The sequence below is a fragment of the Knoellia sp. 3-2P3 genome, assembly GCF_029223115.1.
Classification (GTDB): domain Bacteria; phylum Actinomycetota; class Actinomycetes; order Actinomycetales; family Dermatophilaceae; genus Pedococcus_A.
Map to the genome: position 1 here is coordinate 55,625 of NZ_JARGZE010000005.1, position 53,845 is coordinate 109,469.

At 70.4% G+C, this 53,845-nt stretch carries 62 protein-coding genes, 2 tRNA genes and 1 riboswitch (2 of these 65 cut by a window edge); of the genes, 34 read left to right on the forward strand and 30 right to left on the reverse strand.

All coding sequences use genetic code 11. The features are described from left to right. Positions 1–662, reverse strand: partial view of a maleylpyruvate isomerase family mycothiol-dependent enzyme gene (locus P0Y31_RS14655; protein WP_275870654.1) — the 5' portion only. It extends 22 nt beyond the left edge of the window; only the first 662 of its 684 coding nucleotides appear in the window; its start codon is at positions 660–662; its stop codon lies off the left edge, out of view. A 102-nt stretch (positions 663–764) separates the two neighbouring features. Between P0Y31_RS14655 and P0Y31_RS14660 the strand changes: the two genes are divergently transcribed. Beyond that, complete coding sequence (locus P0Y31_RS14660) at positions 765–1,196, forward strand: MarR family transcriptional regulator (protein WP_275870657.1); 432 nt, start codon at positions 765–767, stop codon at positions 1,194–1,196. A 21-nt stretch (positions 1,197–1,217) separates the two neighbouring features. On the opposite strand, the gene P0Y31_RS14665 is transcribed toward P0Y31_RS14660, so the two are convergent. Together P0Y31_RS14665 and P0Y31_RS14670 are read right to left on the reverse strand one after the other, a co-directional pair. Beyond that, positions 1,218–3,077 (reverse strand): heavy metal translocating P-type ATPase, encoded by a 1,860-nt coding sequence (locus P0Y31_RS14665; protein ID WP_275870659.1) that lies wholly within the window; start codon positions 3,075–3,077, stop codon positions 1,218–1,220. A 2-nt stretch (positions 3,078–3,079) separates the two neighbouring features. After that, positions 3,080–3,508: an OsmC family protein gene (locus P0Y31_RS14670; protein ID WP_275870661.1), complete on the reverse strand. Its 429-nt coding sequence runs from the start codon at positions 3,506–3,508 to the stop codon at positions 3,080–3,082. Between the two features lie 150 nt (positions 3,509–3,658). Here P0Y31_RS14670 and P0Y31_RS14675 point away from each other — a divergent pair, with 150 nt between their 5' ends. The 3 genes from P0Y31_RS14675 to P0Y31_RS14685 are packed head-to-tail and all read left to right on the forward strand — an operon-like array spanning position 3,659 to position 5,809. Then, on the forward strand, positions 3,659–4,918 hold the full coding sequence (locus P0Y31_RS14675; protein ID WP_275870663.1) for an FAD/NAD(P)-binding oxidoreductase: 1,260 nt from the start codon (positions 3,659–3,661) through the stop codon (positions 4,916–4,918). A gap of 5 nt (positions 4,919–4,923) precedes the next feature. Then, the gene (locus P0Y31_RS14680) at positions 4,924–5,238 is read left to right on the forward strand and encodes a TusE/DsrC/DsvC family sulfur relay protein (RefSeq protein ID WP_275870665.1); all 315 of its coding nucleotides are present in this window, start codon (positions 4,924–4,926) and stop codon (positions 5,236–5,238) included. 55 nt (positions 5,239–5,293) lie between these two features. Continuing rightward, a complete protein-coding gene (locus tag P0Y31_RS14685; RefSeq protein WP_275870666.1) occupies positions 5,294–5,809 on the forward strand; it encodes a DsrE/DsrF/DrsH-like family protein in 516 nt (171 codons plus the stop codon). An 87-nt stretch (positions 5,810–5,896) separates the two neighbouring features. On the opposite strand, the gene P0Y31_RS14690 is transcribed toward P0Y31_RS14685, so the two are convergent. Further along, positions 5,897–6,364: a glutaredoxin domain-containing protein gene (locus P0Y31_RS14690; protein ID WP_275870668.1), complete on the reverse strand. Its 468-nt coding sequence runs from the start codon at positions 6,362–6,364 to the stop codon at positions 5,897–5,899. A gap of 59 nt (positions 6,365–6,423) precedes the next feature. Beyond that, positions 6,424–6,738 (reverse strand): hypothetical protein, encoded by a 315-nt coding sequence (locus P0Y31_RS14695; RefSeq protein WP_275870670.1) that lies wholly within the window; start codon positions 6,736–6,738, stop codon positions 6,424–6,426. Positions 6,739–6,977: 239 nt separating this feature from the next. On the opposite strand from P0Y31_RS14695, the gene P0Y31_RS14700 reads away from it, so the two are divergent. The 4 genes from P0Y31_RS14700 to P0Y31_RS14715 all read left to right on the forward strand — a co-directional run bounded on the left by P0Y31_RS14700 (position 6,978) and on the right by P0Y31_RS14715 (position 9,236). After that, positions 6,978–7,496 (forward strand): hypothetical protein, encoded by a 519-nt coding sequence (locus P0Y31_RS14700; RefSeq protein ID WP_275870672.1) that lies wholly within the window; start codon positions 6,978–6,980, stop codon positions 7,494–7,496. A 9-nt stretch (positions 7,497–7,505) separates the two neighbouring features. Then, on the forward strand, positions 7,506–7,940 hold the full coding sequence (locus P0Y31_RS14705) for a putative immunity protein (protein WP_275870674.1): 435 nt from the start codon (positions 7,506–7,508) through the stop codon (positions 7,938–7,940). Between the two features lie 282 nt (positions 7,941–8,222). Beyond that, positions 8,223–8,388, forward strand: a riboswitch (cyclic di-AMP (ydaO/yuaA leader). Positions 8,389–8,395: 7 nt separating this feature from the next. Then, on the forward strand, positions 8,396–8,878 hold the full coding sequence (locus P0Y31_RS14710) for a C40 family peptidase (RefSeq protein ID WP_275870676.1): 483 nt from the start codon (positions 8,396–8,398) through the stop codon (positions 8,876–8,878). A gap of 127 nt (positions 8,879–9,005) precedes the next feature. Beyond that, the gene (locus P0Y31_RS14715; RefSeq protein ID WP_275870678.1) at positions 9,006–9,236 is read left to right on the forward strand and encodes a hypothetical protein; all 231 of its coding nucleotides are present in this window, start codon (positions 9,006–9,008) and stop codon (positions 9,234–9,236) included. Positions 9,237–9,252: 16 nt separating this feature from the next. Here P0Y31_RS14715 and P0Y31_RS14720 read toward each other — a convergent pair whose 3' ends face one another. Then, complete coding sequence (locus P0Y31_RS14720; RefSeq protein WP_275870680.1) at positions 9,253–10,077, reverse strand: adenylate/guanylate cyclase domain-containing protein; 825 nt, start codon at positions 10,075–10,077, stop codon at positions 9,253–9,255. A 93-nt stretch (positions 10,078–10,170) separates the two neighbouring features. Continuing rightward, the gene (locus P0Y31_RS14725) at positions 10,171–10,368 is read right to left on the reverse strand and encodes a hypothetical protein (protein ID WP_275870682.1); all 198 of its coding nucleotides are present in this window, start codon (positions 10,366–10,368) and stop codon (positions 10,171–10,173) included. A gap of 113 nt (positions 10,369–10,481) precedes the next feature. Between P0Y31_RS14725 and P0Y31_RS14730 the strand changes: the two genes are divergently transcribed. The 3 genes from P0Y31_RS14730 (at position 10,482) to P0Y31_RS14740 (ending at position 11,973) form a co-directional block, all read left to right on the forward strand. Then, positions 10,482–10,889, forward strand: coding sequence for a hypothetical protein (locus tag P0Y31_RS14730; RefSeq protein ID WP_275870684.1), 408 nt, complete (start codon positions 10,482–10,484; stop codon positions 10,887–10,889). A gap of 22 nt (positions 10,890–10,911) precedes the next feature. Next, positions 10,912–11,631 carry a VOC family protein gene (locus tag P0Y31_RS14735; protein ID WP_275870686.1) on the forward strand — a complete coding sequence of 240 codons (720 nt, stop codon included), beginning with the start codon at positions 10,912–10,914 and terminating at the stop codon, positions 11,629–11,631. Positions 11,632–11,790: 159 nt separating this feature from the next. Then, complete coding sequence (locus P0Y31_RS14740) at positions 11,791–11,973, forward strand: YegP family protein (protein WP_275870688.1); 183 nt, start codon at positions 11,791–11,793, stop codon at positions 11,971–11,973. A gap of 754 nt (positions 11,974–12,727) precedes the next feature. Here P0Y31_RS14740 and P0Y31_RS14745 read toward each other — a convergent pair. From P0Y31_RS14745 to P0Y31_RS14760, 4 genes are all read right to left on the reverse strand, one after another. Further along, a complete protein-coding gene (locus tag P0Y31_RS14745; protein WP_275870690.1) occupies positions 12,728–12,970 on the reverse strand; it encodes a hypothetical protein in 243 nt (80 codons plus the stop codon). Positions 12,971–13,123: 153 nt separating this feature from the next. Further along, the gene (locus P0Y31_RS14750; protein ID WP_275871287.1) at positions 13,124–13,645 is read right to left on the reverse strand and encodes an LLM class flavin-dependent oxidoreductase; all 522 of its coding nucleotides are present in this window, start codon (positions 13,643–13,645) and stop codon (positions 13,124–13,126) included. Positions 13,646–13,833: 188 nt separating this feature from the next. Continuing rightward, positions 13,834–14,034, reverse strand: coding sequence for a hypothetical protein (locus P0Y31_RS14755; protein WP_275870692.1), 201 nt, complete (start codon positions 14,032–14,034; stop codon positions 13,834–13,836). A 123-nt stretch (positions 14,035–14,157) separates the two neighbouring features. Then, on the reverse strand, positions 14,158–14,676 hold the full coding sequence (locus P0Y31_RS14760; RefSeq protein WP_275870693.1) for a helix-turn-helix transcriptional regulator: 519 nt from the start codon (positions 14,674–14,676) through the stop codon (positions 14,158–14,160). 550 nt (positions 14,677–15,226) lie between these two features. Between P0Y31_RS14760 and P0Y31_RS14765 the strand changes: the two genes are divergently transcribed. The 3 genes from P0Y31_RS14765 (at position 15,227) to P0Y31_RS14775 (ending at position 18,643) form a co-directional block, all read left to right on the forward strand. Then, positions 15,227–15,943 carry a TIGR02391 family protein gene (locus P0Y31_RS14765; RefSeq protein ID WP_275870695.1) on the forward strand — a complete coding sequence of 239 codons (717 nt, stop codon included), beginning with the start codon at positions 15,227–15,229 and terminating at the stop codon, positions 15,941–15,943. A 246-nt stretch (positions 15,944–16,189) separates the two neighbouring features. Further along, positions 16,190–17,824 (forward strand): DUF262 domain-containing protein, encoded by a 1,635-nt coding sequence (locus P0Y31_RS14770; RefSeq protein ID WP_275870696.1) that lies wholly within the window; start codon positions 16,190–16,192, stop codon positions 17,822–17,824. 9 nt (positions 17,825–17,833) lie between these two features. Then, on the forward strand, positions 17,834–18,643 hold the full coding sequence (locus tag P0Y31_RS14775) for a PIN-like domain-containing protein (protein ID WP_275870697.1): 810 nt from the start codon (positions 17,834–17,836) through the stop codon (positions 18,641–18,643). A gap of 95 nt (positions 18,644–18,738) precedes the next feature. On the opposite strand, the gene P0Y31_RS14780 is transcribed toward P0Y31_RS14775, so the two are convergent. Continuing rightward, positions 18,739–19,596, reverse strand: coding sequence for a protein phosphatase 2C domain-containing protein (locus tag P0Y31_RS14780; protein ID WP_275870698.1), 858 nt, complete (start codon positions 19,594–19,596; stop codon positions 18,739–18,741). After that, positions 19,589–20,413 (reverse strand): hypothetical protein, encoded by an 825-nt coding sequence (locus P0Y31_RS14785; protein ID WP_275870699.1) that lies wholly within the window; start codon positions 20,411–20,413, stop codon positions 19,589–19,591. Before P0Y31_RS14785 ends, P0Y31_RS14780 begins: the two co-directional genes overlap by 8 nt. A gap of 125 nt (positions 20,414–20,538) precedes the next feature. On the opposite strand from P0Y31_RS14785, the gene P0Y31_RS14790 reads away from it, so the two are divergent. The 6 genes from P0Y31_RS14790 to P0Y31_RS14815 are packed head-to-tail and all read left to right on the forward strand — an operon-like array spanning position 20,539 to position 25,766. Continuing rightward, a complete protein-coding gene (locus P0Y31_RS14790) occupies positions 20,539–21,000 on the forward strand; it encodes a plasmid replication, integration and excision activator (protein ID WP_275870700.1) in 462 nt (153 codons plus the stop codon). Further along, positions 20,997–21,248 (forward strand): hypothetical protein, encoded by a 252-nt coding sequence (locus P0Y31_RS14795; protein WP_275870701.1) that lies wholly within the window; start codon positions 20,997–20,999, stop codon positions 21,246–21,248. Before P0Y31_RS14790 ends, P0Y31_RS14795 begins: the two co-directional genes overlap by 4 nt. 15 nt (positions 21,249–21,263) lie before the next feature. Next, entirely contained in the window at positions 21,264–22,850 is a 1,587-nt protein-coding gene (locus P0Y31_RS14800; RefSeq protein ID WP_275870702.1) for an FtsK/SpoIIIE domain-containing protein, read from the forward strand. A gap of 2 nt (positions 22,851–22,852) precedes the next feature. Further along, entirely contained in the window at positions 22,853–24,385 is a 1,533-nt protein-coding gene (locus P0Y31_RS14805; RefSeq protein ID WP_275870703.1) for a replication initiator, read from the forward strand. 32 nt (positions 24,386–24,417) lie between these two features. After that, positions 24,418–24,621, forward strand: a complete 204-nt coding sequence (locus P0Y31_RS14810) for a helix-turn-helix domain-containing protein (protein ID WP_275810831.1) — start codon at positions 24,418–24,420, stop codon at positions 24,619–24,621. Further along, entirely contained in the window at positions 24,618–25,766 is a 1,149-nt protein-coding gene (locus P0Y31_RS14815; RefSeq protein WP_275870705.1) for a site-specific integrase, read from the forward strand. The genes P0Y31_RS14810 and P0Y31_RS14815 overlap by 4 nt, the downstream gene beginning before the upstream one ends. Before the next feature lie 15 nt (positions 25,767–25,781). On the opposite strand, the gene P0Y31_RS14820 is transcribed toward P0Y31_RS14815, so the two are convergent. The 4 genes from P0Y31_RS14820 to P0Y31_RS14835 form a co-directional block, all read right to left on the reverse strand. Next, positions 25,782–25,857, reverse strand: a tRNA-Arg gene (locus P0Y31_RS14820). 251 nt (positions 25,858–26,108) lie between these two features. Beyond that, positions 26,109–26,351: a hypothetical protein gene (locus P0Y31_RS14825; protein ID WP_275870707.1), complete on the reverse strand. Its 243-nt coding sequence runs from the start codon at positions 26,349–26,351 to the stop codon at positions 26,109–26,111. 295 nt (positions 26,352–26,646) lie between these two features. Continuing rightward, positions 26,647–26,907, reverse strand: a complete 261-nt coding sequence (locus P0Y31_RS14830) for a hypothetical protein (protein WP_275870709.1) — start codon at positions 26,905–26,907, stop codon at positions 26,647–26,649. 231 nt (positions 26,908–27,138) lie between these two features. Continuing rightward, positions 27,139–27,768: a hypothetical protein gene (locus P0Y31_RS14835; protein ID WP_275870711.1), complete on the reverse strand. Its 630-nt coding sequence runs from the start codon at positions 27,766–27,768 to the stop codon at positions 27,139–27,141. A 175-nt stretch (positions 27,769–27,943) separates the two neighbouring features. On the opposite strand from P0Y31_RS14835, the gene P0Y31_RS14840 reads away from it, so the two are divergent. Further along, positions 27,944–28,840: a universal stress protein gene (locus P0Y31_RS14840; RefSeq protein WP_275870713.1), complete on the forward strand. Its 897-nt coding sequence runs from the start codon at positions 27,944–27,946 to the stop codon at positions 28,838–28,840. 47 nt (positions 28,841–28,887) lie between these two features. Here P0Y31_RS14840 and P0Y31_RS14845 read toward each other — a convergent pair whose 3' ends face one another. Next, positions 28,888–29,508 carry a vitamin K epoxide reductase family protein gene (locus P0Y31_RS14845; protein WP_275870715.1) on the reverse strand — a complete coding sequence of 207 codons (621 nt, stop codon included), beginning with the start codon at positions 29,506–29,508 and terminating at the stop codon, positions 28,888–28,890. A gap of 180 nt (positions 29,509–29,688) precedes the next feature. Here P0Y31_RS14845 and P0Y31_RS14850 point away from each other — a divergent pair, with 180 nt between their 5' ends. Together P0Y31_RS14850 and P0Y31_RS14855 are read left to right on the forward strand one after the other, a co-directional pair. Then, positions 29,689–30,951, forward strand: coding sequence for an MFS transporter (locus P0Y31_RS14850; RefSeq protein WP_345803640.1), 1,263 nt, complete (start codon positions 29,689–29,691; stop codon positions 30,949–30,951). Between the two features lie 142 nt (positions 30,952–31,093). Next, positions 31,094–35,272 (forward strand): AAA domain-containing protein, encoded by a 4,179-nt coding sequence (locus P0Y31_RS14855; protein ID WP_275870717.1) that lies wholly within the window; start codon positions 31,094–31,096, stop codon positions 35,270–35,272. Positions 35,273–35,354: 82 nt separating this feature from the next. On the opposite strand, the gene mscL is transcribed toward P0Y31_RS14855, so the two are convergent. The 5 genes from mscL to P0Y31_RS14880 all read right to left on the reverse strand — a co-directional run bounded on the left by mscL (position 35,355) and on the right by P0Y31_RS14880 (position 39,456). Continuing rightward, complete coding sequence (gene mscL, locus P0Y31_RS14860; protein WP_275870719.1) at positions 35,355–35,726, reverse strand: large conductance mechanosensitive channel protein MscL; 372 nt, start codon at positions 35,724–35,726, stop codon at positions 35,355–35,357. 59 nt (positions 35,727–35,785) lie between these two features. Continuing rightward, complete coding sequence (locus P0Y31_RS14865) at positions 35,786–36,463, reverse strand: SAF domain-containing protein (protein WP_275870721.1); 678 nt, start codon at positions 36,461–36,463, stop codon at positions 35,786–35,788. A gap of 7 nt (positions 36,464–36,470) precedes the next feature. Next, on the reverse strand, positions 36,471–37,322 hold the full coding sequence (locus P0Y31_RS14870; protein ID WP_275870723.1) for an S-methyl-5'-thioadenosine phosphorylase: 852 nt from the start codon (positions 37,320–37,322) through the stop codon (positions 36,471–36,473). Between the two features lie 196 nt (positions 37,323–37,518). Beyond that, positions 37,519–37,797: an FmdB family zinc ribbon protein gene (locus tag P0Y31_RS14875; protein ID WP_275870725.1), complete on the reverse strand. Its 279-nt coding sequence runs from the start codon at positions 37,795–37,797 to the stop codon at positions 37,519–37,521. A gap of 129 nt (positions 37,798–37,926) precedes the next feature. Beyond that, positions 37,927–39,456 (reverse strand): potassium/proton antiporter, encoded by a 1,530-nt coding sequence (locus P0Y31_RS14880; RefSeq protein ID WP_275870727.1) that lies wholly within the window; start codon positions 39,454–39,456, stop codon positions 37,927–37,929. Between the two features lie 79 nt (positions 39,457–39,535). Between P0Y31_RS14880 and P0Y31_RS14885 the strand changes: the two genes are divergently transcribed. Continuing rightward, positions 39,536–42,106 carry a penicillin acylase family protein gene (locus tag P0Y31_RS14885; RefSeq protein WP_275870729.1) on the forward strand — a complete coding sequence of 857 codons (2,571 nt, stop codon included), beginning with the start codon at positions 39,536–39,538 and terminating at the stop codon, positions 42,104–42,106. On the opposite strand, the gene P0Y31_RS14890 is transcribed toward P0Y31_RS14885, so the two are convergent. Next, positions 42,095–42,661 (reverse strand): 5-formyltetrahydrofolate cyclo-ligase, encoded by a 567-nt coding sequence (locus P0Y31_RS14890; protein ID WP_275870731.1) that lies wholly within the window; start codon positions 42,659–42,661, stop codon positions 42,095–42,097. The two genes, P0Y31_RS14885 and P0Y31_RS14890, sit on opposite strands and share 12 nt — an antisense overlap. 64 nt (positions 42,662–42,725) lie before the next feature. Here P0Y31_RS14890 and galU point away from each other — a divergent pair, with 64 nt between their 5' ends. From galU to P0Y31_RS14920, 6 genes are read left to right on the forward strand one after another with little or no spacing between them, the layout of a single operon-like run. Then, positions 42,726–43,631: a UTP--glucose-1-phosphate uridylyltransferase GalU gene (gene galU / locus P0Y31_RS14895; protein WP_275870733.1), complete on the forward strand. Its 906-nt coding sequence runs from the start codon at positions 42,726–42,728 to the stop codon at positions 43,629–43,631. Then, positions 43,628–44,848, forward strand: a complete 1,221-nt coding sequence (gene glp / locus P0Y31_RS14900) for a gephyrin-like molybdotransferase Glp (protein WP_275870735.1) — start codon at positions 43,628–43,630, stop codon at positions 44,846–44,848. The genes galU and glp overlap by 4 nt, the downstream gene beginning before the upstream one ends. Beyond that, entirely contained in the window at positions 44,845–45,333 is a 489-nt protein-coding gene (gene moaC / locus P0Y31_RS14905; RefSeq protein ID WP_275870737.1) for a cyclic pyranopterin monophosphate synthase MoaC, read from the forward strand. Before glp ends, moaC begins: the two co-directional genes overlap by 4 nt. Next, on the forward strand, positions 45,330–45,809 hold the full coding sequence (locus P0Y31_RS14910; protein ID WP_275810881.1) for a MogA/MoaB family molybdenum cofactor biosynthesis protein: 480 nt from the start codon (positions 45,330–45,332) through the stop codon (positions 45,807–45,809). The genes moaC and P0Y31_RS14910 overlap by 4 nt, the downstream gene beginning before the upstream one ends. Further along, positions 45,809–46,471, forward strand: coding sequence for a GNAT family protein (locus tag P0Y31_RS14915; RefSeq protein WP_275870739.1), 663 nt, complete (start codon positions 45,809–45,811; stop codon positions 46,469–46,471). The genes P0Y31_RS14910 and P0Y31_RS14915 overlap by 1 nt, the downstream gene beginning before the upstream one ends. 11 nt (positions 46,472–46,482) lie before the next feature. After that, positions 46,483–47,475, forward strand: coding sequence for a hypothetical protein (locus P0Y31_RS14920; protein ID WP_275870741.1), 993 nt, complete (start codon positions 46,483–46,485; stop codon positions 47,473–47,475). A 16-nt stretch (positions 47,476–47,491) separates the two neighbouring features. Here the strand turns inward: P0Y31_RS14920 and P0Y31_RS14925 are convergent, their stop codons facing one another. Beyond that, positions 47,492–47,932: a DUF2231 domain-containing protein gene (locus P0Y31_RS14925; protein ID WP_275870743.1), complete on the reverse strand. Its 441-nt coding sequence runs from the start codon at positions 47,930–47,932 to the stop codon at positions 47,492–47,494. Positions 47,933–47,934: 2 nt separating this feature from the next. Next, complete coding sequence (locus P0Y31_RS14930; RefSeq protein ID WP_275870745.1) at positions 47,935–48,438, reverse strand: hypothetical protein; 504 nt, start codon at positions 48,436–48,438, stop codon at positions 47,935–47,937. Between the two features lie 156 nt (positions 48,439–48,594). Here P0Y31_RS14930 and P0Y31_RS14935 point away from each other — a divergent pair, with 156 nt between their 5' ends. The 3 genes from P0Y31_RS14935 to P0Y31_RS14945 all read left to right on the forward strand — a co-directional run bounded on the left by P0Y31_RS14935 (position 48,595) and on the right by P0Y31_RS14945 (position 49,955). Further along, positions 48,595–49,107 (forward strand): sigma-70 family RNA polymerase sigma factor, encoded by a 513-nt coding sequence (locus P0Y31_RS14935; protein WP_275870747.1) that lies wholly within the window; start codon positions 48,595–48,597, stop codon positions 49,105–49,107. Continuing rightward, positions 49,104–49,832 carry a zf-HC2 domain-containing protein gene (locus tag P0Y31_RS14940; protein WP_275870749.1) on the forward strand — a complete coding sequence of 243 codons (729 nt, stop codon included), beginning with the start codon at positions 49,104–49,106 and terminating at the stop codon, positions 49,830–49,832. The genes P0Y31_RS14935 and P0Y31_RS14940 overlap by 4 nt, the downstream gene beginning before the upstream one ends. A gap of 50 nt (positions 49,833–49,882) precedes the next feature. Continuing rightward, positions 49,883–49,955, forward strand: a tRNA-Ala gene (locus P0Y31_RS14945). Between the two features lie 109 nt (positions 49,956–50,064). Here P0Y31_RS14945 and P0Y31_RS14950 read toward each other — a convergent pair. Continuing rightward, positions 50,065–50,994, reverse strand: coding sequence for a site-specific integrase (locus P0Y31_RS14950; RefSeq protein ID WP_275870750.1), 930 nt, complete (start codon positions 50,992–50,994; stop codon positions 50,065–50,067). A gap of 310 nt (positions 50,995–51,304) precedes the next feature. On the opposite strand from P0Y31_RS14950, the gene P0Y31_RS14955 reads away from it, so the two are divergent. Continuing rightward, positions 51,305–51,757, forward strand: coding sequence for a DUF6069 family protein (locus P0Y31_RS14955; RefSeq protein WP_275870751.1), 453 nt, complete (start codon positions 51,305–51,307; stop codon positions 51,755–51,757). 201 nt (positions 51,758–51,958) lie between these two features. Here the strand turns inward: P0Y31_RS14955 and P0Y31_RS14960 are convergent, their stop codons facing one another. From P0Y31_RS14960 to P0Y31_RS14970, 3 genes are all read right to left on the reverse strand, one after another. Then, complete coding sequence (locus P0Y31_RS14960) at positions 51,959–53,206, reverse strand: AI-2E family transporter (protein ID WP_275870753.1); 1,248 nt, start codon at positions 53,204–53,206, stop codon at positions 51,959–51,961. 39 nt (positions 53,207–53,245) lie between these two features. Next, complete coding sequence (locus P0Y31_RS14965; protein WP_275870755.1) at positions 53,246–53,641, reverse strand: SHOCT domain-containing protein; 396 nt, start codon at positions 53,639–53,641, stop codon at positions 53,246–53,248. Between the two features lie 104 nt (positions 53,642–53,745). Next, positions 53,746–53,845, reverse strand: partial view of a hypothetical protein gene (locus P0Y31_RS14970; RefSeq protein ID WP_275870757.1) — the final stretch only. It continues 119 nt past the right edge of the window; only the last 100 of its 219 coding nucleotides appear in the window; its start codon lies off the right edge, out of view; it ends in the stop codon at positions 53,746–53,748.

Sequence of the window (53,845 nt, forward strand, 5' to 3'; positions counted from 1 at the left end):
GCCCGCAGGGCGTCAGCGCCCTCCCCGGTGAGGTGGCCGAGGGCGGCGTTCCGTCCGGTGAGCAGCAGCAGGAGGGCGCCGATCGGCCCGGCGACCTCGGGCCCGCTGCCGCGTGTCCAGTCGGCGTCGGTGGCCGTGAGGCGGTAGCCCTCGAGCGGCATCAGGCGGAAGACCGTGGCGAGCCAGCCGCCTCGTGTGTCCCACCGACGCGTCGCGGCGAGCGCGCTTGCCGACGGGGACATCTCGAGCTCCACGCCGAGCGGCACGGCGATGTCCTGGCTGTGCACGAGGATGTCGGTCAGCGTCTCGAGCGGCGTCACGAAGGTGTTGTGCCGCCGCGACCCGATCATCGCCCTGATCGTGCCGGTGATCTCCTCGGTGGGCAGCCGCGACTGGACCAGGGCCGAGTCGTGGATGATCGCGTTCAGCGTCACGCTGCGCAGCATGCTCGGGTTCCGGGCGACGAAGACCGCGACGTCGCGGACGCGCTGCTGCTGCATGGTCAGGTGGGCGGCGACGTCACGCACGGTCCAGCCCTGGCACAGCGACGGGTGCTGCCACTGCTCCTCGGTCAGCTTCTCGAGCAGGTCGGCGGTCCGTGCTCGCTGGTCGTCGATCGCAGCCCACACGGCATCCGCCTGAGCGTCTGTCATCGTGGCCATCTCACCCTCCCTCAGGTGAACACCGGCGGTCGCACCCGGGTGTGTAGTCCCAGGATCGGACCATTATAGTTCGACTGTAGGACTATCTCCAAGGGGTGTGTCATGACCGAGCAGCTGCCGACCAGCCTCCTGATGTACATCGCCTCGCGCGCTGCCTCGGACCGGATCTTCAGCGCCATGCACCACGCGGGGTACGACGTGACCATCGCCCAGGGCCGGCTCCTGATGGGCGTCGACGCCGAGGGCACCCGACTGAGCGTCCTGGCCGACCGCGCCCAGATCGCCAAGCAGACCGCCACCTCCCTCGTCGACAAGCTGGAGCGGGCCGGCTACGTCGAGCGCGTGCCCGACCCCTCCGACGGCAGGGCCCGTCTGGTGCGGCTGACGGCGCGCGCCGAGGCCGCCCGCCCGGTCGCCCGCGCCGAGGAGGCGCGCATCGAGGCCGAGTGGGAGGCCCACCTCGGCCCCGAGCGGATGCACCAGCTCCGGGAGGCCCTGACCGCTCTGCGCGAGATCACCGACCCGTACCGGTAGCCCGGTCCCGGTGGAGACCCTCTACGCCCGCACCAGCTCCTCGCGCTCCTCGCGGCCGGGCTGCCGGGCCAGCAGTGCCCAGAGGATGCACGCGAGGTCGACCGCCTCCTGCGTCCAGGCGCCGATGATCGCGGGCAGCAGGCCCACCGAGGCCACGAGCATGAGGGCCACCGACAGCCCGACCCCGAGCCCGATGGCCTGCCACGCGACCGCCATCGTGCGCCGCCCGATCCGCACGGCCTGCACGGCGCGGTAGAGGTCGTCGAGCAGCACCACGACGTCGGCGGACTCGCTCGCCGCCGTCGACCCGCGCGCCCCCATCGCCATCCCGACGTCGGCTGCCGCCAGCACGGGTGCGTCGTTCACCCCGTCGCCGACCATCATCACGGGGCGGTGCGGCAGGCCCGCGACGATGTCGACCTTGTCCTGCGGCAGCAGGCCGGCCCGCACGTCGTCGATGCCGATCTCCGCGCCCACGTGGGCCGCGGCCGCCGGCGCGTCACCGGTCAGCATCAGCACGTGCGGCACCCCGGCGGCCCGCAGGGCCGTGATGGTGCGACGGGTGTCGTCGCGCACGTGGTCCGACAGGGCCAGCCGACCGGCATACCGGCCGTCGACGGCCACGTGCACCCCGCTGGCGCCGGGCGCGAGGGGCAGGTCGGGTATGCCGCGGACGTGGCCCGCGACGAAGCCCTCCTTCCCGACGACGACGTCGTGGCCGCCCACGGTGGCGCTCACGCCGTGGGCGGTGGACTCGTGGGCGTCGTGGGCGCTGGGCACGCGGAGGCCGCGCTCGCGGGCGCCGGCGACGATCGCCTCGGCGAGGGGGTGGGTCGACAGCTGCTCCACGCCCGCCGCCATGGCGAGCAGCTCGTCGGCCTCGATCCCGTCGGAGACGTCGACGGCGGACAGCTCGGGCGCGCCGCGGGTCAGGGTGCCGGTCTTGTCGAAGGCCGCAGTGCGGATGCGGGCGAGCTGCTCGAGGGTGCCGCCGTTCTTCACGATGATGCCGTGTCGGGCGGCCCGCGACATGCCCGCCATGAACGCGACCGGCGCGGCGATCAGCAGGGGGCACGGGGTGGCCACCACCAGCACCTCGGCGAAGCGGATGGCCTCGCCGCTGAGCCACCAGGCCGCGCCCGCGATGGCGAACGACACCGCGGTGAAGGGCACGGCCACCCGGTCGGCGAGCCGCACGAACGGTGCCCGGGAGCGTTGGGCTTCGCTGACGAGGTTGATGATCTGCTGGTACTGCGAGTCGGCGGCGGAGGCGGTGGTGCGGATGAAGATCGGGCGCGAGCCGTTCACCGACCCGGACATGAGGCGCTCGCCCTGCACGTGCTCGACGGGCAGCGGTTCCCCGGTGAGCGAGGACTCGTCGAAGGCCGCGGAGGCGGTGGTGAGCGTCGCGTCGACCGGCAGCACCTCGCCCGGCTTCACCAGCAGCTCGTCGCCGGGGCGCACGTGGCCCACCGGCACGTCGGTGACGTGGTCGCCGTGGGGGTCGAGAAGGTGGGCCGTGCGGGGGGCTCGGGCCAGGAGGGCCGACAGCTCCCGCTCGGCACGGCCGGCGGCGAGCACCTCGAGGGCGCGGCCCGTGGTCATCATGAGGACGATCACCAGCGACGCCCAGTGCTCGTCGACGGCGACCGTGGAGACGATCGCGGTGATGGCCAGGATGTCGACGCCGTAGCGGCCGGCCCGCAGCTCGGCCACCATGTGGCCCGACCGCACCGCTGCGAAGGCGAGGGTGTAGGCCGACACGGCATACCGTGCCGCCTCCGGCAGGCCGAGGACCTCGAGCGCACCACCGACCGCGCCGACCAGCAGGGTCAGCGTGACCACCCAGTGCCGCCGCGCGAGGGCGGCCGCGGTGCGCATCGTCAGGCGACCTCCGCTGCCTCCGGCTCGACGAGGTGGATCGCGACCTCCGGCTCGATGGTGAGGGTGTTGTGCACGGTGCAGTGGCTCGCGTCGGCGAGCAGGGGCTCACGGCGCGACTCCGGCACCCCGGCCGGCAGCTGCAGCTCGAGGGTGACGGCCAAGACCCGCGCGGGCCGGGTGCCCAGCTCGTAGGCGGCCTCGACCGCGAGGCCCTCGGTGGGCAGGCCATGACGGGCAAGGTAGCGGCGGGCGTAGAAGGCCACGCAGGAGGCGAGGCTGGCGATGAACAGCTCGGTCGGGGTGGGAGCGGTGTCCTCGCCGCCGGCGTCGACCGGCTGGTCCACCGTGACGCGGTGCCCGCGGATGCCGATCTCGAAACGGTCGCCGTCGAGGTGGTCGACGTGCACGGCGGTGGTGGGCGTGCTCACGGGTGGTCCTTTCGCATCTTCCGAGTGTGGTCCCAGATCACCACGAATACCCCTGGGGGTAATAGGGACCTTCGGCACTATTGAGACCGCTGCCCGCCTCCTAGCGTCGTCCACAGCAGAGCAACCAGCACACCCAAGGAGTGGACTGTGATGAGGCGCCTCCTGGTCCTCGGTGGCGGCACCGCCGGCACGATGATCGTCAACAAGCTTCGGCGGAAGCTGGCCCGCGACCAGTGGGAGATCACCGTCGTCGACAAGGATGACGACCACCTCTACCAGCCCGGGTACCTGTTCATGCCGTTCGGCACCTACCGGCCCGAGCAGGTCGTGCGCAAGCGCCACTCGTTCATCACCGACGGGGTCGACCTGGTGCTGGGCGAGATCGACCGGGTGGACGCCGGGGCCAACACGGTGACCCTGGAGGACGGCCGGACCCTCGCCTACGACTACCTGGTCATCGCCACCGGCACCTCGCCCCGACCCGACCAGACCCCCGGCATGCTCGGCGAGCAGTGGCGCAAGAGCGTGTTCGACTTCTACTCCTTCGACGGCTCGAAGGCGCTGGCCGAGGCCATGCGGGACTTCGACCACGGCCGCCTGGTGGTGCACATCACCGAGATGCCCATCAAGTGCCCGGTGGCGCCGCTGGAGTTCACCTTCCTCGCCGACGCCTTCCTCCGCGAGCGCGGGATTCGCGACCGCGTCGAGCTGGTCTACGTCACGCCGCTCTCGGGCGCCTTCACCCAGCCGATCGCCTCCGCCCAGCTCGGGTCGATGCTCGAGGAGCGCAAGATCCTCGTCGAGCCCGACTTCATGGTCGAGAGCATCGACAACGAGAAGAAGGCCCTTGTCTCCTACGACGAGCGCGAGGTGCCCTTCGACCTGCTCGTGACGATCCCGCTCAACATGGGCGCCGACTTCGTCGCCCGCTCGGGTCTCGGCGACGAGCTCAACTACGTGCCGGTCGACAAGCACACCCTGCTGTCGAAGAAGCACGACAACATCTTCGCCATCGGGGACGCCTCCGACATCCCGGCCTCGAAGGCCGGCTCGGTGGCCCACTTCGCCGTCGACATCTTCATCGAGAACTTCCTGGCGCACATCGCGGGCAAGCCGATGACGGGGTCGTTCGACGGCCACGCCAACTGCTTCGTCGAGTCCGGCAACGGCAAGGGCCTGCTCATCGACTTCAACTACGACACCCAGCCGCTGCCCGGCAAGTTCCCCGTCCCCGTCGTCGGGCCGATGAGCCTCCTGAAGGAGACCCGCGCCAACCACCTCGGCAAGCTCGCGTTCCGCTGGATCTACTGGAACGTCCTGCTTCCCGGGCGTCCGATGCCCCTTCCGGTCCACATGTCGATGGCCGGCAAGGTCACCCCCGCAGACACCACCACCGGAAACAAGGAGTGAACACGATGCCCGTCACGACCATCGCCGGCCGCCAGGTGCAGGTCAACGAAGAGGGCTTCATGACCGAGCCCAGCGAGTGGGACGAGGCCCTCGGCGAGACCCTGGCCGCGCAGATCGGCATCGAGATGACCGACGAGCACTGGAAGGCGATCCGTTTCCTGCGCCAGGACTTCGCAGCCCAGGGCGAGACCCCGACGCTGCGCCGCGTCACCGTTGCCGGCGGCATCCCGACCAAGCAGCTGTTCCAGCTGTTCCCGCAGAAGCCGGCCAAGAAGATGGCCTACATCGCGGGCCTGCCCAAGCCCCACGGCTGCGTCTGACGACGTCGACCACGCCGACCACCGCACCGACCACCGCACCGAGAAAGGGTTCTCCATGAGCACCACCGAGACGGCCCCCGCCATCATCCCCGACTTCGGCGCCGAGGCGTCCGAGGGCCGCAAGCTCGCCATCATCTGCTCCAAGGGCAGCCTCGACATGGCCTACCCGGGCCTGATCCTGGCCAACGCCGCCCTCGGCGAGGGCGTGGAGACGCACCTGTTCTTCACGTTCTGGGGCTTCGACATGATCAACAAGAAGACGATGGGCGACCTGAAGTTCACGCCGCTGGGCAACCCGGCGACGCACATGCCTCAGGGCCTGGGAGGGCTCCCGGGCATCACGCACATGGCGACCTCAAAGCTGAAGAAGTCGATCGCCGAGCTCGACGTTCCCGAGGTGCCGGAGTTCCTCGAGCAGATCGTCGCCTCCGGGGGCCACCTGTGGGCCTGCCGCATGTCGGCCGACATGAACCACCTCACCGAGGAGGACCTCTACGAGGAGGTCGAGGCCATCATCAGCGCCAGCGACTTCATCGAGATGACCGAGGGCGCTCAGCTGCTCTTCATCTAGGGAGGCGGCGCGCGCCGGCAACGACCGGTGCGGGGCGGGTATGCCGTGCGGTCCCCGACGGGGTTACGGCACGGCATACCTGTGCGGTCACCGCGACCGCAGGCGCTCGCGCACCCAGGCCGGGCGCGGGTTCACCGCCGCCGAGCCGTCGACGAAGACCGTGGGCACCGTCTCGTTGCCGCCACTCGCCGCGCGCACCCGGGCGGACGCCGCAGGGTCCGAGCTGACGTCGACCCACACCGCGCGGCTGCCCAGACGACCGAGGGCCAGGCGCAGGCGCAGGCAGTAGCTGCACCCGGGGCGCCAGTAGATGACCGGTGCGCCGGTCTCCTCGGCGAGGCGTCGCGCCTCGTGGTCGCCCGGTGACGCGGGGAAGAACCGCGGCGAGAGCACCCACGCGGCGACGAGCATGGCCGCCGACACGGCCAGGTCGGACACCGAGGGTGGCGCGGTCAGGACCGGCAGGAGCACGGCGACGGCCGCCACCCAGCCGGGGAGCCACCAGTGCCGCACGGTCGACGACCTCGTGCGGGGCGGTGGGGGAGGGGCGGGCATGCGGCAACGGTAGCCGCCGGCGGTGCGTCGCCGGCACCGCGGCCCGGCTCCGCGGGGTGTCAGACGCCCCAGGTGTGCCCGCGCAGGTGCAGCTGTGCGCTGATCGCCCGCAGCTGTGCCGTGTGCAGCTCGACGGACACCGCGCGGCCGTCGTGGTGCCGACGCTCGTCGCCGGTGAACACGCCGTAGACGTAGGGGTAGGACGGCGGGCCGACCGGCCTGAGCCGCAAGAGCACCGCGCCGTCGGCGAAGCCGGTGCGGAGGCCGATCGACCGCGCGGTCGGGTGCGCGCCTCGCGCCAGGGCCGTGTTCGCCTCACGGATCTGGCGCATCTCGGTGGTGTGGGTCGTCACGGCCATGCCGTGCTCGGTCATCGGTTCCCTCCTCGGGGTGGCGCCGGAGGGGCGGCCCTCGCCCTTCCACCCCCCAGCCTGTGCGAGGGGCCCACGGCCGGTCAGAGGCGTTGGTCCCCCCGTCCCCGTGTGGGCCGGTGCCCCGTCACCTTCAGCCACAGCGGGACCAACGGCTCTGGTGGGCAAAGGAATCGGACGCCCACCGTGGAAAGAGGGAGGTGTTGTCGATGTCAGCGCTGAGGTGGGCAGGGTTCGCGGTGATGGCTACGTTCGGCGGCTTCACGTCGCTGATGCTCGTGGGTTACACGGTCACCGATGTGGGTGGTTGGAAGGCGATCGGCCTGATCGCCGCGGTGGGGGTGCCCCTCGGGTTGCTCTGTCTGCTGGCGTGGCTGCGCCCCTCGGTGGCCGTGCCCGTCCTCGCCGTGGTCAGCCTGGCGCCCATCGCCTTCGGCGTCCTGCAGCTGCTCGACTACCGGCGCTGGTCCGACTGGGAGGACCAGAACGGCCCGGTAGGGCTGGTGCTCGTGCTGCTCGTGGGGGTGGCGCTCGCGGTGCTGGGCCTCTCGCGTCCGGCCGAGGCCGGGGCACTGCTGCTCGCCATCGTCGTCGTGCCCCTGGTGCTGAGCATGGTCGGCGCAGGGGACCAGTGGGCCCGACCGCTGTCCATCGCGCTCGTCCTCGTTCCTGCGGTGGTCTCCGGGGTGCTGTTCCTGCTGGCCGCTCTCACAGGCTCCGCTGAGCAGTCCTCCTCTCGCGCAAGCCGGTTCGCGCACTAGGGGGTCGTGATGGGAAAGGTTGCAGCACGGTTGGACGGGCAGGGGCGCAGTTCCCTGGCGCGCTGGGCAGCCGACTGCGCCGAGCACGTGCTGCCCGTCTTCGAGCGGGCCTGCCCCGGGGACGACCGACCGCGCAGGGCAGTGCGGGCTGCACGCGCCTGGGCGGCGGGAGAGATCAGGACGGGCGAGGCCGCCGCGGCTGCCCTCGCGGCGCACGCCGCGGCCCGGCGGGCGGAAGGTCCCGCTGCCCGCGCCGCGGCACGGGCGGCCGGGCATGCGGCGGCGACGGCACACGCCACGCGTCACGCGTCGCACGCCGCGACGTACGCAGCGACCGCGGCCAGCCTGGCGGGAGTGGCGGACCCGGCTGCTTCGGCGGCGGAGCGACGGTGGCAGCACGCGCGCGTACCCCGGGGCCTGGAGCGGGTGGCCTTCCCCGCCTGACGAGGGGCGGCGACGGCGCACCTACGACGCCTGTACGAGGTCCCTACGCCAAATGGCTGAATTTGCTCCGAGATTGCGGATGAATGGGGCCAATCGGGCGGATTGCCTCTGGCAGTGACTAGTTCGTTCGAACTAGTCTCTGGCGCCAAGCCTCGACGCCACTCCCGGCCCACCAGGCAGACGGCAGGGCGCCGAGGACTCGCCCCCAGAGGGCTTCACAGTCCCCACCATCAGGTGGGGCGGTCCGCGCGGACGCCGAACCCCACCACTCGCGCGGGCGACAAGCCAGCAGCACCCTGACCGTGGTGGGGGCGGAGAACCCAGGCAGTGCGGGGCCCCGGCCGTCGAGGTCGTGAGGTCCCTTGGGGTGAAGCCGCATTGCGGCCGGGCCATCTTTCGGCGCCCGAACCCGACAGGTCACTCTTCGCAGGCGGATCCGAAAGATTGGCCGCCCCATGCTCACATCCACCCTGCGCATCCCCCTGCCCGCCCGCGCGGCATCCCTCCTCATGGCCCTGTTCCTCGCAGCCGGCCTGCTCGTCGCCCCCTCGTCCACCCAACGGGCGGAGGCCGCCGTCCCCGCCTCGGTCAGCTACCAGGCAGTGCGAGTCGCCGCTTCCCTCAGCGGAATTCGCTACACCTGGGGTGGGGCAAGCCCCAGCACCGGCTTCGACTGCTCCGGACTGACGATGTACGTCTACGGCAAGGTCGGCAGGCGCCTGCCTCGCACCGCCCAGCAGCAGTACGACGCCACGATCAAGATCCCGCGCACGAGTGCCCGCCCCGGCGACCTCGTGTTCTTCGGCGGGTCCCGCAGCATCTACCACGTCGGGATCTACGCCGGCAGCGGCTACATCTGGCACTCGCCGCGACCCGGCAAGGTCGTCTCGAAGGTCAGGCTCTGGACGTCGGCCGTCACGTTCGCCCGGGTCCGCTGACGTCGCCGGGTCCGCTGATCGGATCGCCGGCCCGAGCACGCCTCAACACGCCTAGTGTGGGTGTGGAGGCAGCAGGCAGCAGGCAGCAGGCAGCAGGCAGCAGGCAGCAGGCAGCAGGCAGCAGGCAGTGGCGATCGGAGCAGTGGTGGCGAAGGCGGACCGTGAAGGTCTCTCGATCCGGTACCGGATCATCTACCGGATCAAGCACCTCGGCTACCAGATCTACGGCCCGGCGCAGCTCGACGAGCACAACGACCCGGTGCGGCGCCTCGAGCAGGAGCGGGCCGACAAGGTCGCGGTAGCCCGCCGTGCCCGGCTCGACCGGGAGCGACGGGCGCGGGAGAAGCGCGGCTCCTGACGGCGGGCCACCGCCGTCAGGAGCGCGCCGCCATCCCGGCCTGGGCTGCCCGGAGCACGACGACCTCGAGCGAGGCGGAGCGGCCGCGGAGCTCCACCCTGCGGCGCTCGAGGCCCTCGATGTTGGTGCCGGAGGCCTCGGCGGCGGCCACGCTGACGATGACCTCTCCGGCACAGGCCAGTGACGCCAGCCGGGCGGTGGTGTTGACGGGGTCGCCGAGCGCCGTGAAGTCGTGGACCATTCCCTCCGGGCCGGTGGACCCCACGAACGCGTCGCCGGTGTGAACGGCAGTGCCGGCGGGGATCGGCCCCATGGGTGAGGCGTTGGGGCGGCTGGTCCGGTCGGCCAGCTCCGTCGCGGCGGCGATCGCGGCACCTGCGTGGTTCGGCCCGCTGATCCCGCCGAAGAACAGGCCGATGACCTCGTCACCGACGATCTTGTCGACGAGGCCGTCGTTGTGCACGATCGCGTCGGTGGCCAGGCGGTAGAAGCGGTCGAGGAAGTCCTTGAACTCGCTGGGGCGCATCCGCTCGCCGAGCGCCGTGGAGCCGCGGACGTCGGAGAAGAGCAGCGTCACCGGGATCTCGACCCCCGTCAGGCCCTGGTCTCGCAGCACCTTCTGGCACTTCACGCACATCGAGGGGTTGCCGGGGGAGCGGCCGAAGCCGGCGGCCTTGAACATGACGCCGCCGACGCCCCCGAACGGTGCGAGGCACAGCTTGCAGCGCGGGTTGGCGGGGATCCGCATGAACCGGCGGCGCTCCCGGGCGAACTCGGGACTCTCGCCGCGCATGAACGCGCGGACCTCGTCTGGTGTCCACTGGTGGCCCTTGTCGGCCATGCCATCGAATGTACGCCGGCAGGGTCCGGCCCGGCAGGCCCTTGCCGGGTTCGGTCGGGCCGCTCGCTCCCCTCCCGGTCGAGGGTGTCGGCGTTACTGGTCTCGGCCGTTGGGCGACTGGGCCGTCGCGGGGCCAGATGACCAGGACTCCCAGAGCAGCAGGAAGCCCACGGGGACCAGCAGCAGCCCGAGGACCGCCGCCCCCGGGCCGACCTCCTCCACCCCCGTGAGGAGGAGGAACCCGAGCACCACGGCGACGGCGCCCACGCCTGCGACGTCCCCCCTGCGCATGCGGTCGATGGTGTCATCTGGCGAGGTGGCGCGGTTCCGAATGGCCGAACACGCCTCGGCCAGCTTCACTTTGCGGCCACAATGCTCGCCTCGGGCCTGGTGGAGGAGATGGCGTGACTGGTCAGCTGAGGAAGGCGCTCGGGGTGGCAAGCGACCCGCCGCCGCCCCCGGGGACGTCGCGTTCGGTGGTGGTGTCCATCGTTGCGGGCGTCGTGTCGTCGAGCGTCGTGCTGGTCGCGCTGTCCGGGAGCGGACAGTGGTCGGCGACGCAGTGGTGGCGGGAGCTGGACGACTGGGCTCCGTTCGGCCGGGCGGTGGTGGTCGGGGTGGCCGCCTCGTGGGCTGGACTGGCGCTCTACGCGTGCGGTGTGGCGCTCGGTATGGCCTACTCCGGGCGGGCAGTGGGACAGTCGGGGCCGCCGCGCGCAAGCTTTATGGCTGTGGGGGCTGGAGCACTGACGGTGTTCGTGGGCCTCGTGCTCTTCGTGGGAGTGATCCCGGGGCTGGAACAGGCCCCATGAGTCCCGGCCCTACGGTGGGTGCATGTTCCTGGAGAACCTCGTCATGGATGCCGTCGACCCGCAGCGGCTGGGCCGGTTCTGGGAGGCGGTGGTCGGCGGCGAGCGGCTGACCGACGAGCCGGATGGCTTCGAGACGCGGCTCACCATCGAGGGCGGACCGGTGCTCGACCTGTGCTTCCAGCGCGTCCCCGAGCGGCCATCCGAGCCGCTGAGACTCCACCTGGACCTCTTGGGCGGGGCCCGCCAGTCCGAGGTGGTCCAGCGGCTGCTCGGGCTGGGCGCACGACACCTCGACATCGGTCAGCGCGATGTCCCCTGGGTGGTTCTCGCCGACCCTGAGGGCAACCCCTGCTGCGTCATGGAGGATCGAGCGGCGTATGCCGACACCGGACCCATTGCGGCGCTCCCGCTCGACTGTGCCGAGCCGGACAGGGACGCGGAGTTCTGGTCCTGGCTGACCGGCTGGACCGACGCGGTCGGCGTCGCACCCCGGTCCCTGCGCCACCCGTCGCTGCGCGGTCCCCTTCTGGAGCTGTGCCCCGAGCCAGCGCCCAAGGGGGAGACCAAGAACCGGCTGCACCTCGACATCCGGCTTGAGACCGGAGATGACCCCGACGCCGTCGCGGCAGGCATCGCCGAGCGCGGCGGCCGCGAGCTCCACCCGGAATGGGGCGAGCTGCCATGGCGGCTCTACGCGGACCCGTCCGGCAACGAGTTCTGCGTGCTGCCAGCGCGGTCGTGAGGATCAGCCCTGGCGCCCAAGGACCACGCCGAGCTCCCTCAGCGTCGTAGGGGTCGGCGGCGGGGCAGGGCGCTGTTTCAGGAACAGCCTGCCGCGGGGGACCGGCCTCCTCTACCTTCGAGAAGCCGGGTTGTGTTGGTCCAGCAGAAGGGCAGAGCAATGGCAGGGAAGTTCGAGCTCTACAAGGACTCCGGGGGCAAGTTCCGCTTTCGACTCAAGGCGAGCAATGGCCAGGTGATCGCGGTCGGCGAGGCCTATGAGACCAAGGCTGCTGCGATGGGCGGAATCGAGTCGGTGAAGAAGAACGCCGGCACCGCGACGGTGGACGACCAGACGGACTGACACACTCCGCTGGGTCGCACGTGAGCAGTGGGGGAACTGCACGCGGCGCGCTGTCTCGGAGCCTGAGGGTACCTTTCGCGGACACCTAGCCGGAGTGTTGACCGCTGCTCGGTGGCGCCACCACATCATCCGCTGTCCCTCGACGACTCCGACCAGGAATACGGAGGTCACGCCGCAAGAGCTCACTGATCACAAGCCCCGCGAGAAAGGCAGCCAGCCACGATCCCCAGCCGCGGTTCAGCATCGGGAGGACGAGGACGAGAGCCACACCGAACGCCATCAGCCATCGCCGCGACGGAACGGACAAGGCTGGTGGGTGGCTGTCACTCCTGGCCGGCATGCGGGCATCGTAGGTCCTGGCCAGCCGTGTCGAGATGGCTTCGTTCCCGGCAGGGTCCGTCGGCGGGGGCACCTTTCACTCGCTCCAGTACGAGGCTGGCGCGACCCCGACACATTGCACGCCGAGGTTCCCATCCTCGGTGTCGTACATTTCAGGTCGGCTCGACTTCGTCCGTGAGGCGAGAGGTGAGCTGGATGTCGTCCAGGAAGACCTCGTTGCGACCTTGTCCGTGGAAGACCTCGACGAGCTTCACGGTGCCGCTGTCGCCTCGACGGCGGCGCGAGTGTCTCCGATGTGGACGCCGGAGATGCCGACGCTCGGGGTGATCTGCATCTGCATGGGCGTCAGTACCAGCGGCGGACCGGTCTCGCGCCCGACTCTGAGGTGACTGGCTGAGTTCGAGCGTGCTTCCATTCAAGGACTCGTCGAGCCCTCACGCCTGCCACGCACATCACCCAACCACGAGCCAAGGTTGATGGCCGCGACGATGAGGGTCAGGACAGCCAGCCAGCTGAAGCCGTCCCGATGCAGGAACGCCGTGGCGAGGGCGATCCAGCCGGCCGACAGCGCAACCTCCATGGCGGCTCGGCGCCGACTGGGCCGCCATGACCCGACAGGTGGGCTCGCCGCCTCCTGCAGTGGCTTCATCGGCTCCATGCCGACATTGTGCTCAGCCCGCCGTCCGAATGCCGGCGATCTCGCGGTTGTGGCTGGGACAACAGGAAGCCCCCAGCCCGAAGTCGGAGCAGGGGAGCCCGGCCGGGGTGGCCCGGTCAAGGCTGGCCACCCTTGAGTACATGGGGTTGGGGCTCAGGACAGCGTCGCAAGCCGGGGCGCGACTTGGCTGAGGATCTGCTCGGTGAACTCGACCGGGTGACGGTCGGGGAGCACCTGGATCTCGGCAACCCCGAGTCTGGCGTAGGCCTCGGCCTCGGCCGGGAAGCCGTCGAGGTCCTTCAGCAGGGGTCGGCTGAACATGACGGTCTTGCGGATGGTGGCGAAGTCCGTGCCCTCGGTGTCGCAGTGTCCGCGCAGGACCTGCAGCTTGCGGCCCACCTCGTCGACACTGCGGGCGAAGACGTTGCAGGCGTCGCCGTATCGGGCCACCAGCAGGAGTGTCTTCTTCTCCCCGCCTCCGCCGATCATGACCATGGGGCGTCGCGAGCCGAGGGGTGCCGGCACGCAGATGGTCTCCTCGAGCTGGTAGTGCTTGCCCCTGTACGGCCCGTTGTCCTCGCCCCACATTTGCAGGCAGATCTGGACCGTCTCCTCCAGGCGTTCGAATCGCTCGCTAACCGGGACGACTGGATTGGCGGCCGACCTTCGGGAAATGTGGTGGTGCCCCCGGCAGGATTCGAACCTGCGACACCCGCTTTAGGAGTCCGGCCCTAGCGTCGCGGTCTTCGAGAAACCGTTGCGCGACAACCGGTTTGACGCTCCTCTATACGAGGGTGTTGCGGCTCGTTTCGAACCTACGGGTACCTCTCAGGCACCTTCTAGGGCCGAGGCCGAAGGCTTGGCTAGAGCCCGGCCATTTGAGCCGCCCCATAAGCCTGAGAAATGATGAAGACAGCGAGGGCCGCGCCCAGAATGCCGGTCAGGATGACCACTTGGGCGGACACGCCGCCGCCGGGGTTGTGGCGCCCGCAGGAGGGGCAAGTAGCAGCCTTCTTCGACACCTGGTGGCCGCAGGACTTGCAGGGCCGAAGCTTCTCGCTCATGGCGCAGATCGTAGAAAGAACCTCGCCGCCGAGCAGGCGCTTCTGCGGCGACTGGCCAAACGGACGACCAGAGCTAGGCGCCGACCCCATGGCGGAGAGTGGAGCGCAGGGTCGGCGGCGTCGTCAGGCACCCGACTCGTCCTCGAGGGCCTGGGCCAGGTGTAGGAGCTCGATGGTGGTCTCTGCGCTCCTAAGTCGCTCCTCGAGCAGTGCCCGCAGCGCATCCTCGACCTGCCGGCGATCAACGTCTTCCAAGGACGGCTTGAGGGTGGCGGCTATCCCGGCTATCGCTTTGATGCCTCGATACGCGCGGAGTTGGGTGTTCGATACTGCAACTGACCGGAACGGGCCCGCCGTGGCGCCGAGTGCTACGCGTCGAAGCGCGTCGGCTGGGGCGGTCTTGTCTGCAGACAGCGCGGCCCAGGTCGCAGCTCGACTTGATAGCTCAATGGGCTCCACTCCTAGGGCGGTTGCAAGCCCGCGCAAGGTCTTGGCCGATGGCGCCTTCGCGCCCTGCTCAACCTTCGCGACCATGTCGACGCCTACGCCGGCTGTCTTGGCCAGCTCAGGCCTAGTCATGCCACTCGCCTCACGGAGAGAACGGATGACATCGCCTAGGGTCTTACGCTCAGAGGCCTCCATGGGTGCCAGTATAGGCCTTACTCAGGGCGTGCCTCGCTTGCCCTGCGGCAGGAATAGGGCCTATGCTGGTACTCAACGGGCACCGAAGAAGCCCGAGGATGAAGGGGACGGTCATGGGGCAAGTTGTAATCAACATCGTGAAGCACCCGGTCGTGGTCGGGCTGGGCAAAGTGGCTGCGCAGGCGGTGGCCGCAGAGGTCGCACGGAGGCTGGCGGAACGCAAGGCCGTCTGAGACACGTGTGCGAGTCAAAGGAGCGCTCCCTGGTTGGGGCGCTCCTTTGCTGTACCTGGACGCGCGGGGTGCGATGGGGGTGCGCGTAGGGCGCGAAGCGCCCGGAGCGCGGGGGTCCCCATCGCGGGGCCCCGCGCGATCCGCGGCGAAGCCGCGCTTGAGCCAGTAAGGAAAGTGCTCACGATGTGTCGACAGCTTGGGCAGTAGTTCCACCGGTGGCGCTGTCTCTAACGTGGACTGCCCAAGCGTCGCTCATTAGGTTTGCTGGATTCGGAGCGCAGCACGTGCATGTCGGAGCACAGTGGCAGACTTCGGACATGCGCCCCGCTCTTGCCATCCAGAAGTTGCAGGAATTAAAGGATGAGGCTTCTAACCCGTCAGGTATGTACGCCGATGACTTCGGTGAAGGTTGGAAGAGCCGCGTGAGGGGCGTCGTTGCGCGCTCTCTGGGCGCCGGTCACCACCTGGTGAAGAAACTGGATGACAACTCCTACAGTCTGGGCTTCTTCAGCAGCAGCACCCCCGACAGTGCCTTCCGAGACGCGTTCACGTCGGGAGTGAGACGGGCCTGCGCGTACATCGATGCGGCGGTCTACGAGCTCGAACTCATGCAAGGGGAGGACGATCCTGTAGACGAGCGTGCGTTCGATGCGGAGTTGTGGGATCACGTGCGAGGTCTTGTCGAGACCGACGACTGGGACAAGATCCCAAGCACCGTTTGTACGTTCGTCGAGGACAAAGTCCGGACGTGGGCTGACATGGGGACTGACACTTACGGGAAAGGGCTCTACGGAGCCGCCATGGGGGATGCAGGAGAACTGAGAATGGGGAAGGGGAAAGGAGAATGGGAGGGCTGGCGGGCGCTGGGCATCGGATATGCCCAAGCCATAGGGAACGTCGATCGGCATCGCCTGCAACGCCGAAGTGATGCCCGCCGCTACGCAATTGGGGTGTTGGGCTTGGGGTCCCTCTTGCTGACGCAGTTGAGATACGAGCACCAGGACCTCATCGAGGAGCGAGAGGCGAGGACCTAAGGGGCACTTGATTCGACCTATAGATCGGGCTTGGAGTAGCCGTCCAGCGGTCTGGAGCGTCAGGCCGAACTAGGTCAAGGCAAGGGTTGCCTGCTTGCGGTCCTGCGATGAAGGGCCAACTTCGCTGGAGGAACCGACTGAGTCGTGGTTGTCGCCCTTGCCTGCGCGGGGATTGACGGGACGGTACTGTCTGGCGGTAGTGCTCGGGTGTTGGAGCCACGGCATATGCATGGACGGGATGTGTGGATGGTGGAGACACCGCTGAATGCGACTGCCACTTCTGTGGGAAACCTCGTGTCGAACTCGAGGTTCGTCGTACCGCCGTATCAGCGTGAGTACGCCTGGGGCATAGAAGAAGTGCGGGAGTTCTGGGAAGACATCCGAGGCGGCCTCGACGCCGGTTCCTACTTCTTAGGTCTTGTCATCCTCACCGATGAGGAATCAAGAAAGCATGTCGTGGACGGCCAACAGCGCCTTCTCACTATTACGCTGCTGGCTAACGCTCTGTATCACGAGGCGCTTAGAGCCGGTCGAAATGCCCTTGCCGATCGCCTGAAGTCTGACTTTCTAGCAGCTATCGATTATGACACTGACGACAGCCGGCCCCGCGTGACCCTGACAGACAAGCGGGACAATGCCACATTGCAGAGTCTGATTGCCACTGGGAAAACGCCGGCTGCTTCGGAAGTGCCGGACTCCGAGGGTATAGCGGATAAGTTGGTCGACGCATACGGTGCCATCTCGACGTTGCTAGGGGCGGATCTCGCGAGCGACCCCTTCAAGCGGCTGGGGATATGGGCTGAGTTCTTGACGAACAGAGTGTACCTGGCGGTGTTCGTTCACCCCGACGCCGCAGCTGCCTATCGGGTGTTCGAGGTCATCAATACGCGTGGTAAGGATCTAACCACCGCCGACCTACTGAAGAACTACATCATCAGCCAGACTGCTCCTGCACACCGAGATGATCGTTATCACTCATGGCAAAGAATAGCTCGTCCTCTCAGCCAGGCCGGGCCCAGCGCACTTGTCCAATACATCCGACATGTAGTCACTTTGCGCGCTGGACACGTGTTGCCTCGTGAACTGTTTGACTACTTGGCTGAGCGGAAGGTCAGCTCGAAGGACCGTCGGGGTCGGCCGCCGGGCGTCGAGGCCCTAATGGCCTCGTTGGGGGAATATTTGCCGCTCTACATGCAGATGATCGATCCGACCATTGACGGGCCGGCCGAAGCAGAGTGGCTCAAGGTATTTGAAGCTCTTAATGACCTGGGTGTTATAGCCGTTCGGCCACTCCTGCTGGCAACTGCCAAGACGACGAATCCAGACGAGGGGATGAGGGAGGTTCTTCGTTTGGTCGTGCGCCGTATCGTCGTCGGAAACCTAGGCACTGGCAACGTAGAACGGCGCCTCGGCGATGCCGCCCGGCGTGTCTTCACTGACGGTCGGTGGGAAGAAGCCCTTGCCGACCTGGGTGACCTCAACCCCAACCGCGAAGAGTTCATCGAGCGCCTCTCAAAGAGGTCATACAACAAGGGGACGTTGACCTTTATTCGTCGTTCACAGATACAAGGCACCGTCACGCCGGAGTCTGAAGGGACGTTGCATCTTATTCGCCCTCGCCAAGCCGGCGAATGGGAGGCTTTCCCGAGTGACGAGTTCGCTTACTGGGGATCCACCGTCGGTAACACGGTGTTGGCGAAGCCGGAGCGAAGGCCTAAGGGGGCTAGTACCTGGGCCGGCTTTGCGCAGAACTTGCTTCCTGAGGTGGTCGAGGGTGAGGACTTTGAGGAGTTGAGTGGGCTCACAGATTGGGATCCCACTGCTCTGGAGGTGCGCGGACAGCAGATCGCCGAACGCGCAGCAGATGTGTGGTTCGGGTGAGGACGACAGGTGCCAACTGAGGAGCTCAAGAAGGTTCGCGAAGTCCTCGGTCGTGAGGTACCCATTGATTCCTTAACGTCCCTCAAGCAGGCATTGAGTGCGCGGTCGACGCTTAGCAGTGAAGAGTTCGATGCCGCGGTGATCGCGTTGGACGCAAACGTATTGCTAAACATCGCCAAGGGACGCAAGGCCCCTGAGATTATCGACTACCTGGGCCAAAGGCACGCGGGGCCGATCATCTTGCCGTCGCAAGTTGTGCAAGAGTTTTGGAACAATCAGATGAGCGCGGTCCAAGGAGTTGCTGATCGCGTCCGGCAGGCGTTCGATTCTCTCTCGAAAGTCGTGCGAGAGATCGATCCTGCCTTCGCGGCGAGCCTTCAGTCCAAGGCTGAGGTGATTGTCCAAGAGTTCGTCGACGAGTTTGGGCACGTCCTCGACGAGAGGACGGCTGGTGATGTGTCTGCGCTTATTGACATGCTCGTGAACCGCGCCATATGCGCGCAGGTCCCGCGGTCTGATTTTAGAGATCTGGCTCGCCAGCGAAAGAGCACCAAGACGCCGCCAGGGTTCAAGGATGATGGAGACGGCGATTTCTTTGTGTGGGCCGATCTCTTATTGGGAATCGCGGAGGCGCGGGTATCCGGCTCCCAATTCCAGCACGTAATTCTGATTACTGAAGATGTGAAGAAGGACTGGAGCACCAAGGGCACAACCCACCCAATTCTTGTGGCCGAGGTGCAGGCGCTTGTTGGAGCGGGATTCCACACATGGAATCTGAATGCCTTGGAACGGAGTGTCGCCGAGCGATTGGGGAGCTAGCGGCACATGTTGTGAGGGGCGGACGCAATCCAGCCTTCCGTACTGGTTCCCAAGGCCGCAGCGTGGCCAGCACGCGCATCAGTTGCACTCGATCGTCATCGGCCGGGGCGAGTGTTGTTAGAACTAGATGACCTCTCGACAACCAGCACGGCGAGGTCGTCAGAAGGCTTGCTGCGCGGCCAGCGCCGCCCGTCAGGGTCGTGACTTTCAGCGCTTCTTACACGGTCGATGAATGCCTGCTGGTTGTGCATGACCATTTCTGCCAAAGTCCGCCAATTTCTGCAGACCTCGTACCGAGTGATCGCCGCCGCCGCGCCGTCACTGGCCAAAACAACCATGTCGAGCTCGCGTGAATCCGTCAACGTTAAGGCTTTAGAAGCGGCCGCTGGGTCGTCAGCTGCGATCCAGTAGCCGCCGTCGACATTGCGGCAGGCCCGTTCTGCTTGTCGTAGGCGTGCAAGGGTCTCCTCATGAGCGGTCCCGTAGCCTGCGCCCGCTTGGAGAGCTCTCTTGTAGCGTGATCGGTCCTCTTGGTCGACCTGCCCGAGCCTGCTGTCCTGCAGAACGCGTTCGGAGACTGGGAAAACGAGTGCTACGGCGACGTCTCCGAGACAGGCGACCTGGATCCCCTCTTCTGTCCATCGTGCGATGCCTACGGCGGCGGATGGAGCGCTTGGCTGTGGAAGCCCCAGGGTCTTGATAGCAGTCTTGATGCCACGCGCTAGGGCATCACTGGGTTCGCGCCTCGGGTCGCTCTGCACGGCGGCAAGCAGTCCCGCTCGTAGTGCGTCCGCGTAGTCACCTCCTGTGGGTCCCTGCGTCGCACTGGAGGAGGCGCCGTCAATGACGGCCGCCCAAGCCGTGCCATCCCGGGTCTGGTGAAATAGCCAGCGGTCCTCGCCCGGCCCGTCTCCAGCTGGGGCCTCGGCCACGGCAAACTCCCAGTTACTCATGGGGGCGAGGTTGCACGACTGTCTCGGTTCTGGTGATCCTCGGTCCGTCGTGCTCGCCAGCGATAACGGCGGTGAAGTCGCGGTCTCGCATCGTTCGCCAGACGTCGGCGGCGTTCTGATCCAGCCACTCGACCGCCGCCAGGGAGCCGATGGCGTGGATGCCAGCGATGTGTATCCGGACGCGGCCCTGGCTGTCGGTCACCTTCGACAGGTATGCAAGGTCAGTCGCGTCTCCCTCGGACATCGGGGAGGGCAGGTCGCGTTTCTCAGATCGGATGCGTATGTGCCACAGGCCTTTCCGCTGGACGAACGTGGCGACCGGGTCATCGTCAAGCCACTTCTGGACGACGGGCGAGCTCTTGGGTCCACAGATGACGACCGCGTCGCTTGCTGGTTGCCAGTCCGCGCTATCTGCTGGCACGTGGCGAAGGAACGCAGAGAACTGCAATCGGTCCAAAAGCTCGCGTACTCGCTCGCCGGCGTCCTGGTCCTCGGAGGCTACGACGGGCAGGTGCCGGCCTTCTAGCTTTCGCTCGGGAATCCAGATTTCGACAGGGCCCACGCCAAAGAGTGCCCGTTCCGCGCTTGGGGCTGACTTCCGTATCTGAGCGATGCGACCTTTGGAGAGGCCGAGCTCCTCAGCGAGAGTGGCATAGCTGACGGCCCCCTCCTTCAGCGCCTCGTCGATCGCTTCCCGTCTCAGGCGAGCAAGCTCGACGCCGCGCTGTTGGTACAGGCTGATGAGGCGTCCGGCCATGCGAGCACGTTCCGCAGGGTCACTCTCCCGGCGGACGGCTTCGAACTGAGCGTCGGACACGCCCGCAGTTTAGGGGGGCTTGACGGTCGTTGGCCAACGGTTCTATGGTCCGTTTAGTCCCTATAAACGCAGTTTGCGTGGATGCGGTTCCACCCGTTTAGGGGGTCTAGACATGGAGGTGTGTTGTGGCTATTCAGCCGAGGATTCGGGTGCTGTTTGAAGATGTCTTCCCTGACGGGGCGCTGATGCGCGGTGAGGTGACGGCAGTCGAGGACTTCGACGCTCTGCAGGCTGCTAAGGCGGCCGGTCGTGATCCGGGTGATGTGCAGCTGCGGGACAAGGTGACCGGGCTGCGTGTGTGGGAGGTACGGATCGTCGACCTGGACGAGAACGCTCGCAAGGGGCAGGGCGAGGTCACGGTGAAGATCTCCGCTGATGCGCAGCCGGTGCCGCCGCCGAAGCCGGAGGGGCAGAAGCTGCGCCCGGTCGAGTTCGAGAACCTGACGGCTACGGCGTGGATTGACGACCGGGGCAACCGTCCGAACATCGCGTGGTCATACCGCGCTGATGCCGTGCGTGCTCCAGGTTCCAAGCCTGCCAGCGGGTCGGGTGCCGGTCAGCGCCAGTCTGAGAAGGGGGCGGCGTGATGCGTCCGGTTGAGGCCGTGGCGTGGGCCGACGCGTTCGACGTCGACGTGAAGGACCTCCCCTCGGTTCTGACCCACGAGGTGGCCCGGGTCGACGGGGTCCGCAACGAGCTGGCACAGCTGGTGCGCGAGTTCGTGAACGCACCGGACGACGAGCTTCGGCGTGGTGTTTACCGGGCGTACTCCGCACTCGGTGCCGCGCAGTCTCGGGTGATGGCGGTCGCTTCCGACGCTCGTCGATCTGCCTGAGGGAGGAGGACGGTCGTGGGGGAGCGCAGGGGAGCGATGTTCGACAGTGACGAGCCTGTCGCGCTCATCTTCGAAGCGGTGGTCCGGCTGATCGTCTTCGCGGCGTGGTCGGTGTTCCGGGTGGCGAGGTTCGCGGTGCGTCGTCCAGTGCGTGCCCTGTCGGTCGTGGGGCTCGTGCTGTTGGACAGGTACGCCGGCCACGCGGCCGTCCTGCTCTTCCCGGCTTGTATCGGTGCCGGATTGCTCTCGTGGCGCCTTGCCTCGCCGGACTCCTACCGGCGCATGGTCCGGCCGCGCTTGAACGAGCTGTGGCTGTCGCTGACCTACCCGCGCAAATGGAGGCGGGTGGCTCACCGGGTGGGTCTGGTCGCCCACGATTACGACAACGGCCGCTCGCGCCGGTACGTATACGGCCTGCTGCACAAGGTGAAGGTGACTCCGGCCGGGATCGTCCGCCTCCATGTGGCGATCCCGGTCGGACTCACCCTCGACGACTACGCCCGTCGAGCCGATGCCCTGGCGGTGGCTTTCGGAGCGAGGGAAGCACGGGTCTCTGCCGCCGGTACTACGTCGGTGTGGGTCGAGCTGCACCGCTCCGACGTCCTCGCCTCAACGATCCGACCGCTCCCGGTTGAGCCTGCCCCGCACTTGAATCTCGCGGGGGTCCCCATCGGGCGGCACGAGGATGGCGCTCCGTGGCGGTTCTCCCTGTGGCAGACCCACGTCCTGATCGCGGGAGCCACCGGCGCGGGGAAGGGCTCCATCCTCTGGTCCCTGCTGCACGGACTGTCCCCGGCCATCAACGCGGGATGGGTGCAGGTGTGGGCCATCGACCCCAAGGGCGGCATGGAGCTGCGCCCCGGCGCCCGCCTGTTCTCGCGATTCGAGGACGGCACCCCCGAGACGATGTGCGGCCTCCTCGAGGACCTCGTCTTGGTCATGGATGCTCGCGCAAAGCGGCTTGCCGCTAAGGGGATCCGCAAGCATCACCCGTCGCCGGACTCACCGCACGTGCTGGCGGTCATAGACGAGTTGGCGACCCTGACGGCGTTCGCGGAACGGTCGGTGGTGCGCCGGATCGAGCAGGCGCTGGGGCTGCTGCTGACCAAGGGTCGCGCCGTGGGCATCACTGTCCTGGCGGCGGTGCAGGACCCGGGGAAGGACGTCGTTGGCTGGCGGGATCTGTTCCCGACGCGGGTCGCGATGCGCCTGGACAACCCGATCCAAGTGGACATGGTCCTCGGCGAGGGAGCCCGCGATCTCGGGGCCACCGCCGACCACATCTCCGAGCACACGCCTGGTGTGGCGTTCGTCCGCGTCGAGGGAACCCGTGCAATCCGACGCATGCGGGCCTCCTACCTCACGGACGACGACATCGCGGCTTTCGCGTCGTCCGTCATCGCATCTCCGGCCTTGAGCGCACCGCGACCGCCGAAACCGGTCGACCCGCTCGACGACCTCATGGTCAAGCCTGTCCCCGGGCCAACACCTGTAGCCGACTCCAAGCCTGACGCGGCGAGCAAGAGTGCTGCCCCGAGCCCGGCGCGCAAACCGCGGAAGTCGCGCAGGCCACGCAGCCGCGACGGATCGCAGGTGGCTTGACCATGGCCCAGGACACCGCGACGGGGTTCCAGCGCTTCTCCGGATACGGGGAGAACGCGCCGCTCGACCTAGACCTGAGCTCCGCTGCCGTGGCACGGCAGATCGCCAAACGGATGCTGTCGCCGGGCTTCGACGACTGGTCCGAAGCCGTCTCCCGTGTTGGCTTCTGCCTGCACCCGATCCACCTCGTGGGCTCCTCCACCACCGTGGACACCGGGACGGGGGAGGTGCTGTCCGTCTACTCATCCGACCATGAGCCGATGGGCACCACCTTGACCAGGTGCGGCAACCGCCGAGCCAGCGTGTGCCCGTCCTGCTCCCGGGTCTACGCGGCCGACATGTTCCACCTCATCCGGGCCGGGGTCAGCGGCGGCAAGGGTGTCCCCGCCACAGTCAGTGAGAACCCGCTCGTGTTCGCCACGGTGACCGCCCCGTCGTTTGGGCACGTCCACGGGAAGCGAGACAACGGCCGTCGCTGCCGACCGCACGCCAAGGAGAAGCGGTGCGAGCACGGCAGGCCGACGACCTGCTTTGCCACTCATGAGGATGGGGACTCGCTGCTCGGTCAGCCCTTGTGCTGGGAGTGCTACGACTACGCCTCCCACGTCGTTTGGCAGTGGTGGGCCCCGGAGTTGTGGCGGCGCTTCACCATCGCTCTCAAGCGCCTCCTCGCGGATCGGGTCGGGGTCAAGGAGAAGCAGCTGCCGGACTACGCGACGCTGCAGTACGCCAAGGTCGCCGAGTACCAGCTGCGCGGGCTCATCCACTTCCACGCCCTGATCCGCCTCGACGGACCCAAGACGGACACCGGCTTCGCTGCTGCGCCGGACTGGCTTACCGCCGACGTCGTCTCGGATCTCGTCGCAGAGGCAGCGGCAGCCGTGCAGTTCACCGCCCCACCGGTCTTCGAGGGCGACCTCCCACGGGTGCTGGCGTTCGGTGCCCAGGTCGACACGCGCCCGGTCCGCACGGGAAGACGCACCGACGACCCCGAGCAGGCCCTGACCGCCGAGCAGGTCGCCGGCTACCTCGCGAAGTACTCCACGAAGTCGGCCACCGACACGGTCGACGCCAACGGGCTGAACCCTCACCTGCGCAGGGTCGAGGAGGTCGCCACCGAGTTCGCCGGACTGGCCGAGGGTGCCTGGGCGCAGGCCGAGATCGACGTTCCGCTGAACGAGTGGCCCTACGGTCTGCTGCGGAAATGGGCTCCCTCGCTGGGGTTCCGGGGGCACTTCGCGACCAAGTCGCGCCGCTACTCGGTCACCCTCGGTGTCCTGCGCCGTGCCCGTCGTCGCGCCCAGGCACTCATCGCCGATGCTCAGCGAGATGGCCGCTCCATCGACCTGGCTGCGATCGAGGCCGACCTCCTCGCGGACGACGAGGACGAGACGACGCTCATCGTGGGTCAGTGGCGCTTCGTCGGCGTCGGCTGGGACAACGAGGGGGAGGTCGAGCTGGCCCGCGCTGCTGCCGCCCGGGCGAGGGAGTACGCGCAGCACCGTGCGGAGCAGAAGCGCATGAGGAAGCAGTAACCACAAGAGGATTCGAGTGAGAGGGGAGTGTCATGGATGGGCAGACGAACGAGGTGCAGGCTCCGGTCCTGCTGACGGTGGACGAGGCTGCTGCGTGGTGCCACGTCACGAGGAACACGCTGAACCACTTGCGGTTCCACGGCCGGTTCGCTCCGGCGATCAAGATCGGGAAGCGTTGCTTCTGGCGTCCGGAGGACCTGCTGGAGTGGCTGGAGCAGCAGAAGGAATCGGCGTGATCGTCAAGACTCCCTACGGCACATGGCGAGTCCAGGTGAAGTACCGGAGCGTCGTCGTGGCCGACCGGACGTTCCAACGCAAGGGCGACGCCGTGCGTTGGGAGATGGAGCAGAAGCGGCTCTTGCTCTCGGGGGAGTTCGTCTCGCCATCGGCCGGGAAGATCACGGTGCGCGAGCTGGCGGAGGAGTACCGCGACTCTCGGCAGGGCCAAGTGTCGGTGCGGGCGTGGGAGTCGGACGAGAGTGCGCTGCGCGTCCACATCGTGCCGGCCTTCGGGAGGCTCCCCATCTCATCGGTCGCATCGGTGCAGATCGAGCGATTCCTGACCGACCTCGCGGTGTCCCGGTCGGTCAGAACGGCGGCCCGGGTGCGCACCACCCTGCGCGGGCTGTTCCGGTATGCGGTGCGTACGCGGCGGCTCCAGGTGTCTCCGGCCGAATCCGTCCCGCTGCCTCACCCCGACTCGAGGACGGGCAAGATCGTGGAGGTCGATCCCTTCGCGCTGGACGTGCTGCTCGACGTCGTCAGGACCCAGCGGGAGTTCGCGGGGCGGTATGCCGACATCACGCTTGTGCTCGGCCTCACCGGCCTCCGCTTCGGCGAGCTCCGAGGTCTGCGGGTGCGGGATCTCGTCGACGTGCCCTACCCGGGGCTCGTGGTGAAACGCTCGGTTCCTCAGTCGGGGCGCACGGGCGCCGTCATCGAGCGGGCCACCACCAAGAGCGGCCGGTCCCGTCTCGTGCCGCTCACCGATCGGGTCAGGCCGGTTGTCGAGTCCTGGGCAGAAGGCCGAGAACCGGACGATCTGCTGTTCCCCGCACCGGAGGGTGGTTACCTGCACGCCCAGAACTGGCGGCGGTCGGTCACCTGGACGACGACGGGTCTGGGCCGGCGTCCGCACGACCTGCGGCACACGGCGGCCAGCCTCTGGATCGCGGCCGGAGTGGACATCAAGACGGTGTCGGCGTGGCTGGGTCACTCGACGGCAAAGCTGACGCTGGACACTTACGGCCACCTCATGGGCACGGACGCTGATCGGGCGGCTCTGGAACGGGTCAACCGCGTTCTCGGGTACGGCACGGGTACGGATGAGACCCGACGTCGGAACGAAGCGGGCGAGCAGGAGCGGCCAAATGGCGGCTGACCTGCGGAAACGCGGTGGTGCCCCCGGCAGGATTCGAACCTGCGACACCCGCTTTAGGAGAGCGGTGCTCTATCCCCTGAGCTACGAGGGCGGTGCATGGCTGAGACCCTCGCTGGAGACCTGGGTGGCGTCCAGACCGATATCGGCCCTGCTGCACAGGGAGGATAGTGGACTGGCCTGCGCGCCGGGACGGCAGCCCAGACCCGGACGAGATCCAGACCGGTAAGTCAGGTCCAGACCTGTCCAGCTCGCGGGAGCGGTGACCGAGACCCGCGCCAGTCCGGGGCGGCGACCGGTCAGTGGCCGGCGACGCGACCGATGAGTTCTGGCAGAGGTTCGAGCTCAGGCGACTGCTGCCACGAGCGGCACGCTCTCGAGGCCGCTCGTCTGCTCCGAGTGACGTCGTGCCAAGCCCTCCGCCTCCCGCGCGGGCAGGAAGCCCGAGTCGGCCTGGCAGCAGTGGCAGACGGCCACGGCGCGGTGACCGAGGTGGACGACCTCGACGCAGTGCGGGTGGCACTCCTCGGCTGTCCTGTCGTGCCGGTGGTCCCGGCGGTGCGCGGCGGCCACGGTGCTGGCCGCCACCATGTCTACGCAATGTTCAAGTGTCTGGTGTTCATGTGGTTGGTCCTGCATGGCCCACCCTCCGTGCTGACGAACGTGCCGTCTCTCGTGCGAGTACAGCAGCGGTAACGCGAGCCGCGTGCCTTCGACACGCCGCGCGCCCCCACTGCTCATGGAACGCCTGGTGCACGTCTCAGCGGCATCGGGTAACCGGGCCCGTCAAGCCCGGCGAATGGAGGAGTCCTAACGACGTACCTCCACCCGAGGTGGTGCCGCCACCGCGCCCAGACGCGTGTGTGCAGCCCGAAAGGGCTGGCTACGACTGGGACGTGGGCGACGAGGCCCAGAGCCGCTCGAGCAGGGCGATCTCGCGACGACGGATGCGCCGCGCCACCCATGGGCCGACCGGCTCGATACGAGACCGGGAGAGGAAGAGCAGGGTCGGCATGAGCGCGAGCAACGCCAGGAACGTGACGGCGCGTCTGCTGCCGTCGAGGGCAAAACCCATGGCGGCCATGCTGAGGACGGGAAGGGTGAAGTAGACGAGGTACCGTGCCAGGCTCTGGCGCTGGTCCACCGTCAGTGGGCGGCGAAAGCCGCGGGGGGCGCGCGTCTTGCGGGGCGTGCCACTCAGACTCGACAGGGGGGTGTTGCGGGGGATCACCTGACCTATGGTGCCTGATGACTAGTCATTTCGGGCCATGCCGCGGGTAGTCATTTCAAAAAGTGGACGGACATCTGACACACCTGTCACACAAGGGCCTTCACGCCACGACCCCGGGCGGACCACGGCCCGTGACAGCACGGTCTACTCGGCCAGGGCCGGTCGGCTCCCGCTCTGCTGGGCGGCCAGCGCAAGCCCCGCCAGCCACCCCGGCGCCCTCCCGTTCGGCGGCGGCGCGATGCCTGCCACGTCGTGGTCGCTGCGGGCCAGCAGCCACGAGATGAGCGAGTTCGAGTTCCACATGTCCCCGGCCCCGAGCTCGTCCCGCCCCCAGGTGAGCGCCGGCACCTCGGGCACGAGGTCGAGCACCCGCGTGGCGCGCGAGGTGTCGCGGCTGAGCAGCACCGGGCTGGCCACCGCCTCGTCGGCATCGGGGATCACCCCGCCGCGCCAGCGCCGCACCTCGTAGCGGAACAGCGCCGACCTCCCCAGCAGCGGCAGTCCGACCGGACCGATCCTTACGACGCCGCGCTCCGGAGCATCACCGCTCCACACCGGGGCCATCTCGACCACGTAGCGCTCGCCGCGGAGGAGCACCTCCAGCGCCGAGTGGTAGAGGTCGGTGACCGTCCGGTGGCCGTAGCGTGCGGCGATGACCTCGTAGACCCGGCCGTTCCACCGCACCACATGGCCTCCCGCGCCGAGCGGCAGCCAGTAGAGCAGCACGCCCGCGCGCCGGTCCGCTCGACTCGGCCTGCTCGCCCCGCCCGTCATCTGCACCACCTCGTCGTCCCGACCTCACCGCCCAGTCGACGCCGCGGCGGTGCCAACCCCCAGAGGCCAACGGCCCGCGCCGGGGACCTAGGGCCCTCGACGCCGTCGCCGCGGGGCGTCACGATGAAGGAGCCGTTCCGGGTGGGCCCCGGCTCGGACGACAGGGAGGTCAGCGATGGAAGGCAACGTTCGTGGCATCGTCGTCGGGTACGACGGGTCGCCCGGCGCGGAGGTCGCCCTCATGTGGGCGGCCGCCTCGGCGAAGCGGCAGGGACGCCCGCTCACCGTGCTCCACTCCGGTGAGCCGGCCGCGTTCCCGGTCGAGCCGGCATACAGCGCGGAGCGCCTCGCCGAGGAGCTCGCCGACGAGTCCCAGGGCATCCTCAGGGCCGGCGTCGAGCGGGTCACCACGGTCCTCGACCCCTCCGAGGTGAGCGCCGTCTCCGCCCAGCAGAGCCCGGCGGCCGCCCTGGTGGAGGCCTCCGAGAAGGCCGACTTCGTCGTCACCGGGTGCCGGGGGAGGGGCCGGCTCGCGGCGGGCCTGCTCGGTTCGGTGTCGTATGCCGTGACCGCCCACTCCCGCTGCCCGGCGGTCGTCGTGCGCGGCGAGGCGCCCGCCCACCCCGACGCCGAGCACAAGGTGCTCGTCGGCGTCGACGACTCCCTGCCCTCCCAGCGGGCGCTGGACGCGGCGGCCGACATCGCGTCGCGGGCGGGTGCCCGGCTCCACGTCGTGCGGGTGGGCCACCTCCTCTCGCCCGAGGGCTGGGCCTACGCCGAGTCGGAGAAGGGTGGCACCAGTCACTCCCGCTCCGTCACCGACGAGGCACAGCAGACGCTGGACAACGCCCGCGCGCGGGTCACCGCGGCCCACCCCGACCTGCCCGTCGAGACCGAGGTGCTCTACGGCGACCCCGGCGAGGTGATGAGCGGCCTCGGGGCCACGGCAGGCCTGATCGTCGTGGGCAGCCGGGGGCGGGGCGGGTTCGCCGGGCTGCTGCTGGGCTCGGTGAGCCACAAGGTCATCCACGAGGCGGAGTGCCCCGTGATGGTGGTGCGCGCCGAGCAGTGAGCCGACACCGCGACGAGAGCTGACGTCCTCGGCCCGTGAGCCCGGGCCTACAGCGTCAGGCCGAGCACCATCATCAGGGTGAGCAGCGCCGCCAGGCCCACCCACGCGACCACGTCGGCGTTCGCCTCCACCATGGTGGCGACCCCCCGACCGAGGCGGCCACGACCCAGGGCTCCCTCGCCCGCTGCCACCCGCGTGATCCCGACTCCGGCCACGATGATGTTGACGGCGCAGCCGACGCAGAACAGGCAGAGCACCCCGATCGAGAGGGCGGACTGCTCGAGGTACCAGACGACGAACGCCGTCATGAAGAGGGTCACGCCGAAGACGGTCGCGAGGTGGCTGCGCGAGAGCCGGCTGCCGAGCACCCCCGCCAGGCCGGTCGTCGCGACGACCCCGAACACCGCCAGGGCGATGAGCGAGTTGGGCACGCCCAGCGCCGAGGACTGCCAGTGCGAGAACACGCTGCTGCACGACAGCACCGCGTTGATCTCGCACACCGACGACGCCGACGGGTCGGCCGCCCACGCGATGCGCTCCACCGTCTGCCACCCCGCGGTGAAGAGCCCGAGCGCACCCCCGACCAGCATCAGCGCGTACCACGGCCGCAGGCTCGTGGGGGTGGGAGCTGCCCCGGTGGCTGCGGGGCGCGCAAGGGTCGTGGTCATCGGTGGCCTCCGGGCACAGGTCGGCTTCGGCAGCCCGACGCTAGCCAGCCGGACCTCCTGGCCAGCAGGGCCGAAAGCCCCGATTCGTCCGTTGTGGGGGCTCCCTCGCCGGGCCGGGGACGGCGCCCGGCGCGGGCGGGCGGCGCGGGGCGGACCCGGGCCCGACGGCATACTGTCGTGGTGCCCATCTCCGGCGTAGCCACGCCCGCCGACCACGCGCTCCAGCGCCGCACCGTCAGCACCCTCGTCGGCTCGCAGATGCTCGGCGGCGTCGGTGTGTCGAGCGGCATCGCGGTCGGCTCCCTCCTCGCCGAGGAGATCCTCGGCTCGCCCGACCTGGCCGGGCTCGGCGGCACCTTCCAGGTGCTGGGCAGTGCCCTGATCGCGGTGCCGATGGCCCGGATCATGGCCCGCCGCGGCCGCCGTCCGGGCCTGGACTTCGGCTACCTGCTCGGCATCGCCGGCGCCGTGGCTCTCGTCGCCGCCGGACTCATCGGGTCCTTCCCGCTGCTGCTCGCGGGCAGCGTGCTCTTCGGGGGTGCGACCGCCGCCAACAACCAGGCCCGGTATGCCGCGGCCGACCTCGCCGAGGAGCGCCACCGTGGGCGCGACCTCTCGATCGTCGTGTGGGCGACCACCATCGGCGCCGTGCTCGGCCCCAACCTCGTCGGCATCGCCGGTCGCGTGGCGCGGGGCCTCGGCCTCCCGTCCCTCACCGGCCCGTTCCTCTTCTCGCTGGCCGGGTTCGCGCTCGCGGCCCTGCTCCTCACCCTGCGCCTGCGCCCCGACCCCCTGCTCCACGCCCGCGCCCGTGCCGAGGCGGCCGCCGTCGAGCCGCTGGAGCACCACGGCTCCGTGCTCCGGGGCTTCCGCGTCGCGGCCGGCATCCCCGCCGCCCTGCTCGGCATGCTCACGGTCGGGCTCGGGCACGCCGTCATGGTCAGCGTCATGGTGATGACGCCCCTGCACATGCACCACGGCGGGGCCGAGCTGCGGGTCATTGGCTTCGTGATCAGCATCCACGTGCTGGGCATGTTCGCCTTCTCGCCCCTGGTCGGCTTCGCCGTCGACCGCTTCGGCGCCCGGCCCATGGTGCTGGCCGGTTCGGCGGTGCTTGTCGCCTCGGCCCTGCTGGCCGCCCAGGCCCCGACCGGCTGGTCGGTCGGCCTCACCGTGGCCCTCTTCCTGCTGGGGCTCGGCTGGTCGTTCACGCTGGTCAGCGGCTCGACGCTCATCGCCGGCTCGGTGCCGGTCGCCGAGCGCGCCGGGGTGCAGGGCGCCTCCGACCTGGCCATGGGCCTGGCGGCCGGCGGTGGCGGCGCGCTGGCCGGGCTGGTCGTCGGTCGGCTCGGCTACGACGTGCTCGGCATGGGAGCGGCGGTGCTGGCTGCCGTGATCGCCGTCGCGGCCCTCGTGGTGCGCCGCGCGACCACAACCGCCTGAGCCGCGCCGGTCTGTCACCGCGGTCGCCGGCGGTGCCGTTCGTTAGCCTGCTCGGGTGATTCGGCGACGCCCCAGACCTGCAGTCCCGCCCCCCGACGTCGCAGCCCCGCAGCCGCGCCGGGAGGACCGCGAGCCGGCAGGCGTGGGGGCTGAGGCGTTCGCTGCGGCGGCGCCCCCCGCGTCGCCCTCGCCCTCACCGGAGGCCGTCGACCCCGCCCCGGCCGACCCCCGGGCCGAGCGCGTCGCCGCCGCGGTGCAGGTCTGGCAGCGGCACCTCGTCGACCTCGGCGGCCGCAACACGCTGCTGTGGTACCGCGACCTGCCCAGCGGGACCCTCGACCTGACGACCGCCCACCCCGGTGGGGTCGCGATGCTGCTCGCGGGCCGCCCGACCCGCCTGTCCGACCTCGTGCGTGAGCCCGCCGCCCTCGACGAGGCCCGCCGCCGCGCCCGCACGATCCGGGCCAAGACCCTCGAGCTCGCCGAGGAGCGGGGCATCGCCGCCGGGTTCATCGCCATCGGCATGGCCACGTGGACGGTGCGCGGCGCCTCCCGGCCGCCGGCGGCGCCGGTGCTGCTGCGCTCGTGCGTGCTCAAGCCGACCGGTGCGGCCCAGGAGGACTTCAGCATCGACCTCGGCAACGAGGTGGAGTTCAACCCCGTGCTCGAGCACTACCTGCGCTCCGAGCAGGGCCTCGACATCGACACCGCCGCGCTGGAGGAGATGGCCAGCGCGGGCAACGGCTTCGACCCCTACCCCGTGTATGCCGCGCTCACGAGCCTGTGCGGGCAGGTGCCCGACTTCTCCGTGGCGCCGCGGCTCGTGCTCGGCACCTTCTCCTACGCGAAGCTGCCGATGGTGGCCGACCTCGCGGCGCAGGGGACCGAGCTCGCCAACCACGACGTGGTGGCGGCGCTGGCCGGTGACCCCGGCGCGCTGAAGGCGGTGCGCTCGACCGTGCCCGAGACGGCCGCCGACGCCGACCCCTCGCGCGAACACCTCATCCTCGACGCCGACTCCACCCAGCAGGCCGCCGTCGACGCCGTGCGCAGCGGCGCCCACCTCGTCATCAAGGGCCCGCCCGGCACCGGCAAGTCGCAGACCATCGCCAACCTCATCGCCTCCCTGGCCGGTGAGGGCAAGCGGGTGCTCTTCGTCGCCGAGAAGCGGGCCGCCATCGACGCCGTGCTCTCGCGCCTCGAGCGGGTCGGGCTGGCCGACCTCGTGCTCGACGCCTACGACGGGGCGAGCACCAAGCGCCGGCTGGCCCAGGAGTTCGGGGCCGCCCTCGAGCGCGGCACGGCCGCTGCCGAGCCCGACACCTCCGCGGTCGAGAAGGCCCTGGTCGAGCGTCGGGCGCGGCTCGTGGAGCACGCCAAGGCCCTGCACGAGGTGCGCCAGCCCTGGGGCGTCAGCGCCCACCAGGTGCAGGACGCCATCGCGACCCTCTCGGCGCGCCGCCACTCGCCGACCTCGCGCGTCCGCATCCGCGGCGAGCAGCTCACCGGCCTCAGCCGCGAGCGGGTGGACGAGCTGGCCCGCGAGCTCACCGAGGCGGCCTCGCTCGGCGCCTGGTCGACCGACGACGGCACCGACCCCTGGTACGCCGCCCGCATCACCACGGCCGAGGACGCGGTGCGCGCGCAGGACATCACCGGCCGGCTCAGCCAGAGCGGCCTGCAGGACGTGCAGAAGACCATCGACGAGGTCTTCGCCGAGGTGACGCTGCCGGCCGCCCGCCGGGTCGCCGACTGGGGCGACGTGCTCGACACGGTGGGCCGGGTGCGCGACACCCTCGAGGTCTTCCGCCCCGAGGTCTTCGACCTCCCGCTCGGCGACCTGGTCGCGGCAACCGGCACCTCGGAGTACCGCGAGCAGAACGGCGTGGCCCTGGGCTGGTACGCCCGGTGGCGGCTGCGCCGGCAGGCCCGCGGCCTGCTGCGGCCCGGCACGCCGCCCGCCGACCTGCACGCCGCCCTCGTCGACGCGCAGCACCAGCGCCAGGCCTGGCACCAGATGGCCGGCGCCGGCGGGCGCCCCGAGATCCCGGTCGACCTCGACCGGGCCCGCACGGCATACGACGCCCTGGCCGGCGACCTGCGCTGGCTGGGGGAGCGGCTCGCACCCACGGCCGAGGGCGGCGACCTGCTCGGCGCCGACATGGACGCGCTGCAGCAGCGGATGGCGGCGCTCGCGGCCCGGCCCGAGCGCCTCGCCGTGCTCCCACGCGTGCTCGGCACGGTCGATGCGCTGCGCGCGGCGGGCATGGGGGCCCTCGTCGACGACCTCGCCCGCCGCAAGGTCGACGTCGACGACGTGGCCTCCGAGCTCGAGTTCGTCTGGTGGACCTCGCTCGCCGAGCACCTCACCGTGCAGGACCCCGCCTACGGCGCCCACGACGGCGACCACCTGCGCCGCGTCGCCCGTGAGTACGTCGCCGCCGACCACGCCCACCTCAAGGGCAGCGCCGAGCGGGTGCGTGCCGCGGCCGGGCGACGGCTGCGCGAGGTGCTGGCCGACCACCCCGAGCAGGAGGCGCTGGTGCGCGCGGAGGCGGGCAAGGCGCGGCGCCACCGGCCGCTGCGCGAGCTGCTGCCGCGCGCCGGGCACACCCTCACGGCGATCAAGCCGGCCTGGGCGATGAGCCCCCTCGTGGTGGCCTCCGTCCTGCCGCCCGGGCGCTGGTTCGACGTCGTCATCTTCGACGAGGCCTCGCAGGTGCCGCCGGCCCAGGCGATCTCGGCGATCTCGCGCGCCCACCAGGTGGTCGTGGCGGGCGACGAGCGCCAGCTGCCGCCCACCTCGTTCTTCACCGCCGCGGTCGACGACGAGGGCGCGGCCGAGACCGAGGCGCTCACCGAGGGCTTCGAGTCGGTGCTCGACGTGCTCGCCGCCGCGCTGCCGACCCGGCGGCTCTCCTGGCACTACCGCTCCCTCGACGAGCGCCTCATCGCCTTCGCCAACCGCCACGTGTACGACGGCGGCCTGGTCACCTTCCCGGGCACGGGCAGCGACCCGGTCGTGCGACTCGAGGCCGTCGAGGGGGCTGGCGTGGTGCAGCCCGGCGAGGAGGCCATCGAGTCCACCGAGGCCGAGGTCGCCCGGGTCGTCGACCTGGTGCTCGAGCACGCCCGCACCCGGCCGCACGAGTCGCTCGGCGTCATCGCGCTCGGCATCAAGCACGCCGGCCGAATCGACGAGGCGCTGCGCCGGGCGCTCGTCGACGCCGACGGGGTCGGCGAATTCTTCGACGAGGACCGCCCCGAGCGCTTCTTCGTCAAGAACCTCGAGCGGGTGCAGGGCGACGAGCGCGACGCCGTCATCCTCTCCATCGGCTACGGCAAGACCCCGCACGGACGGGTGCTCCACCGGTTCGGGCCGCTCAACCTCGAGGGCGGCGAGCGCCGTCTCAACGTCGCCATCACCCGGGCCCGCCGCCGGATGACCGTGGTGTCGTCGCTGCTGGCGAGTGACCTCGACCCCACCCGCCTGAAGGCGCGCGGGGCCACCATGCTCCGCGACTTCCTCGCCTATGCCGAGTCGCAGGGCGCCGTGCTGCCCGCGCCGTCCGAGGGGGCGGGCGAGGTCGCAAGGAGTGCCGCACCGGCGGCGCCTGTCCCGACCACGACGGAGCCGGTGCGGGCCGAGTTCGCGCGGCGCCTGCGCGAGGCCGGCCTCGTGGTGCACGAGGCCTACGGCGGCTCGGCGCAGCCGATCGACCTCGCCGTAGAAGACCCCCGCCGGCCGGGCCACGTGCTCGTCGCGGTGGAGTCCGACGGACCCGCGTATGCCGCGATGCGCAGCACGCGTGACCGTGACCGCCTGCGGGTCGAGCAGCTCGGCCGGCTCGGCTGGGAGCACGTGCGGGTCTGGAGCACCGACCTGTTCCGCGACCCTGCGCGTGATGTCGCCCGGGTGGTGGCGCTGACCCAGCGGGCCTCGGAGAAGGCGCGCTCCGGAAGGCGTGACGAGCGGGAGACTGGGGTCGTGGCAGAGAACGAGAAGCAGGAGCAGCCGGTGCCTGCACAGGCCGACGAACAGGCACCCGACGCCGTCGAGCCGGCCGGTGCTGCCGACGCCCCCGGGCCGGACGAGATCGCTGCCGACACCGCAGCCGAGACCCTGTTCCCGGCTCCCGAGCAGGCGCCTGCGTCGGCCGAGGAGGACGGGCGGAAGCGCCGCGTGCTGCGGCGAAAGCCGAAGCGGGCCCCGGAGCAGACCAAGGACGACACCGACGCCGGCTGGGGCGAGCTCTTCGACGAGGGCGCCCACGACCGGTGGCTGCAGGAGCAGCGCCCGCCGCACTGGGGCAGGGACTGAGGAACGACTGAACTCCCCGGGCACCACACGCAGAAGGCGCCGACCCCGCGGGGGTCGGCGCCTTCTGCGCGTGGTGGTCGGACTACATGGTGCCGGTGGGGCGGCCGGCCAGCAGGTCGCGGATCTCCTTGAGCAGCTGGACGTCCTCCGGGGGAGCGGCGTCCTCCTCCTGCTTCACGAAGCGCTCTCGCGCCGCCTCGTAGGGCTTGACCACGAAGAAGTACACGACCGCGGCAATGATGATGAACGACACGAGTGCGGTCAGGAAGACGCCGACGGGGACGCCGCCCGGCCGATACGTGTCGAAGTTCGGTTGGCCGCCGACTTTGCCCAGCAAACTCATGAGCATGGCCGTGAACGCGGTCACGACCGTGGCGAACGCTGCGCCCATGACGAACGCGACGGCCAGCTCGACGAGATTGCCCCGCATGACGAAGTCCCTGAAGCCCTTCATGAACTGCCCCGCCTTTCAGTTTCGGACGTACCCGTGGTGCACGGAGGTACCGGTGACCCTCACCGTAGCGACGAGCCGCTGCGCAGGACCACGGTCACCGCCGAGCCTCCCAGTTCATCCGGCGGAGCGCTCGCCAGACGTCGGGCCTGCTCGGCGGTGACCGCCGCGACCACGCCGCCCCCTCCGACGGGCAGGGCGGTGAAGCCACCGGCGCCGGCCTCGGACCCGCTGACGACCGCCAGGACGGTGACCGCTGCGGCCACCGTCTCGCCGGTCGGGGCCAACAGGTCGACGGTGTCACCCGGTTGCACCAGGGCGAGCGCGCCCGGGTCGGCAACGGGGACGTGCACGGCCCGAGTCCCGGGGGACTGGCCGTCGAGCAGACCGGGCCCCACCAGCCGACCGGATGTGAGCACCTCGCCGGCGCCGACCGGCCCGGCCAGCCGGCGGCCGGAGACCGCACCCACCTCCTGCAGCGGGGTGCTCGGCGCGAAGCCGGCCGGCCGGCTCTGCGCCACCACATCGGCCGGTCCGACCTCGTGACCGGCCCGCAGGTCGCGGGCCGCCACCAGCACGGTGACCCGTGGTCCGCCCTCCGGTGTGCGGGCCAAGGCCACGCTCCCCAGGACGGCGGCCCCTGCCAGCCCGGCCGAGAGCCCGCGCCGCAGCACCCGGCGGCGCCAGGCGCCCCGGCGTCCCTCACCCAGCAGCCGGGCGCCTCCCCCCAGGCCCCGCACGACCGGGTCAGCCCGGGAGCGGGGCGGGCATGGTGATGCCGTCGAGCGCGCGACGGCACGGGCACGAGGCCGCATCGTCCGGCTCGGTCTCGGGCATCGCGACGAGGGTGGAGCGGAGCACCCGCTTGAGGTCCTCGACGTTCTCGGCGAAGACCCGCAGCACCTCCTCGTGGGTGACGGCCTCGACGCCGTGCACCCCGGCGTCGTGGTCGGTGACGAGGGCGATGGTGGTGAAGCACATGGCCAGCTCGCGGGCCAGCGCCGCCTCGGGCATGGCGGTCATGCCGACCACGGTCCACCCCGCCTGCTGGTGCCACCGCGACTCGGCCTTGGAGGAGAACCGTGGGCCGTTGATGACCACGAGGGTGCCGCCGTCCTCGACCTGCTTGCCCGCAGCCCGGGCGGAGTCGATGACGACCTGACGCCCGTGCGGGCAGTAGGGGTCGGCGAACCCGACGTGCACCACCGGCCCCTCGGCGTCGTAGAGCGTGTGCTCCCGGCCCCACGTGCGGTCGACGACCTGGTCGGGCACGACGATCGTGCCGGGGCCGAGCTCTTCGCGCAGCGACCCCACGGCACACGGCGACAGCACCTGGCGGACGCCGACGGAGCGCAGCGCCCAGAGGTTGGCGCGGTAGTTCACCTTGTGCGGCTGGAAGCGGTGGTCGCGGCCGTGCCGGGCGAGGAACGCCACGCGGCGGCCGTCGAGGTCACCGATGACCAGGTCGTCGCTCGGGTCGCCGAACGGGGTCGACACCGGCACGCGCTCGGCATGGGTGAGGAACTCGTAGAAGCCGGAGCCCCCGATGACGCCCAGGTCGGCCCTCGGCCCGTCGGTGTGGGTGGGTGCGTGAGTCATGGGCCCGAGCCTACGAGGCGCGGCCCGGCCCGCTCGCGATCAGGAGCGTGGCTGTGGAAGCCGGCCACCCGGCATACCGGCTGTGGACAGCGCCGGGGGCGCACCGTCAGGTGAGAGCTGGGACGTCGCGCCATCCGCGCCGCCATCGGGCGAGATCTGGGATCTCGCGTGATGGCCCTGGCTCAAAAGCCGAGCCTCAGGCGGCGGAGCCGTCGGCCGAGGAGGCCGACGAGGAGGCCGACGGGGCCGAGGAGGACTTCTTCGAGTCCGCCGAGGCGGGCACCGACGAGGAGGAGCCGCTGCGCGAGTCCGTGCGGTAGAACCCGCCGCCCTTGAACACCACGCCCACGGCGTTGAACAGCTTGCGCAGCCGGCCGTCGCACTGCGGGCACTGCGACAGGGAGTCCTCGCTGAAGGACTGGAAGATCTCAAAGCGGTGATCGCACGCGGTGCACGCGTAGGCGTACGTCGGCACGGTTCCTCCCCGATTAGCACTGTCGGTCTTCGAGTGCCAAGTATACGCCGTCCGGCGAGGTCGCGACGCCAGCGCACCCAGAGCACAACCAGGGCACCACCAGCGCCGGCTCGACCGGAAACCGGGGTGTCAGCGTCGCCGGCGCCAGCCCGCCAGCCGGCCCGACTGGCTGACCGAGCGCACCCGCTGCTCGACCTTCTGCCGGGTCTCGGCGGTGGCGACGATGAGCAGCTGGTCGCCGCGCCGGATGGTCGTGTTGGGCGTGGGCACGAACCCCGAGCCGCCCCGCACCACGAGTGTGACGTTCGCGCCCTGCGGGAGGCGCAGCTCGAACACCTCCACGCCGTGCAGCTTCGAGGTTGGGCCGACCGTCACCTGGAACAGCTCGGCGCCCAGCTCCTCGAGCGGTGTGGACTCCACCGCCAGGTTGAGCGCCTGGTAGGTGTCGGCGACGCCGAGCCGGCGGGCCACCCAGGGCAGCGTCGGGCCCTGCACGAGGGTGAATACGACGACCAGCACGAAGACGAGGTCGAAGATCCAGTCCACGTCCGGCGCGCCCGCGGTCAGCGGCACCGTGGCCAGCACGACGGGCACCGCGCCGCGCAGGCCGGCCCAGGACAGGAACGCCTGGTCGTGCCACGGCACGCGGAACGGCGTCATCGACACCAGCACCGACAGCGGCCGGGCCACCAGCAGCAGGACCAGGCCGATGACGATGGCGGGGAGCACCTGGCTGCCCATCCCCAGCGGCGACGCCAGGAGCCCGAGCATCACGAACAGCCCGATCTGGGCGAACCAGCCCAGCGAGGTGGCGAAGGCCGAGACGGCCTGCCGGTGGGGCAGGGCCATGTTGCCGAGCACGAGCGCGGCGAGGTAGCAGGCGAGGAACCCGCTGGTGTGCACGGCGGCGGCAGCGGCATACGCCAGCACGGTGAGCGACATGATCCCGATGGAGAACAGGCCTGAGGACCCCGAGGCGGCCCGGCGCATGAACTGGCCGCCCAGCCAGCCGATCGCCAGCCCGACCACGGCCCCGCCGGCCAGCTCGACGGCCGCGTGCCAGCCCAGCACCCACCACGGAGCGGCGTGCGCGGGGTCGGCGCTCGCGGCCGCCAGGGCCGTCACCGCGATCACGACCGGGGCGTCGTTGAACCCCGACTCGGCCTCGAGCAGCCCGGTGATCCGCCGTGGCAGCGGCACCCTCCGCAGCACCGAGAAGACGGCGGCGGCGTCGGTGGAGCTGAGGATGGCGCCGACCATGAGGGCGGTGATCCAGGGCAGGTCCAGGAGGTAGCGGCAGGCCACCCCGACCACGGCCACCGACACGACGACACCCACGGTGGAGAGGGCGGCGGCCGGCGCCACGGAGTCCTTGATGCCGTCCCACTTCGTGCTCAGGCCGCCCTCGGCGAGGATCAGGACGAGCGCGGCGTACCCGAGCACCTGGGCGAGCGCGTTGTCGTCGAAGTTGATGCCGAAGCCCGCCTCGCCGATGGCCAGGCCGATGGCGAGGTAGAGCAGCAGCGACGGCAGCCCCGACTTCACCGACAGGCGCACGGCCGCGACGGACACGAGCAGCACGACGGAGCCGATGAGGAGCACTGGGGTGAGGTGTTCGAGCGTGAAGTCACCCTGCTCCGCGAGGAAAGTCGCGTCCACGGCCCCGTCATGTCCTCTCGCTCGCGGTGTGTCCTAGTCTCGCAGGGTGTCGCGCGCCATTCTTGTTCGTCGTATTGCCGTGTCGGTCGCCGCCCTCGTCGTGGTCCTCCTCGTGGTCGCCGCCATCCTCGGCGTCACGTGGGTGCGCCGGCCCTTCCCGACGGCCGACGGTGAGATCTCGGTCCCGGGGCTGAGCGGCAGTGTGACCGTGCTCCGCAACGACCGGGGCGTCCCGCAGATCTACGCCGACAACGCCCAGGACCTCTTCCGGGCGCAGGGCTTCGTGCACGCCCAGGACCGGTTCTTCGAGATGGACCTGCGCCGGCACATCACCGCCGGCCGACTCTCGGAGCTGGTGGGATCCAGCGGCCTCGAGACCGACAAGGTCATCCGCACCATGGGTTGGCGCCGCGTGGCCGAGGCCGAGCTGCCGATGCTCGCCCCGGAGACCCGCCGCTACCTCCAGGCCTACGCCGACGGGGTCAACGCCTACATCGACCGGCAGGGCAGCCCCTCGCGGATGTCTTTGGAGTACGTCGTGCTCGGCCAGCAGGTGAACGACTACCGCGTCGAGCCGTGGACCCCCGCCGACTCACTGGCCTGGCTGAAGGCGATGGCGTGGGACCTGCGAGGCGACTACGAGGGTGAGCTCATGCGGGCGCGGCTGTTCGGCCGGGTCCCCGTCGCGCAGATCAACGAGCTCTACCCGCCCTACCCCTACCGCCAGAACAAGCCGATCCTGTCGGCCCAGAACTGGAGCCCCGGGGCCGGCGGGCAGGGCGCAGCCTCCGCCGTGCCCGGGGCCGCCGTGCCCGAGGCGGTGCCGCTCGAGGAGCGCACCACCGGTGGGGCCAAAGAGGCGTATGCCGCGGTGCAGCGCGCGCTGGTCGCCGTGCCCCAGTCGGTGGGCCGGGGCCCGGGTGTCGGTTCCAACTCGTGGGTGGTGGGACCCGAGCGGTCGAGCACGGGCAAGCCGCTGCTCGCCAACGACCCGCACCTCGGCGTCAGCATCCCGGGCATCTGGGCCCAGGTCGGGCTTCACTGCCGGTCGGTGAGCAGTGAGTGCCCCTTCGACGTCAGCGGGTTCTCGTTCGCCGGGCTGCCCGGCGTGGTCATCGGGCACAACCAGCAGATCGCGTGGGGCTTCACCAACCTCGACCCCGACGTCACCGACTTCTTCCTCGAGCAGGTCCGCGGCGGCACCTACCAGCGCGACGGGAAGTACGTCGCCCTCGAGGAGCGCACCGAGACCATCAAGGTCGCCGGCGGCGGCGACCACACCATGACGGTCCGCAGCACGGTCCACGGCCCCCTGGTCTCGGAGGCGGTCAAGGAGCTCGACGAGACCGGGGACCGGGCCCCGGTCTCGGGCCGCCCCAGCGCCGGCAGGTACGAGGTGGCGCTCGCGTGGACCGCGCTGACCCCGAACCGGACCGCCGACGCGATCTTCGGCCTCAACACGGCGACCAACTTCGAGGAGTTCCGGCAGGCGGCGAAGTGGTTCGCGGTGCCCAGCCAGAACCTCGTCTACGCCGACCGCGAGGGCCACATCGGCTACCAGGCGCCCGGCATGATCCCCATCCGTCGCTCGGACACCCCCGGCGCCGTGCCCGGCTTCTGGCCCACCGCGGGCTGGCGCTCGGCCTGGGACTGGAAGGGCTACGTCCCCTTCGAGGACATGCCCTGGGTCTACGACCCGCCGGAGGGCCTGATCGTCACGGCGAACCAGGCCGTCACGGCCAGCCCCACGCCGTTCCTCACCACCGAGTGGGACTACGGCTACCGGGCCCACCGGATCCGCGCGCTGCTGGAGAAGGAGAAGAAGGTCACCCCCGAGCGGATGTCCCAGATCCAGGGCGACACCCGCAGCGAGTTCGCGCCGACCCTCGTCAAGCGCCTGCTCGAGGTCGACCTCGGCAGCGACGAGTTCACCAAGGAGGGCCAGGACCTGCTGCGCGGGTGGGACTTCACCAACCCCGTCGGCCGCTCCGACGCCAGCGCGTCGGCCGCCTACTTCAACGCGGTCTGGTCCAACCTCGTCGAGCTCACCTTCAACGACGAGCTGCCGGACGACCTGCGGGCCAACGGCAGCGACCAGTGGATGCAGGCCGTCACCACCCTGCTCGACAAGCCGCGCAGCGCCTGGTGGGACAACAAGCTCACCCCGGGTGTCACCGAGGGGGAGGCCGAGATCCTGCGCCAGGCCCTCGTCGAGGCCCGCCTCGACCTGACCAAGGAGCTGGGCAAGGACCCCGGGGCGTGGGAGTGGGGCAAGCTGCACGACCTGACCCTGGAGCACCGCGTGCTCGGCTCCGACACCGTGCCCGGCCCGGTCCGCATGCTGTTCAACCGCGGGCCCATCGCGGTGCCCGGCGGCCCGGCGGTCGTCAACGCCACCAGCTGGGACGCCAGCCAGGGCTTCGAGGCGCGCTTCGGGCCGTCGATGCGCATGGTCGTCGACCTCGGCAACCTCGACCGCTCGCGGTGGGTCAACGCCACTGGCAACAGCGGCCACGCCTTCCACGACAACTACGACGACCAGGTCGACGCCTGGACCAAGAACGAGACCTTCCCGTGGCCCTTCTCGGAGAAGGCGGTGCGGGAGGAGAGCGGCGACACGCTGCAGCTCGTCCCGGGCTCAGCCGAGTGAGCGCACCAGCCCGTCGGCGGTGATGACCTCGGTCACCGGCAGGTCGTGCGCCTCTCGGGGCAGCTGCTCGTCCCTGACCTCCCAAGGGTGCACGAGGGCCACGACGCGGGCGCCCGGGGCGCGCGGGAGCACCCGGTCGTAGCACCCGCCGCCCTGGCCCATCCGGGTGCCGCTCCGGTCAAGTGACAGGGCCGGCACGAAGACCACCTTGGCCCACCCGACGGCGTCCCGGCCCAGGGGCGCGCCGGCCCCCGCCTCGGCCCAGTCGAGGTCGAGGTCCGGGAGGGTGATGGGCACCATGACCCGTATGCCGCGCGCCCGCAGCGCGTCGACCAGGGCGTGGGTGGGCGGCTCGACGGGCGTCGACTCGTAGATGCCCACCCACTCGCCGGGGGCGACCCCCGTCTCGGCGACCACGGCCATGCCGGCCTCGGCGAGGGCGGCGGCGTCCGCCTCGCGCTCACGCAGCGCGGCACGCTCGCGGCGCTCGGCGCGGAAGCGCGCGCGCAGGGCCCGTTTGGAATCCTCGGCCGGCCCGCCGGCATACCCCGTCACACGCACAGTGTGACCTGTCCCGACCCGCCGTGCGGCGCCGTGACCGGCAAGTAGGGTGACCCCCATGAGTGTCACGAAGGCCGTCATCCCCGCCGCTGGACTGGGCACCCGCTTCCTGCCTGCGACCAAGGCCACGCCGAAGGAGATGCTGCCGGTCGTCGACAAGCCGGCCATCCAGTACGTCGTGGAGGAGTCGGTCCGGGCCGGGCTCGACGACATCCTCGTCATCACCGGGCGCAACAAGGGAGCCCTCGAGGACCACTTCGACCGCAACTGGGAGCTCGAGACCGCCCTCGAGGCCAAGGGCGACGAGCACCGGCTGAGGAGGGTCCGCGAGTCGGCCGACCTCGGTAAGGTGCACTTCGTGCGCCAGGGCCAGCCGCTCGGCCTCGGCCACGCCGTGCTGGTCGCCAAGGAGCACGTGGGCGACCACCCGTTCGCCGTCCTGCTGGGTGACGACCTCATCGACGGCCGCGACCACCTCCTCGAGGAGATGGTCCGCGTGCGCGAGGAGCGGGGCGGCAGCGTCATCGCCCTCATGGAGGTGCCGCGGGAGTCGGTCAACCTCTACGGCTGCGCCGCCGTCGAGCCCGTCGAGGGCGACGTCGTCAAGGTGACCGGGCTGGTCGAGAAGCCGTCGCCCGACGAGGCCCCGAGCAACCTCGCGATCATCGGCCGCTACGTGCTCGACCCGTCGGTGTTCGAGGTGCTCGAGCACACCAAGCCGGGCCGGGGCAACGAGATCCAGCTGACCGACGCCCTCCAGGAGCTCGCGGTCTCCGGCCAGCCGGGGGGTGGCGTCCACGGCGTCGTCTTCCGCGGCCGGCGCTACGACACCGGCGACCGCCTCGACTACCTGAAGGCCGTCGTGAAGCTGGGCCTGGTGCACCCCGAGCTGGGCAAGGACTTCGGCGCCTGGCTGGACGAGTTCGCCGAGGAGCGGGCTAAGCGGGCCGCCGAGGAGTCATGATCTCGGTCGAGGAGCACCTCGGGCGGATCCTGGGCACGGTCCAGCCCCTGCCCCCCTTAGAGCTCGGGGTGCCGGAGGCGCAGGGCTGCGTGCTCGCCGACGACGTCGTGGCGCAGGGGCAGCTGCCCGGCTTCACCAACTCGGCGATGGACGGGTATGCCGTGCACGCGGCGGACCTCGAGGGGGCCACCCCGGAGAGCCCCGTCGTGCTGCCGGTGGTCAACGACATCGCGGCCGGCAACACCAACGCCCTCTCGCTGGCGCAGGGCCAGACCATGCGCATCATGACCGGCGCCCCGATGCCGCGTGGCGCCGACGCCGTCGTGCCCGTCGAGGCGACCGACGGTGGCGTGGTGCACGTCTCGCTGCGGTCCGCGCCGGCACCGGGACAGCACGTCCGGCACGCCGGTGAGGACGTGCAGGCGGGCGAGGTCATCCTGCGCGCGGGCGCGCTGCTCGGTCCGGGGCAGATCGCCCTGCTCGCGGCGGCGGGCACCGCCCGGGTGCGAGTCGTGCCCAAGCCGCGCGTGGTCGTGCTCTCCACCGGCGACGAGCTCGTCGAGCCGGGGAGGGAGCCGGGGTTCGGCCAGGTCGTCGACTCCAACTCGCTCATGCTCACGGCGGCCGTGCGGGCCGTCGGCGCCACGCCCTACCGGGTCGGGGGAGTGCCCGACGACGCCCGCCAGCTGATGGAGGCCCTCGAGGGCCAGCTCGTGCGCGCCGACGCGATCATCACCACGGGCGGAGTGAGCATGGGCGCCTTCGACACCGTCAAGGAGGTGCTCTCGCGCGTGGGCACCGTGCAGTTCGACAAGGTCGCCATGCGCCCGGGCATGCCGCAGGGCTTCGGCGTGCTCGGGGTGGAGCGGGTGCCGGTCTTCACGCTGCCGGGCAACCCCGTCAGCGCGCTGGTCTCGTTCCACGTGTTCGTCGCTCCCGCGCTGCGCGCGATGGCCGGCCGGCCGGAGAAGGCGTGGCCCCCGGGGTTCGTGCCGGCGACCGCAGCCGAGTCGTGGCGCTCGGTGGAGGGGAAGATGGAGTTCACCCGGGTGGTGTTCGACGACGACCGGGTGCGCCTCGCCGGAGGGCAGGGCTCGCACATGCTCGGCGCGCTCGCTGCGGCCGAGGCGCTGGCCGTCGTCCCCCCGGAGGTCACCGAGGTGCACGAGGGCGACGAGCTGCTCTGCCTGCCGCTGCTCGGGACGGACGCGCCGTGAGCGAGGGCTCGGGCGAGCGCCTCACCCACGTCCGCGACGACGGCTCGGCGCACATGGTCGACGTCTCCGGCAAGCAGGTGACCGCGCGGCAGGCGAGCGCGAGGGGCCGGGTGCTGCTGTCCGCAGCCGCGGTGGCGGCGCTGCGCGCCGGGAACGTGCCCAAGGGTGACGCGCTCGCGGTGGCACGCATTGCCGGCATACAGGCGGTGAAGCGCACCCCGGACCTCATCCCGCTCGCGCACCCCATTGCCGTGCACGCCGTGGCGGTCGACCTCGAGGTGGTCGACGAGGGCGTGGAGATCGCGGCAACGGTCCGCACGGCGGACCGCACCGGCATCGAGATGGAGGCCCTGACCGCGGTGGGCGTCGCGGCGCTCACGGTCATCGACATGGTCAAGGCGGTCGACCGGCACGCCCGCATCACCGACGTGCGCGTCACCGCGAAGTCGGGTGGGCGCTCCGGTGACTGGGAGGAGGGGCAGTGAGTGCCCTGCGAGCCGCGGTGATCACGTGCTCGACGCGCGCGGCCACCGGTGTCTACGAGGACAGGGGCGGCCCGCAGATCACCGCGGCCCTGCGTGACTGGGGCTTCGACGCGGCCGACCCCGTGGTCGTCGCCGACGGCGAAGCCGTCTCCGAGGCGATCGCGGCGGCCCTGGAACGGCGCCCCGCGGTGCTCATCACCACAGGCGGCACGGGGTTGACCCCCACGGACCGCACACCGGAGGCGACCGCCCCCTTCATCACCCAGGAGGTACCCGGCATCGCCGAGGCGCTGCGGGCGGCGGGGATCGCAGGCGGCGTGCCGGCCGCGATGCTCTCGCGCGGGATCGCCGGCCTCGCCGGGTCGACCCTCGTGGTGAACCTGCCCGGCTCCGCGGGCGCGGTCCGCGACGGGCTGGCCGTGCTCGGGCCGGTGATGCCGCACATCGTCTCCCAGATCGGCGGCGGCGACCACTGATGGCCCGCTGGCCGGTGGTGCTGCGGGCGTCGACGCCCGCCGGGCAGGTCATCGAGCTCGGGCCCCTGCACCGGCGCGACCGCCGGGAGTGGCAGGCGGTGCGCCAGCAGAACCGGCCGTGGCTGGAGGAGTGGGAGGCCACCTCCCCGGACGGTCGCGCCCCGGGCCTGGGCTTCCCGGCGCTGGTGCGGCACTACAACCGGGAGGCGCGGGCGGGGCGGATGGTGCCGTTCGTGATCCGGTCGGAGGAGCGGATCATCGGCCAGATGCACCTGTTCGGCCTCTCGTGGGGGTCGCTGCTGTCGTGCGCGGCCGGCTACTGGGTGTCGCAGTCCGTGGCCGGTCGCGGCATCGCGCCGACCGCGCTCGCGGCGTCGGTCGACTTCGCCCTCGACGACCTCGGCCTGCACCGGGTGGAGGTCAACATCCGTCCTGACAACGCGGCCAGCCTGGCCGTGGTGCGCAAGCTGGGCTTCCGCGACGAGGGGCTGCGCGAGCGCTACCTGCACATCAACGGCGCCTGGCGCGACCACCGGACCTTCGCCCTGACCCGTGAGGACCTCGGTGGGACTACCCTCCTCGAGCGTTTTCACACAAACCACAACAGTCACATTGGCGACACACCGCCGCACGTCCCCGGTGGCGGCGCGGAGGGCACCTAACGTTTGTGCCCGTGCAGCCGAGCAGTCTGATCTTCCTTGTCATCATTGCGATCTGGGCTGCCTACTTCATCCAGCACTGGGTCCGCCGCCGCGAGCACCTCGCCACCGCCCGCTCCGTCGACCGGTTCTCGGAGTCGATGCGCGTCCTCGAGCACCGCTCGGCACTGCCCGTCGCCGACCTCTCTGCGCCGCAACCGCGTTCGTATGCCGTGAGCCCGGCTCGCACGGCCCGTCCGGAGATCCTGGTCAAGCGCGCCGGCCAGGCGCCGGCCGTCGACCCGGCCGCTGCTCCGGAAGCGGCGCCCGTGGCCACCGCCCGCCCGGCCTCCCGGCTCACTCGCAGGACCCGCGGCCTGACCCTGCTCGGCTCCCTGGCCGCCATCCTCGTCGCGGTCGGATTCGCCGCCTTCGGTGTCGTGCCGTGGGTCGCGGTCCTCGTGCCGGTGGGGGCCTTCGCCGGTGCCCTCGTGTGGGTGCGTCAGGGGCTGCGAGCCGAGCAGGCCGCCCGCCGCGCAGCCGTGGGGCCGATGGCGACCGGTCGACCCCAGGCCCGGGCCGCCCACGCTGCGCGTCCCGGTCAGGACGCGCGCCGCACCGACTCGTCCTCCGCGTCGTCTTCCGCAGCGCGCAGTTCCGTGCGCGAGAGCGCACCCGCCCCGGCCCCCGCGGCCGAGCGCCAGGCCCCGTCGTCCGCCGACGACGAGCCGGGCGCGCCGGTGCGCGAGTCCTTCTACGACATCGAGGCGGCTGAGCGCCCGAGCGTCGCGGTCGACCCCGCCGAGGCGGCCGACGAGGCGCCGGCCGTTCACGCTGCCCCGGCGATGCCGCTGGTCGACGAGGACGACATCCCCCTCACCTGGGACCCGGTGCCCGTCCCGCGCCCGACCTACACCATGAAGGCGGTCGCATCGCGCACGCCGGCTCCGCCGGTGGCCCCGGGCGTGCCCCCGGAGCTGGCCGAACCGGCATACGACGAGCCTGTGCGCCGCGTCGCCGGCGCCTGACGGCCACCCCCACGCCTCACCGGCCCCACACCGCTCGCGCGCCGGCCTCGCCCGTCAGGGCGACCACCACCGCAGTCCCTGCGGAGGAGATGACGACGGCTGCGGCGAGCACCCAGCGCCCGGTGGCGCCGCGGCGGCGTGGCCGGCGCAGGTAGAGCCACTGGGCGATCGTGGTCACCGCCAGCGCCGCGGCCCACGGCAGCACCTGCAGGCCGAGGTCACGGTGACGCGCGATGAAGGGCGGGTTGCCGAGGTCCTCGGCCAGGGCCGCGCCTGCCGCCGTGGTCAGCGGCACCACGAGCAGCCCTGCGACGGCGGCGAGTGGGACCAGGAAGGTCAGCTTCCGCTGCGCCGCAGGCCAGAGGCTCACGGCGACGGCGGCCGCAGCCGTGAGCGGCAGGACCACCACCGCGACGTGCACGAGGAGTGCGTGCGCGGGAAGGCCGTTGACCTCCATGGTCAGTAGGCGGGAGTGGCCGGGCGGCTGGAGGGCTTCTCGGTCACCATGGTTCCGTCCGGTCGCACGACGTACCAGACACCGCCGACCCCCTGGCCGAGGACGTCGCCTGCCTTGGAGTCCTTGGCGAACAGGTAGAGCGGCCGGCCGTTCACCGTCAGCTGCCTCGACCCGTCGGCGAGGGTGATCGTGCCGACCTGCCCGGTCACGCCGCTGACGGCGGGGCTCGACGACGTCGTCGTGATCGGCGGCCACGCCTGCAGGCAGGGTCCCGAGCAGGCGCTCTTGCCGGAGTTCGGCGTGTCCTTGGTGAAGTAGTAGGCCGTCATCTTCTTCCCGTCGACGACGATGCGCCCAAGGGCGCTCTCGGCGACGGCCAGGTCGGCGGCGGCGTTGCCGGAGGCGCCGGCCGTCGAGGAGGAGCCGCCGTCGGACGAGCCGCACCCGGCCAACGCGGCCAGCGCCACCGCGGCCAGCGCCGCCCTGCCCAGGATTCGAGAGACCATCTCGGACCTTCCTTTCGTGAGTCTGGTGACCTGGTGGTGGAGACGAGGCACCCCCGTGCGCGGTTCACCTCTGCGGAGGGTGAACCGGCGAGGGGGCTGTCTCGTCCTTTACGGCGTCGTGCCCTGGCGAGACGATCGGTGCGGGAGAGGGTGGTCGTGGGATCGACCCGGAAGGAAGCAGCGCTGCGCGGCCTGCACGACCGGCACGCGCCCGAGCTCTGGCGCTTCGCGCTGCGGTTGACGCATGACCCCCAGGTCGCCGAGGACGTCGTGCAGGAGGCGCTGCTGCGGGCTTGGCGCGATCCCGGCCTGGCCGAGCGCAGCGACGCCGCAGCGCGCGCCTGGCTGTTCACCGTGACCCGGCACATCGTGGTCGACCGGTGGCGCAGTGCGGCCCTGCGTCACGAGGTCGACGCCGCCGAGGTCGCGGAGCAGTCGGTGGCGGACCGGACGAGCGAGGTGCTCGACCGGTGGCTGATCGCCGACGCGCTCGGGGCCCTGTCGTCCGAGCACCGCGAGGTGATCGCCGCCGCCTACTACGAGGGCAGGAGCGTGGCCGAGATCGCGGAGGCGCTGCGGATCCCGGCGGGCACCGTGAAGTCGCGTCTGCACTACGGGCTGCGCAGCCTGCGCCTGGCCCTGCAGGAGAGGGGAGTGACGCGGCCATGAGACCAGGTGACCGCTACGCCGAGTGGGACGCCGCCTACGTGCTCGGGGCACTGTCCGCCGCCGAGCGGCAGGAGTACGAGGAGCACCTCGCGCAGTGCCCGTCGTGCCGGGGGGCGGTCGCCGAGCTCGCCGGTATGCCGGGGCTGCTCGCCCAGGTGCCCGCCCACGAGGCGCTCACCGTGGGTGCCCCGGACGAGGGCCCGCTGACGGTGCCGCCGCCGGCCTCGCTGATGCCCGAGCTCTCGCCGGAGCCGGTGCCGCGGCGGAGGGCCTGGCTGGTGCCGGCGGTTGCGGCCGCCTCGGCTCTGGTCGTCGGGGGGCTCGGCGGCTACGCGCTGTCGTCGATGGAGGCCGACACCGGCCGGCCACCGCTGACGAATGTGACGCAGGGGCCCGTGCGGCTGGCCTTCACCGCTGTTGCGCCGTCCACCATGACCGCGGTCCTCGACGTCGCACGGTCGGGCACCGGCACCGAGCTGAGGGTGGAGTGCCAGTACGCGACCACCGGCCCCACGGGGTACGACCCCGAGGCGGCCTGGGCGGACTACGCCATCTGGGTCGTCGACCGCGAGGGCAACGCCGAGCTGGAGAAGACCTGGACGGCCGGGCCGAACCGGGTCATGCGCCCCACGGCACGGACGCCGCTGGCGCCCGAGGAGATCGCGGCCGTGGAGATCCGCCGGGTCGACACCGGGCAGACGGTGATGCGCGCCGCGCGCGCGTGAGCCGGTTGGTTGTCCGCTCTCGCCGGGTGTTACAGTTTCGTCCGCATCGAGGGGCTGTGGCGCAGTTGGTAGCGCGTCTCGTTCGCAATGAGAAGGTCAGGGGTTCGAATCCCCTCAGCTCCACAGAACGAAGAAGGACCGGACACGCTTTTCGTCCGGTCCTTCTTCGTTCTCTGGATGTGTATGGGGGGATTCGGGAGGAGGAGCGAGGAACGAGGGACGAGGGCTCCCCTCAGCTCCACCCGACGGAAACCCCGTCTGACCAGCGCAAACGAGCCAGGTTGGGCGGGGTTCTTCCTTTGTCATTCCGACCGCACCTCCAGGGCCGTGCCCCCGGCGTGCCCCCGAGCGTTGAGACGCTCCAGTCCGGCCCGGTCGCTGGCGTGCCGAGGTGGTGCAGGTAGAGGTTCGTCGCCGCGATCGACGCATGCCCCATCCACGCCTGCACGGTGCCCGGGTCGACGCCGCGGGCCAGCCACAGGCAGGCCGCGGTGTGCCTCAGATCGTGGATCCGCCGGGCCTCCGTCAAGGTCGACCAGCCGAGCGTTCGCTTGAACGCCGTTGAGTGCGGCCGGTGCCCTGAGGAGGTGACGAACAGGGGAGCATCAGCCTCCCGCCCCGCCGCCATCGAGCGGACCAGCGGCAGCACTCGGTCGGCCACCGGCACCCGCCGCGACCGACCGGACTTGGTCGTCTTGGTCTCGACGCCTTCCGGCTCGGCCCGCTGGACCACCAGCGTCGGCATCGGGACCTCGACGAAGTCGCGGACCCGCACGGCCCGCAGCTCCGACCACCGCAGCCCGGTCCAGCCGGCGATGAGCAGGATGTCGGCCAGTCGCTGGTCCCTCTCTGCCGCCACGACGTGGATGCGCTCGAGGTCCTCCTCGCCGAACGGATACATCTCGGTGCGGGGACCGCCGACCTTGGGCACCCGTGTCCGCAGCACCGGGTTGACCAAGATCAGCCGCTCTCGCACCGCCCAGGCGAAGAACGACGAGAGCGACGCCCGGAGCCGCCGCACCGACGCCTCGGCCAGCCCGTCCTGGGTGAGCGTGATCAGCGCCCGGCTGACCTCCCGGTCGGGCACGGCGTAGAGCGACAGCGCGGCCAGTGAGTGGGGGACCAGCCGTACCAGCGCCGCGTCGCGCTCCTCGAGCCACACCGGCAGAAGGGATCGGACGGTCGCTCGTCCCGCCCTGGGGTCGACAGGCTTGCCCTGGCCGAGGCGCTCTTCCTCAGACGCTACGCGGCCCACGCAAGTAGGCCTTGATGGCGCCGACATAGAGGTCACCCGGCCCAGATGGCGGCGAGTGACCGACCTAGAAGGGCAGAGGGAGGGATCGCGGCTTGTTCGCGAAGAGTGGTGCTAGCGTGATGCTTTTCGAGAGTGGCTTGAAACTGCACCGCGGCGGCTCAGGCGCTTGGGGCCCCGCTGCTAGTGCTGCCCACGGATCCAAGGTCCTGACCGAGTCATGGTGAGACAACGCACGGTCGTCCTGGACTGGAAGCGACTATGGGCAGGCGGCCAGGCCACGGCGGGCGTGGCGGCACTGATCGCCTGGCTCGGCACTTTGGTCTGTCGCGCGGTGCTGGACATCGACGTCGCCGGGGCGGTAGCGGCAGTCAACGTGACCGACGTCTTCGTGGCGAACTACGCCCTCACCGCGGCCGTGTCGGCCATCGGCGCGACCGCTCTGGCTCACGTCCTGTCCCTGACGACGCCTACACCTCGGTCGTTCTTCTCGTGGATCGTCGGCCTGCTGACAGCAGGAGCGATGGTCCTGCCCTTCACACGAGGCGGCGACGTGGTGGTCCAGATCTGCGCGGCGGTCATCAACCTCCTCATTGGCGCGGCCATTGGATCGCTCCTCGACTCGGTCCTGTCGAGGGCGGTTTTCGACCGTGAAGGAACGTGGCAGCGGTGAACCCATCGCGCCGCTGGTGACCGGCGCGGCGAAGAGACCCGTTGTGAGGAGGCCGCCCGGGATCAAGGTTGCGATCGGAGGACAGGCGGAGCCTTCGCTGATGCTCGGAGTCGGCGCTTGTCCGGTGTTTGGCGCATCGGTGACGGAGCCAACCGCCACGCCCGATTCCTTTGTGCGCGCCTGCACCATGGCGCTGGCCGCTCAACCCAGGATGCGTCGCACGGCGGGTTCTGCGCGATCGGCCACCTGGGCGAAGAAGCCTCCGGAGCGAAGACGGGAGATGGCACTGGCGGTGATGACCGTGACAGGCACCGCAAGAATGAGGCCGACGATGCCGCCGACCACGCCGCCCAGGGCCGTGACGACCAGGACGATCAGCGGATGGATGTCGAGGCTTCGGCCCATGACCCTGGGTTCGACGAAGTTCTCGAGCGCCAGGTTCGCAGCCAGGACCACCGCCAGCATGACGGCAGCCGCTCCCAGGCCGCGGTCGCCGAGGGCGACGATCACGGCCAGTCCGCCACCGAGGAAGGCCCCGATGTACGGGATGTAGCCGCCGATGAAGTTCACCACCACGATCGTGAACACGAGAGGAAGCCCCAGGACGAGGCTCACCAGACCGATGACAGCGGCCACGATGGCCGACATGACGGTCCGTCCGCGACCGTAGTCGCGCAGGGTTCGGCACGAGTCACTGATGAAGCTGTCGATGTCCTCGTGGAGCTGCGGGTCGAACCAGGCGACGAGAGAACGCCGTAGTTCGGCGCCGTCCTTCAGCAGGTAGTACATGATCAGCGTGCCGAGGATCAGCCCGCTCGCGAAGCCGATTGCCGTGCTGACGCCAGAGACCAGGACGTTGAGGAACCCACCCTGCACCGCAGGAGCGAGGTCGATGACCGCCGCCCGCAGGGTTTCCATCGAGGCCGGGTCGAGCGAGGACAGAGCAGCCTCATCGACGGCCGCGTTGACCGAGGTCCCGATCTGCTGCATCTGCGCGAGGACCCCCTGCACCGTGGCCACCGTCACGAGTGTGACCAGGCCCAACAGTCCGAGCACGACAGCGCCTGCCGCGATGCTGGGCTTCAGCTGGTGACGTTGGAGCACGCGGGCCCAAGGTCTGAACACGACGGCGAGGACTGCGGCAAAAGTCAGTGGGAGAACGATCTCGTTCACGGCGGCCAGAGCAGCGACCACGATGAACGTCGCAGCCACGAAGCCGACGAAGCTCCACGCCCATACTCCGAGACGGGGGACCCAGCTGAGGAACTGAGAGGCACCCGTCCGCGTCGCGACCGCCGTCATCGGTCGGTCCGCCGGATCACTGAGTTCAGCCGCGTGCACGTCTCGAGTGGCAGATTGCGTCGAGGACTCAGCAGACCCCGCCTGGGCTTCCTCCACGGCAGCCGGGGGCGTTGCCGTTGGTGGCCTGTCGCGGTCAGTGCCGGGCACGGGAGGCGACCTATCCGTGAGGGAACACGCGTTGCCCGGTCAGGCCAGGGCCTTGGCCTTGAGGCTGTCGAACTCGGCCCGGGTGATCGCTCCGGAGCTGAGCAGCGCCTGAGCGCTCGCGATCTGGTCGACCGGGGCCTGCGAGGTGTTCGCGACCTGCTTGATGTACCGGTCTTGCTCTTCCTGCCGTTGGGAGGCCGCCGCCATCTGCCGAGCCGTCATGCTCCGGCCCCGAGCGATGATGTAGATGAGCGCACCCAGCCAGGGCACGAAGACGAGCAGGACGACCCAGCCGGCCTTCGCCCACCCGCTGAGCGAACTGTCGCTGAAGAGGTCGACAAGGCAGCGAAACCACACCATCAGAGCGGCTATCCAGATGAAGAACCAGAAGCTCCAGAGCAGAACTTCACCGAAGCTGGTCGTGATCGAGTCCATGGTCTTCCCCCGTGTGCTCGGCCGGTGTGCTGTTGGTTACCAGTTCGGCACACCGAGGGGTCGGGCGCCTCACCTGCCACGGATGACCCGAATGCGGCGGCTTCTCAGCTTGGCGTGTTGTGGGCAGGCGATAGCGCCAGGGGGAACACCGCCGCCACCGCGGCCTCGAGATCGCTGGCCACCCGGCCGAGCTCCGCGGGGAGG

What these genes read in the sequence shown, in the direction of transcription:
- P0Y31_RS14660 (WP_275870657.1), top strand. Translation starts at nt 765, where the DNA reads ATGACCGAGCAGCTGCCGACCAGCCTCCTGATGTACATCGCCTCGCGC.
- P0Y31_RS14665 (WP_275870659.1), bottom strand. Translation starts at nt 3,077, where the DNA reads ATGCGCACCGCGGCCGCCCTCGCGCGGCGGCACTGGGTGGTCACGCTG.
- P0Y31_RS14675 (WP_275870663.1), top strand. Translation starts at nt 3,659, where the DNA reads ATGAGGCGCCTCCTGGTCCTCGGTGGCGGCACCGCCGGCACGATGATC.
- P0Y31_RS14680 (WP_275870665.1), top strand. Translation starts at nt 4,924, where the DNA reads ATGCCCGTCACGACCATCGCCGGCCGCCAGGTGCAGGTCAACGAAGAG.
- P0Y31_RS14685 (WP_275870666.1), top strand. Translation starts at nt 5,294, where the DNA reads ATGAGCACCACCGAGACGGCCCCCGCCATCATCCCCGACTTCGGCGCC.
- P0Y31_RS14690 (WP_275870668.1), bottom strand. Translation starts at nt 6,364, where the DNA reads ATGCCCGCCCCTCCCCCACCGCCCCGCACGAGGTCGTCGACCGTGCGG.
- P0Y31_RS14695 (WP_275870670.1), bottom strand. Translation starts at nt 6,738, where the DNA reads ATGACCGAGCACGGCATGGCCGTGACGACCCACACCACCGAGATGCGC.
- P0Y31_RS14700 (WP_275870672.1), top strand. Translation starts at nt 6,978, where the DNA reads ATGGCTACGTTCGGCGGCTTCACGTCGCTGATGCTCGTGGGTTACACG.
- P0Y31_RS14705 (WP_275870674.1), top strand. Translation starts at nt 7,506, where the DNA reads ATGGGAAAGGTTGCAGCACGGTTGGACGGGCAGGGGCGCAGTTCCCTG.
- P0Y31_RS14710 (WP_275870676.1), top strand. Translation starts at nt 8,396, where the DNA reads ATGCTCACATCCACCCTGCGCATCCCCCTGCCCGCCCGCGCGGCATCC.
- P0Y31_RS14720 (WP_275870680.1), bottom strand. Translation starts at nt 10,077, where the DNA reads ATGGCCGACAAGGGCCACCAGTGGACACCAGACGAGGTCCGCGCGTTC.
- P0Y31_RS14725 (WP_275870682.1), bottom strand. Translation starts at nt 10,368, where the DNA reads ATGCGCAGGGGGGACGTCGCAGGCGTGGGCGCCGTCGCCGTGGTGCTC.
- P0Y31_RS14735 (WP_275870686.1), top strand. Translation starts at nt 10,912, where the DNA reads ATGTTCCTGGAGAACCTCGTCATGGATGCCGTCGACCCGCAGCGGCTG.
- P0Y31_RS14740 (WP_275870688.1), top strand. Translation starts at nt 11,791, where the DNA reads ATGGCAGGGAAGTTCGAGCTCTACAAGGACTCCGGGGGCAAGTTCCGC.
- P0Y31_RS14745 (WP_275870690.1), bottom strand. Translation starts at nt 12,970, where the DNA reads ATGGAGCCGATGAAGCCACTGCAGGAGGCGGCGAGCCCACCTGTCGGG.
- P0Y31_RS14755 (WP_275870692.1), bottom strand. Translation starts at nt 14,034, where the DNA reads ATGAGCGAGAAGCTTCGGCCCTGCAAGTCCTGCGGCCACCAGGTGTCG.
- P0Y31_RS14760 (WP_275870693.1), bottom strand. Translation starts at nt 14,676, where the DNA reads ATGGAGGCCTCTGAGCGTAAGACCCTAGGCGATGTCATCCGTTCTCTC.
- P0Y31_RS14765 (WP_275870695.1), top strand. Translation starts at nt 15,227, where the DNA reads ATGCGCCCCGCTCTTGCCATCCAGAAGTTGCAGGAATTAAAGGATGAG.
- P0Y31_RS14770 (WP_275870696.1), top strand. Translation starts at nt 16,190, where the DNA reads ATGGTGGAGACACCGCTGAATGCGACTGCCACTTCTGTGGGAAACCTC.
- P0Y31_RS14780 (WP_275870698.1), bottom strand. Translation starts at nt 19,596, where the DNA reads ATGAGTAACTGGGAGTTTGCCGTGGCCGAGGCCCCAGCTGGAGACGGG.
- P0Y31_RS14805 (WP_275870703.1), top strand. Translation starts at nt 22,853, where the DNA reads ATGGCCCAGGACACCGCGACGGGGTTCCAGCGCTTCTCCGGATACGGG.
- P0Y31_RS14810 (WP_275810831.1), top strand. Translation starts at nt 24,418, where the DNA reads ATGGATGGGCAGACGAACGAGGTGCAGGCTCCGGTCCTGCTGACGGTG.
- P0Y31_RS14835 (WP_275870711.1), bottom strand. Translation starts at nt 27,768, where the DNA reads ATGACGGGCGGGGCGAGCAGGCCGAGTCGAGCGGACCGGCGCGCGGGC.
- P0Y31_RS14840 (WP_275870713.1), top strand. Translation starts at nt 27,944, where the DNA reads ATGGAAGGCAACGTTCGTGGCATCGTCGTCGGGTACGACGGGTCGCCC.
- P0Y31_RS14845 (WP_275870715.1), bottom strand. Translation starts at nt 29,508, where the DNA reads ATGACCACGACCCTTGCGCGCCCCGCAGCCACCGGGGCAGCTCCCACC.
- mscL (WP_275870719.1), bottom strand. Translation starts at nt 35,726, where the DNA reads ATGAAGGGCTTCAGGGACTTCGTCATGCGGGGCAATCTCGTCGAGCTG.
- P0Y31_RS14870 (WP_275870723.1), bottom strand. Translation starts at nt 37,322, where the DNA reads ATGACTCACGCACCCACCCACACCGACGGGCCGAGGGCCGACCTGGGC.
- galU (WP_275870733.1), top strand. Translation starts at nt 42,726, where the DNA reads ATGAGTGTCACGAAGGCCGTCATCCCCGCCGCTGGACTGGGCACCCGC.
- glp (WP_275870735.1), top strand. Translation starts at nt 43,628, where the DNA reads ATGATCTCGGTCGAGGAGCACCTCGGGCGGATCCTGGGCACGGTCCAG.
- P0Y31_RS14915 (WP_275870739.1), top strand. Translation starts at nt 45,809, where the DNA reads ATGGCCCGCTGGCCGGTGGTGCTGCGGGCGTCGACGCCCGCCGGGCAG.
- P0Y31_RS14925 (WP_275870743.1), bottom strand. Translation starts at nt 47,932, where the DNA reads ATGGAGGTCAACGGCCTTCCCGCGCACGCACTCCTCGTGCACGTCGCG.
- P0Y31_RS14930 (WP_275870745.1), bottom strand. Translation starts at nt 48,438, where the DNA reads ATGGTCTCTCGAATCCTGGGCAGGGCGGCGCTGGCCGCGGTGGCGCTG.
- P0Y31_RS14940 (WP_275870749.1), top strand. Translation starts at nt 49,104, where the DNA reads ATGAGACCAGGTGACCGCTACGCCGAGTGGGACGCCGCCTACGTGCTC.
- P0Y31_RS14955 (WP_275870751.1), top strand. Translation starts at nt 51,305, where the DNA reads ATGGTGAGACAACGCACGGTCGTCCTGGACTGGAAGCGACTATGGGCA.
- P0Y31_RS14965 (WP_275870755.1), bottom strand. Translation starts at nt 53,641, where the DNA reads ATGGACTCGATCACGACCAGCTTCGGTGAAGTTCTGCTCTGGAGCTTC.